Annotated in this window: 55 protein-coding genes (1 of these 55 only partly in view); 14 read left to right on the top strand and 41 right to left on the bottom strand. The window is 72.0% G+C overall.

Annotated features, from left to right (window positions below; translation table 11 throughout):
- Positions 1-1054 carry the 3' portion of a DUF5937 family protein gene (locus tag ACIBVP_RS36170; RefSeq protein ID WP_396110973.1) on the top strand. 32 nt of this gene lie to the left of the window's left edge, so only the last 1054 of its 1086 coding nucleotides appear in the window; its start codon lies off the left edge, out of view; it ends in the stop codon at positions 1052-1054.
- 24 nt (positions 1055-1078) lie between these two features.
- Here ACIBVP_RS36170 and ACIBVP_RS36165 read toward each other — a convergent pair whose 3' ends face one another.
- From ACIBVP_RS36165 to ACIBVP_RS36145, 5 genes are all read right to left on the bottom strand, one after another.
- On the bottom strand, positions 1079-2035 hold the full coding sequence (locus ACIBVP_RS36165; protein ID WP_396110972.1) for a glycine betaine ABC transporter substrate-binding protein: 957 nt from the start codon (positions 2033-2035) through the stop codon (positions 1079-1081).
- Between the two features lie 23 nt (positions 2036-2058).
- On the bottom strand, positions 2059-2817 hold the full coding sequence (locus tag ACIBVP_RS36160) for an ABC transporter permease (RefSeq protein ID WP_396110971.1): 759 nt from the start codon (positions 2815-2817) through the stop codon (positions 2059-2061).
- Complete coding sequence (locus ACIBVP_RS36155) at positions 2814-3827, bottom strand: ABC transporter ATP-binding protein (protein WP_396110970.1); 1014 nt, start codon at positions 3825-3827, stop codon at positions 2814-2816. Before ACIBVP_RS36155 ends, ACIBVP_RS36160 begins: the two co-directional genes overlap by 4 nt.
- Positions 3820-4467: an ABC transporter permease gene (locus ACIBVP_RS36150; protein WP_396110969.1), complete on the bottom strand. Its 648-nt coding sequence runs from the start codon at positions 4465-4467 to the stop codon at positions 3820-3822. Before ACIBVP_RS36150 ends, ACIBVP_RS36155 begins: the two co-directional genes overlap by 8 nt.
- Positions 4468-4574: 107 nt before the next feature.
- Positions 4575-5522 (bottom strand): alpha/beta hydrolase, encoded by a 948-nt coding sequence (locus tag ACIBVP_RS36145; RefSeq protein ID WP_396110968.1) that lies wholly within the window; start codon positions 5520-5522, stop codon positions 4575-4577.
- 224 nt (positions 5523-5746) lie between these two features.
- Here ACIBVP_RS36145 and ACIBVP_RS36140 point away from each other — a divergent pair, with 224 nt between their 5' ends.
- Positions 5747-6793 carry a zinc-binding dehydrogenase gene (locus ACIBVP_RS36140; RefSeq protein ID WP_396110967.1) on the top strand — a complete coding sequence of 349 codons (1047 nt, stop codon included), beginning with the start codon at positions 5747-5749 and terminating at the stop codon, positions 6791-6793.
- A gap of 7 nt (positions 6794-6800) precedes the next feature.
- On the opposite strand, the gene ACIBVP_RS36135 is transcribed toward ACIBVP_RS36140, so the two are convergent.
- On the bottom strand, positions 6801-9113 hold the full coding sequence (locus ACIBVP_RS36135) for a hypothetical protein (RefSeq protein ID WP_396110966.1): 2313 nt from the start codon (positions 9111-9113) through the stop codon (positions 6801-6803).
- Positions 9114-9278: 165 nt separating this feature from the next.
- Here ACIBVP_RS36135 and ACIBVP_RS36130 point away from each other — a divergent pair, with 165 nt between their 5' ends.
- Positions 9279-12206, top strand: coding sequence for a BTAD domain-containing putative transcriptional regulator (locus ACIBVP_RS36130; RefSeq protein WP_396110965.1), 2928 nt, complete (start codon positions 9279-9281; stop codon positions 12204-12206).
- Positions 12207-12210: 4 nt separating this feature from the next.
- Here the strand turns inward: ACIBVP_RS36130 and ACIBVP_RS36125 are convergent, their stop codons facing one another.
- On the bottom strand, positions 12211-12411 hold the full coding sequence (locus tag ACIBVP_RS36125; protein ID WP_396110964.1) for a hypothetical protein: 201 nt from the start codon (positions 12409-12411) through the stop codon (positions 12211-12213).
- Positions 12412-12631: 220 nt separating this feature from the next.
- On the opposite strand from ACIBVP_RS36125, the gene ACIBVP_RS36120 reads away from it, so the two are divergent.
- The 6 genes from ACIBVP_RS36120 (at position 12632) to ACIBVP_RS36095 (ending at position 20740) form a co-directional block, all read left to right on the top strand.
- Positions 12632-13156, top strand: a complete 525-nt coding sequence (locus tag ACIBVP_RS36120) for a hypothetical protein (RefSeq protein WP_396110963.1) — start codon at positions 12632-12634, stop codon at positions 13154-13156.
- A gap of 38 nt (positions 13157-13194) precedes the next feature.
- On the top strand, positions 13195-15069 hold the full coding sequence (locus ACIBVP_RS36115; protein WP_396110962.1) for a trypsin-like serine protease: 1875 nt from the start codon (positions 13195-13197) through the stop codon (positions 15067-15069).
- Positions 15070-15096: 27 nt separating this feature from the next.
- Positions 15097-18516 carry an ALF repeat-containing protein gene (locus tag ACIBVP_RS36110; protein WP_396110961.1) on the top strand — a complete coding sequence of 1140 codons (3420 nt, stop codon included), beginning with the start codon at positions 15097-15099 and terminating at the stop codon, positions 18514-18516.
- Between the two features lie 228 nt (positions 18517-18744).
- Positions 18745-19467 carry a DsbA family protein gene (locus ACIBVP_RS36105; protein WP_396110960.1) on the top strand — a complete coding sequence of 241 codons (723 nt, stop codon included), beginning with the start codon at positions 18745-18747 and terminating at the stop codon, positions 19465-19467.
- Positions 19464-20318, top strand: a complete 855-nt coding sequence (locus ACIBVP_RS36100) for a cytochrome c biogenesis CcdA family protein (protein ID WP_396110959.1) — start codon at positions 19464-19466, stop codon at positions 20316-20318. The genes ACIBVP_RS36105 and ACIBVP_RS36100 overlap by 4 nt, the downstream gene beginning before the upstream one ends.
- Entirely contained in the window at positions 20315-20740 is a 426-nt protein-coding gene (locus ACIBVP_RS36095) for a hypothetical protein (RefSeq protein WP_396110958.1), read from the top strand. Before ACIBVP_RS36100 ends, ACIBVP_RS36095 begins: the two co-directional genes overlap by 4 nt.
- Here ACIBVP_RS36095 and ACIBVP_RS36090 read toward each other — a convergent pair.
- The 11 genes from ACIBVP_RS36090 to ACIBVP_RS36040 are packed head-to-tail and all read right to left on the bottom strand — an operon-like array spanning position 20727 to position 30989.
- Positions 20727-21575 carry a M56 family metallopeptidase gene (locus ACIBVP_RS36090; RefSeq protein ID WP_396110957.1) on the bottom strand — a complete coding sequence of 283 codons (849 nt, stop codon included), beginning with the start codon at positions 21573-21575 and terminating at the stop codon, positions 20727-20729. The genes ACIBVP_RS36095 and ACIBVP_RS36090 overlap by 14 nt on opposite strands.
- Positions 21572-21940, bottom strand: coding sequence for a BlaI/MecI/CopY family transcriptional regulator (locus tag ACIBVP_RS36085; RefSeq protein WP_396111123.1), 369 nt, complete (start codon positions 21938-21940; stop codon positions 21572-21574). The genes ACIBVP_RS36090 and ACIBVP_RS36085 overlap by 4 nt, the downstream gene beginning before the upstream one ends.
- 26 nt (positions 21941-21966) lie before the next feature.
- A complete protein-coding gene (locus ACIBVP_RS36080; RefSeq protein WP_396110956.1) occupies positions 21967-23187 on the bottom strand; it encodes a PQQ-binding-like beta-propeller repeat protein in 1221 nt (406 codons plus the stop codon).
- Positions 23188-23224: 37 nt separating this feature from the next.
- Positions 23225-24376: an iron-containing alcohol dehydrogenase gene (locus ACIBVP_RS36075; RefSeq protein WP_396110955.1), complete on the bottom strand. Its 1152-nt coding sequence runs from the start codon at positions 24374-24376 to the stop codon at positions 23225-23227.
- 2 nt (positions 24377-24378) lie between these two features.
- Positions 24379-25050 (bottom strand): L-ribulose-5-phosphate 4-epimerase, encoded by a 672-nt coding sequence (locus ACIBVP_RS36070; protein ID WP_396110954.1) that lies wholly within the window; start codon positions 25048-25050, stop codon positions 24379-24381.
- Positions 25047-26045 (bottom strand): transketolase family protein, encoded by a 999-nt coding sequence (locus ACIBVP_RS36065; RefSeq protein ID WP_396110953.1) that lies wholly within the window; start codon positions 26043-26045, stop codon positions 25047-25049. Before ACIBVP_RS36065 ends, ACIBVP_RS36070 begins: the two co-directional genes overlap by 4 nt.
- The gene (locus ACIBVP_RS36060) at positions 26042-26989 is read right to left on the bottom strand and encodes a transketolase (protein WP_396110952.1); all 948 of its coding nucleotides are present in this window, start codon (positions 26987-26989) and stop codon (positions 26042-26044) included. Before ACIBVP_RS36060 ends, ACIBVP_RS36065 begins: the two co-directional genes overlap by 4 nt.
- Before the next feature lie 23 nt (positions 26990-27012).
- Positions 27013-27975, bottom strand: a complete 963-nt coding sequence (locus tag ACIBVP_RS36055) for a sugar kinase (protein WP_396110951.1) — start codon at positions 27973-27975, stop codon at positions 27013-27015.
- Complete coding sequence (locus ACIBVP_RS36050) at positions 27959-28624, bottom strand: orotidine 5'-phosphate decarboxylase / HUMPS family protein (RefSeq protein ID WP_396110950.1); 666 nt, start codon at positions 28622-28624, stop codon at positions 27959-27961. The genes ACIBVP_RS36055 and ACIBVP_RS36050 overlap by 17 nt, the downstream gene beginning before the upstream one ends.
- Positions 28621-29556, bottom strand: coding sequence for a phosphotriesterase (locus tag ACIBVP_RS36045; RefSeq protein WP_396110949.1), 936 nt, complete (start codon positions 29554-29556; stop codon positions 28621-28623). The genes ACIBVP_RS36050 and ACIBVP_RS36045 overlap by 4 nt, the downstream gene beginning before the upstream one ends.
- A 17-nt stretch (positions 29557-29573) precedes the next feature.
- Complete coding sequence (locus ACIBVP_RS36040) at positions 29574-30989, bottom strand: MFS transporter (protein WP_396110948.1); 1416 nt, start codon at positions 30987-30989, stop codon at positions 29574-29576.
- Between the two features lie 259 nt (positions 30990-31248).
- Here ACIBVP_RS36040 and ACIBVP_RS36035 point away from each other — a divergent pair, with 259 nt between their 5' ends.
- Positions 31249-32181 carry a sugar-binding transcriptional regulator gene (locus ACIBVP_RS36035; protein ID WP_396110947.1) on the top strand — a complete coding sequence of 311 codons (933 nt, stop codon included), beginning with the start codon at positions 31249-31251 and terminating at the stop codon, positions 32179-32181.
- On the opposite strand, the gene ACIBVP_RS36030 is transcribed toward ACIBVP_RS36035, so the two are convergent.
- A complete protein-coding gene (locus tag ACIBVP_RS36030; RefSeq protein WP_396110946.1) occupies positions 32160-32996 on the bottom strand; it encodes an L-ribulose-5-phosphate 3-epimerase in 837 nt (278 codons plus the stop codon). The genes ACIBVP_RS36035 and ACIBVP_RS36030 overlap by 22 nt on opposite strands.
- A gap of 226 nt (positions 32997-33222) precedes the next feature.
- Between ACIBVP_RS36030 and ACIBVP_RS36025 the strand changes: the two genes are divergently transcribed.
- The gene (locus ACIBVP_RS36025; RefSeq protein WP_396110945.1) at positions 33223-34020 is read left to right on the top strand and encodes an Asp23/Gls24 family envelope stress response protein; all 798 of its coding nucleotides are present in this window, start codon (positions 33223-33225) and stop codon (positions 34018-34020) included.
- Between the two features lie 133 nt (positions 34021-34153).
- Here ACIBVP_RS36025 and ACIBVP_RS36020 read toward each other — a convergent pair whose 3' ends face one another.
- The gene (locus tag ACIBVP_RS36020) at positions 34154-34906 is read right to left on the bottom strand and encodes an ankyrin repeat domain-containing protein (protein ID WP_396110944.1); all 753 of its coding nucleotides are present in this window, start codon (positions 34904-34906) and stop codon (positions 34154-34156) included.
- A 108-nt stretch (positions 34907-35014) separates the two neighbouring features.
- Between ACIBVP_RS36020 and ACIBVP_RS36015 the strand changes: the two genes are divergently transcribed.
- Complete coding sequence (locus ACIBVP_RS36015; protein WP_396110943.1) at positions 35015-35653, top strand: methyltransferase family protein; 639 nt, start codon at positions 35015-35017, stop codon at positions 35651-35653.
- On the opposite strand, the gene gdhA is transcribed toward ACIBVP_RS36015, so the two are convergent.
- From gdhA to ACIBVP_RS35930, 17 genes are all read right to left on the bottom strand, one after another.
- On the bottom strand, positions 35646-36995 hold the full coding sequence (gene gdhA / locus ACIBVP_RS36010) for an NADP-specific glutamate dehydrogenase (RefSeq protein ID WP_396110942.1): 1350 nt from the start codon (positions 36993-36995) through the stop codon (positions 35646-35648). The two genes, ACIBVP_RS36015 and gdhA, sit on opposite strands and share 8 nt — an antisense overlap.
- A gap of 196 nt (positions 36996-37191) precedes the next feature.
- Positions 37192-37590: a VOC family protein gene (locus ACIBVP_RS36005; RefSeq protein ID WP_396110941.1), complete on the bottom strand. Its 399-nt coding sequence runs from the start codon at positions 37588-37590 to the stop codon at positions 37192-37194.
- Between the two features lie 13 nt (positions 37591-37603).
- A complete protein-coding gene (locus ACIBVP_RS36000; RefSeq protein ID WP_396110940.1) occupies positions 37604-38458 on the bottom strand; it encodes an ABC transporter permease in 855 nt (284 codons plus the stop codon).
- Complete coding sequence (locus ACIBVP_RS35995) at positions 38443-39246, bottom strand: ABC transporter permease (protein WP_396110939.1); 804 nt, start codon at positions 39244-39246, stop codon at positions 38443-38445. The genes ACIBVP_RS36000 and ACIBVP_RS35995 overlap by 16 nt, the downstream gene beginning before the upstream one ends.
- 3 nt (positions 39247-39249) lie before the next feature.
- On the bottom strand, positions 39250-40284 hold the full coding sequence (locus tag ACIBVP_RS35990) for an ABC transporter substrate-binding protein (RefSeq protein WP_396110938.1): 1035 nt from the start codon (positions 40282-40284) through the stop codon (positions 39250-39252).
- A 13-nt stretch (positions 40285-40297) separates the two neighbouring features.
- Positions 40298-41161: an ABC transporter ATP-binding protein gene (locus ACIBVP_RS35985; RefSeq protein WP_396110937.1), complete on the bottom strand. Its 864-nt coding sequence runs from the start codon at positions 41159-41161 to the stop codon at positions 40298-40300.
- A 112-nt stretch (positions 41162-41273) separates the two neighbouring features.
- The gene (locus ACIBVP_RS35980; RefSeq protein ID WP_396110936.1) at positions 41274-41711 is read right to left on the bottom strand and encodes a heme-binding protein; all 438 of its coding nucleotides are present in this window, start codon (positions 41709-41711) and stop codon (positions 41274-41276) included.
- Positions 41708-42373: a GntR family transcriptional regulator gene (locus tag ACIBVP_RS35975; RefSeq protein ID WP_396110935.1), complete on the bottom strand. Its 666-nt coding sequence runs from the start codon at positions 42371-42373 to the stop codon at positions 41708-41710. The genes ACIBVP_RS35980 and ACIBVP_RS35975 overlap by 4 nt, the downstream gene beginning before the upstream one ends.
- Positions 42374-42419: 46 nt before the next feature.
- A complete protein-coding gene (locus ACIBVP_RS35970; RefSeq protein WP_396110934.1) occupies positions 42420-43811 on the bottom strand; it encodes an MmgE/PrpD family protein in 1392 nt (463 codons plus the stop codon).
- On the bottom strand, positions 43808-44653 hold the full coding sequence (locus tag ACIBVP_RS35965) for an HpcH/HpaI aldolase/citrate lyase family protein (protein WP_396110933.1): 846 nt from the start codon (positions 44651-44653) through the stop codon (positions 43808-43810). Before ACIBVP_RS35965 ends, ACIBVP_RS35970 begins: the two co-directional genes overlap by 4 nt.
- Positions 44650-45108 carry a MaoC family dehydratase gene (locus ACIBVP_RS35960; RefSeq protein ID WP_396110932.1) on the bottom strand — a complete coding sequence of 153 codons (459 nt, stop codon included), beginning with the start codon at positions 45106-45108 and terminating at the stop codon, positions 44650-44652. The genes ACIBVP_RS35965 and ACIBVP_RS35960 overlap by 4 nt, the downstream gene beginning before the upstream one ends.
- Positions 45098-45907 carry an enoyl-CoA hydratase/isomerase family protein gene (locus ACIBVP_RS35955; RefSeq protein ID WP_396110931.1) on the bottom strand — a complete coding sequence of 270 codons (810 nt, stop codon included), beginning with the start codon at positions 45905-45907 and terminating at the stop codon, positions 45098-45100. The genes ACIBVP_RS35960 and ACIBVP_RS35955 overlap by 11 nt, the downstream gene beginning before the upstream one ends.
- Before the next feature lie 8 nt (positions 45908-45915).
- A complete protein-coding gene (locus tag ACIBVP_RS35950; protein ID WP_396110930.1) occupies positions 45916-47496 on the bottom strand; it encodes an AMP-binding protein in 1581 nt (526 codons plus the stop codon).
- Positions 47480-48955, bottom strand: coding sequence for an AMP-binding protein (locus tag ACIBVP_RS35945; RefSeq protein ID WP_396110929.1), 1476 nt, complete (start codon positions 48953-48955; stop codon positions 47480-47482). The genes ACIBVP_RS35950 and ACIBVP_RS35945 overlap by 17 nt, the downstream gene beginning before the upstream one ends.
- Complete coding sequence (locus ACIBVP_RS35940) at positions 48952-50082, bottom strand: thiolase family protein (RefSeq protein WP_396110928.1); 1131 nt, start codon at positions 50080-50082, stop codon at positions 48952-48954. Before ACIBVP_RS35940 ends, ACIBVP_RS35945 begins: the two co-directional genes overlap by 4 nt.
- Complete coding sequence (locus tag ACIBVP_RS35935) at positions 50079-50441, bottom strand: Zn-ribbon domain-containing OB-fold protein (protein WP_396110927.1); 363 nt, start codon at positions 50439-50441, stop codon at positions 50079-50081. Before ACIBVP_RS35935 ends, ACIBVP_RS35940 begins: the two co-directional genes overlap by 4 nt.
- Positions 50442-50652: 211 nt before the next feature.
- Entirely contained in the window at positions 50653-52458 is a 1806-nt protein-coding gene (locus ACIBVP_RS35930; protein WP_396110926.1) for a S8 family serine peptidase, read from the bottom strand.
- Positions 52459-52741: 283 nt separating this feature from the next.
- Here ACIBVP_RS35930 and ACIBVP_RS35925 point away from each other — a divergent pair, with 283 nt between their 5' ends.
- Positions 52742-53251: a GNAT family N-acetyltransferase gene (locus ACIBVP_RS35925; RefSeq protein ID WP_396110925.1), complete on the top strand. Its 510-nt coding sequence runs from the start codon at positions 52742-52744 to the stop codon at positions 53249-53251.
- Between the two features lie 11 nt (positions 53252-53262).
- Here the strand turns inward: ACIBVP_RS35925 and ACIBVP_RS35920 are convergent, their stop codons facing one another.
- The 3 genes from ACIBVP_RS35920 to ACIBVP_RS35910 form a co-directional block, all read right to left on the bottom strand.
- Positions 53263-54579: a pentapeptide repeat-containing protein gene (locus tag ACIBVP_RS35920; protein WP_396110924.1), complete on the bottom strand. Its 1317-nt coding sequence runs from the start codon at positions 54577-54579 to the stop codon at positions 53263-53265.
- Between the two features lie 11 nt (positions 54580-54590).
- Positions 54591-55049, bottom strand: coding sequence for a hypothetical protein (locus ACIBVP_RS35915; RefSeq protein WP_396110923.1), 459 nt, complete (start codon positions 55047-55049; stop codon positions 54591-54593).
- Between the two features lie 159 nt (positions 55050-55208).
- Entirely contained in the window at positions 55209-55781 is a 573-nt protein-coding gene (locus ACIBVP_RS35910) for a hypothetical protein (protein WP_396110922.1), read from the bottom strand.
- A gap of 224 nt (positions 55782-56005) precedes the next feature.
- Here ACIBVP_RS35910 and ACIBVP_RS35905 point away from each other — a divergent pair, with 224 nt between their 5' ends.
- Positions 56006-56524 (top strand): transposase, encoded by a 519-nt coding sequence (locus ACIBVP_RS35905; protein ID WP_396110921.1) that lies wholly within the window; start codon positions 56006-56008, stop codon positions 56522-56524.
- Between the two features lies 1 nt (position 56525).
- Here ACIBVP_RS35905 and ACIBVP_RS35900 read toward each other — a convergent pair whose 3' ends face one another.
- Positions 56526-56978, bottom strand: a complete 453-nt coding sequence (locus ACIBVP_RS35900) for a hypothetical protein (protein WP_396110920.1) — start codon at positions 56976-56978, stop codon at positions 56526-56528.
- Positions 56979-57465: the final 487 nt, after the last annotated feature.

The raw sequence follows: 57465 nt of genomic DNA, 5'->3' as shown, positions 1-57465 counted from the left end.
GTCCGGGCGACTACGGTTCGCCGCGTCGCCGCTGGCCGAACTGACCGCGATGCTGCACGTGCTGGCCGAACCGGGGCACCACCCGCAGCTCGCGGGCTGGGCCGCGGACGTCTGGGCCGGGCTGGCGCCCACACTGGCCGAGCGCCTCAAGGAGGCGGAGTTCCTCTGGCGTTCCTCACGAGCCGACTTCCTGGTCCCCGCCCGTCCCCGGCCGACCCTCGCCGAGGAACTCGACGACGTGGACCGCATCGACGACGAGGCCTACGTGACCGCCGCGCTCGTCACCACGTGCGGCAGCAACCGGGTCCACTACGGCATGCCGTCGCCGCTCACCGACGCGACGGCACGCGAGCGGGCGCTGGACCTCGCCCAGGCCCGCGGCGCGGTGCAGGAGGCCTTCGCGGAACGGCTGCTCGCCGACCCCTCTGCCGTGCGGGCGCGGGTGCGCGACACCCTCGAACAGTGCGCCGAGGCCTTCTTCGACGCCGCCTGGCGGGACGTCGCCCCGCAGCTCACCGCCGACCTGCGGATGAAGAACGACCTGCTGAAGCGCCAGGGCATCGGCGCGGCGCTCGCGTCGGTCTCCAGCGCCGTCACCCTGGCGCCGGACGGCAACCGCATCATCGTGGACAAGCTGCAGGACACCGCCACCGCCGCCGACGGCACCGGAGTCACCTTCCTCCCCAGCGCCTTCGGCCGCCCGCACCTGGTGGCGGTCTACGCGCCGGGGTGGCAGCCGGTGGTGCAGTACCCCGTCCCGGAGCCGAGCCTGCCGGCGCCGGTGTCGCTGGAGACGGTCAGGCTGCGGCTGGACGCACTCGCGCATCCGGTACGGCTGCGGCTGCTGCGCACCCTGGCCCGTGGCCCGCACACCACCGGCGAGCTGGCCCACGCCTGGGAACTCTCGCCGCCGGAGGTGTCCCGCCACCTCGCCGTGTTGCGCCGCGCGGGCCTGCTCACGTCCCAGCGACGCGGTCGGTACGTCCGGTACACCGTCAGCCTGCCCGACCTCACGACGCTGGGGTCCGACCTGCTGGCGGCCGTACTGCGCTGACGGCGAACGTCGCCGCCCGCCCGTTCAGCCGATGAACCCCTTCTCCCGCAGCCAGTCCGCGGCGACCTTTTCCGGGGCGGCGCCCTCGACGCTGACCTGCTCGTTCAACGCGAGCAGCGTCTTGTCGTCGAGCGCCTCGGCGATCGGGGTGAAGACGCCTTCGAGGTCGGGGTACTTGGTCGCGAGTTCGGTGCGGATGGTGATGGCCGGGTTGTAGACCGGGAAGAACGACTTGTCGTCCTTCAGCACGACCAGGTCCTGCGCGGGGATCCGGCCGTCGGTGGACGCGACCGAGCCGAAGTCGCAGGTCTTGCCCGAGCCGACCTCGGTGTAGACGACCGCGTCGTTGACCTCGTGCCGCTGCGCGTCGGGCAACGTGAAGCCGTACATCGCGGTCAGGCCGGGCATCCCGTCGTCACGGCTGTTGAACTCCGGGCCCATGCACGTCGACGCCGCCTCCGGGTTGGTTGTCGCCAGTGCCGCGTAGTCCGAGATCGTCTCGATGCCGTGTTGCTCGGCCGCCTCGCGGTTCGCGGCGATGGCGTAGGTGTCGTTGCCCGGCGAACGTGCCCACCACGTGATGTCGTTCTCGGCGTCGAGCGTCTTGACCCGGTCGAACAGCTGCTCGGGATCGGTCACCCGTTCGGTCTGCTTCAGGAAGGACACCCAGGCGGTGCCGGTGTACTCCCAGTACAGGTCGATCTGGCCGGTGACGAGCGACTGGCGCACGGCGTCCGTCCCGGTGATGTTCGTCTGGTCGACCGGATCGGCGCCGGCGGCCTGCAGGGCCAGCAGCGCGATCTGGCCGAGCACCAGCTGTTCGTCGAACTCCTTCGACCCGACCGTGATCGTGACTCCGTCGAGCGCGTCGATCTTCTCGATGGAACCGGCGCCCGCCTCGGCTCTGGTGGAGTCGTCCTCCAACGTGCAACCCGCGGCCAGCACGGCGAGGCCGACGACGACGGGGAAAAGGCGGCGCATGGGGGTTCCTCCTCGGTTGACGATCAGATTCCCTTGGGGCGCAACAACGTCTCGGCCAGGAGACCGAGCCAGTCGGCGAGCAGGGCGAGCGCGGCCACCAGCACCCCGAAGGTGACGCTGATGACCGGGCGGTTCAGGGAGAGGCCGGTGAACAGCCCGCCCCCGAGCCCGCCGCCGTCGATGAGTGCGGCCAGCGGCGCGCTCGCGACGGTCAGCACCAGGGCGGTTCGGACGCCGGCGAGGATGACCGGCACGGCGAGCGGCAGTTCGACCGTGAGCAGCACGGCGAACCGCGACAGCCCCATCCCGCGGGCCGCCTCGGTCAGCACCGGGTCGACGCCCTCGATGCCGACCATGGTGTTGCGCAGCACCGGCAGCACGGCGTAGGCGACCAGCGCGATCACGGCCGTGCCGACGCCGATGCTGATCACGAGCGCGAGCAGCACGATCAGCCCGACGGACGGGATGGCCTGGCCGAGGTTGCCGAGGCCGAGCACCGCCAACCGGCCCGTCCGGCTGCGCGAGAGCGTGACCGCGATCCCGAGCGGAATCGCGATGGCGATCGTGAGCGCGGTGCAGATCACCGTCAGCTCGACGTGCTCGAGCACCTGGAACCCGATCACGTCGCCGTTGACGTTCCGCGCCTCGATCGAGTCGAGCGGCTGGTTCGCCGCCCACCACCACAACACCAGCAGGCCGAGCACGATCAGCGCGGGTCGCGCCAGCAGACCCGCCCAGCGGGGCCGTACCGCCGGGCGCGTGCCGCTGACCGTCGCCGTCACGGGGCCCCGGCTTTGCCCGCGGCCATCACGGTCTGCAGGTGCAGCGAGCCGAGCACCTTCCCGTCGGCGCCGAAGTCGTCGGTGACCAGCACGACGTCGCTGCCCTCGCCGAGCATCAGGTCGAGTGCGTCGCGTGCCGTCGCGTCGACCACGATGCGCGGCAGCCCCTCGACGCGCGGTGCCGGGGCCAGTTCGACGTCGCGCAGCCGCAGCAGCGCGAGCTTCTTCAGCTGTCCCCCGGCGCCGATGAAGCTCGCGACGTAGTCGTCGGCGGGGGCGGCCAGGATCGCGTCCGGCGTGTCGTACTGGGCGATCACCGACCTCGGCCGGAGCACGGCGATCCGGTCCCCCATCTTGAGCGCCTCGTCGAAGTCGTGGGTGACGAACACGATGGTCTTGCGGACCTCGCGTTGCAGGCGCAGGAACTCGTTCTGCAGGTGGTCCCTGGTGATCGGGTCGGTGGCGCCGAACGGCTCGTCCATGAGCATCACCGGCGGATCCGCCGCGAGCGCCCTGGCGACGCCGACCCGCTGCTGCTGCCCGCCGGAGAGCTCACGCGGGTAGCGCCGCGCGTAGTCCGCGGGCAGGCCGACCAGTTCCAGCAGTTCGGCGACCCTGGCCCGGACCCGGGACCTGCTCCAGCCCAACCGCTTCGGCAGCAGACCGATGTTGTCCTCGATCCGCTTGTGCGGGAACAGGCCGATCTGCTGGATGACGTAGCCGATGTCGCGCCGGTGCTGGTCGGGGTCGAGCATGAGCACGTCGGTGCCGCCGACCGTGATCGTGCCCGAGGTCGGCTCGATCAACCGGTTGATCATCTTCATCGTCGTGGTCTTGCCGCAGCCCGACGGTCCCACGAGGACGACGATCTCCCCGGCGGGGATGACCATCGACACCGCCTCGACCGCGGGCTCCGCCTGACCGGGGAAGCGTTTCGTGACGTCGACGAGTTCGATGGTCTCGCCAGGGCGGCTCGACCGCGTTGGCCCTTCGCTCCGCGATTCAGGCACGTATCCCCCGGGAGGTCGTCAGCCTGGCGACACCGGCCAACGCCAGGTCGAACAGGAGGGCGAGCACGACGATGCCGAGCGTGCCGGTGAGGACCTGGTTGAGCGAGTTGGCGCCACCGAACCGGCCGAGCCCGTCGAAGATCTGGTTGCCCAGTCCGGGGCCCTGCACCCAGGCGCCGATGGCCGCGATGCCGATGATGATCTGCGTGGAGACCCGGACCCCGGCGAAGATCACCGGCCAGGCCAGCGGGAGCCGCAGGTCCCAGAGCACCCGGGTCCTGCTCAGGCCCATGCCGCGGCCCGCCTCCACGACGGCCGGGTCGACCTCCCGCAGGCCCACGATCGTGTTGCGGGTGATCGGCAGCAACGCGTAGACGACCAGCGCCACGAGCACGGGCAGCACGCCGAGCCCGAACGGGGCGATGAGCACACCGAGCAGCGCGACGGACGGAATGGTCAGGAAGACGCCGGTGGTCGTCGTGGCCAGGGCCGCGAGCGTCGAGTGCCGGTAGGTGAGCATGCCGAGCCCGACCCCGATGACCACCGCGATCGCGATCGCGCCCAGCGTCACGTCGAAGTGCAGGATCGTGTCGTTGACGATCGTGATCCAGTTCTCGCGCACGTACTCCGCGAAGGTCACCACCGCCTCCTCACGATCGGGCAGGTGATCGAACACTAGCAGTGACCCCGACCGAAGCCCGGTGCCCCGCGCCGGAGATGCGGTGCGGGGCACGTCGGCGGATCGGGCTACGCCTTGCGGAGGTGGGAGATGATGCCGTCGAGGTCCGCGCTGAACAGGTCGCGGCGAAGGAAGTGACCGCCGGGCGCCTCGTGCCACTCGTGCGGGATTCCCGCCTGGCCGAGAAGCCCGCGGAACTCCCGCTGTCCCGCGAGAACCTGTGTCTCGGTGACGAAGTCGACCATGTTGACCGGCTCGGGGCTCGTGCCCGCGACGAGGAAGACGCGCTTGTGGCGGTAGCTTTCGACGCGTTGCACGGGGTTGTCGGCGCTGACCCTGGCCTCGTCCCACAACGGCGCACCGTAGACGGTGCCACCACCGAGGTCGGCGGCCGCGGACGACACGTTGGCCCAGTGCACGACCAGGCCGGCGTCCCGGCGCAGACTGGCCGGACCGGAGTGCGAGCTGACCGAGGCGAAGTGGCCGTAGTACTTGGCCGTGTACTTGAGCGCACCGAAGCCGCCCATGGAGAACCCGGAGACCGCACGACCGTGGTACTCCGCGTAGGTCCGGAAGTTCGCGTCGATCCAGGGCACCAGCTGGGACATGTGGAAGGTCTCCCAGTTGCGGGCACCGACGTTCGACGTCACCGGGTTGCTGTACCAGCCGGCGTGGCCGCCGTCGGGCATCACGACGATGATCGGCTTTCCGGCGGTGAGGTCCCGGATGCCCCATCGGTCGTACCAGATGAAGTCCTGGTCGAGTCCGCCGCCGTGCAGCAGGTACAGCACCGGATAGCGGCGTCCGTCGTCGTGGTAGCCGTTCGGCAGCAGTACGTTGACGCCCGGGTTCCAGCCGACCGCGCTCGTGGCGAACCGGTAGTACCACATGCGGTGGTCACTCTCGTTGCGGTCCACGATGGTCAACCCGAACCCGTTGGTCGCCGCACTGGCGGTGGTCGCCGCCGCGATCGTCGCGCCGCCACCGAGCGCGGCCGCGGCGGTGAGCCCGCCCACGGCTTTCAGGACGCTTCGACGGGTAGGTCGTTGCTCGCTCAACTTTGATCTCCAGTCATTGCAGGAACGTGCCGGAGCGGTACTCACCCTCGTACTACGAACACTAATGTTCATAAAGGCGGGTGAACACCCGGCATCCGGCCGCCGCCGCTGGACCGATCAGTGCACACCGCACGCCTCGTGCACGATTGGACAGTGCGGACCCGGGCGAGCACTGTGGACACATGCGCGAAGAAGGAACCCCCGTCGTCACCGTCGCCGGACCGCGGGAACTCCGGCAGCGCACCGAGACGCTGACCGAGGCCGCGCCCGGCCGGGTGCTCGTCGACATCACGTTCACGGGTATCTGCGGCACCGACGTGCACGGCTACACCGACGGTCACATGCTGCCGCCCGCGGTGTTCGGCCACGAGTGGACCGGCACGGTCAGCGCGGTCGGCGAGGGCGTACCGGCGTTGCGGGCCGGGCAGCGTGTCGTGGGCGGCGTCGGCCCCGCCTGCGGCAGGTGCGCCCAGTGCGTCGCGGGCCATGCCCGCCAGTGCGACACGGTGTTCGCCGAGGCCAACGGAGTCGACGCGGACGCACCCGACCACGGCGCGTTCGCGGCACGCGTGCACGTCTCGGCCCGCCGCGTGATCCCGGTGCCCGACGAACTCTCCGACGTCGAGGCCGCGCTGGTCGAACCCGCCGCGGTGACCTTCCACGCGGTCCGCCGGGTCGCCGCGGAACTCGGCGCCATCGTCGTCGTCCAGGGAGCGGGCCCCATCGGGCTGCTCACCGCGCAGCACGCGCGCAACGCCGGCGCGGGACACATCGTCGTCTCCGAGCCCTCGGCGGCGCGTCGTGAACTCGCGACCCGGCTCGGGTTCGCGCACGTGGTCGCGCCTGATGCGCTCCAGCCCACCCTGGACGGGATCTCCGGCGGGGTCGGAGCCGACGTGGTCTACGAGTGCGCGGGCGTCGCGTCGCTCCTGCAGCCGACCGCCGAACTCGTGCGCCGGGGCGGGATCCTGGCGCTGCTCGGCTACCCGCTCCAGGAGTCCACCGTGAGCTACGGGGACTGGCAGAGCCGGGAGCTGACCGTCATCGGCTCGCTGGCCTACAACCACGAGGACTTCGTCGGCGCCATGCGTGCCATCGCCGGTGGCACGCTCGACGTCGCGGCCCTCCACACCGGCACGGTGGGTCTCACGTCGCTCCGCGACGTTCTCGAAGAGCTGGACTCCGGGCGCAGCGAGCACGCCAAGGTTCTGGTCAGCCCCGGCGACTGACCCGGTTTCAACGGCCCGCTCCGGCCGCCTCCTCCAGTTCGGTCAGCGCCCGTTCGACCGCGGCCAGGTCGGCGTCGGTCCGCGCGGCCTCGACATCGCGCAACAGCAGCACGTACCGCCCGGCGAGATCGGCCTCGCGGCGCGCGGCGCGGGCGTTCTCCGGCTCCGCCGGGTGCAGGACGGTGTCGGCGAGCCGGGCGAGCCGCGCGCCCGCGGCCTCCGCCCGCGTCCTGGTCGCGGCCGCCAGCGTCCGCCGCCTGCCCGCGAACCAGCCCGCGCCGCGCGACAGCAGGAACAGCGCCACCGTCCCGGCGAGGATGCCGCCGAGCGCGAGGACGACCTGCCATGCCTGCAGCGCGTCCGGGGTGGGTGGCGGGGGCACGACGACCCCGCGGCGTGGCACCCCGTTCGGGCTGTCCCGCATCGTGTAGTGGTCGAAGGTGTAGACGTACTCCTCGACCTCGGCGAACCGGTCGGTGTCGGTGACCCGGAAGTGGGTGCCGAGGAGGACGCCGCCGACCACGCCCGTGGTGTAGTCCTCGGGGTCGACCGGGTTGTCGGCGTTGACGAACTCCGGGCCGACGCAGTACTCGGGCTTGTAGTCACCCTCGTGGTCGAACGAGTAGACGATCACCACCGACGTGGCGACGAGGTCGGCGATCTCGGCGCACCGCTCCGCGCGCGGGTCAGTGCGGGCGGTCGGGTCGTCGACCGTCGTGGCGAGCAGCACCAGCACGATGGCCCGGTCACCGATCAGCTCGCGCGACCGCGGCACGTCGATCACCCCGGGCCCGCCCGGTTCCTCGTACACCGACGTGGTGCGCAGCCCCTCGACGGCCTTGCGCGCCTGTGCCGTCACGGGCACCGGCGGCTCGGAGACGACGAACACGAGCACGCTGACCACCGCGCCCAGCGCGACGGCCGCCCACAGCCAGCGCGGGACACCCAGCCACCGGTGCTTCCTCCCGGTGCGCGCCGGGCCTTCCTCCCGCGGCGTCTGATCCTCAGGTACCGGCTCGGACTCCGGTTCGGGCAGCAGCTCGAGGCCCTCCTCGGCGACCCGGCGGACCTCCTCCATCGCCACCGAGGTCCGCGCCTGGTCGTAGAGCCGCCGGGCGGTGGCGTGCCGCTCGGCCACGGCCGGGTCGACCGGTTCGCCGCTCTCCTCCGCCGCCAGCACCCTGGCGCCGAGGTCACCGATGACCGCCAGCGCCGCCGCGGTCTCCGCCCGCAGCTCCACCTCGGCGGTGGCGGCGCGCCTGCGGCGGCGCAGGAGCGCGGCGCCCGCGATCACGACGGCCGAGCCGACGAGCACCCACGGCGCGAGTGCCCAGACCGTGCGCTGGACGTCGAACGGCTGGGGCCTCGGCTGGGGCGGTGGCTGCGGATAACCCCACGAGGTCTCCGTCAACAGCAGGTCCAGCCGTGTGATCGTGTCCCGCAGCAGGGACCGGCTGCTGCCCCCGGACAGCACCGTCAGGTCGGCCTTCCCGTAGGCGAACGCGCGGGCCGCGAGCGCCTTGCCCCGGTCCGCGGCCACGACGTCGAGCCAGTGGCCGTGCAGCACCAGGACCACGTCGTCGGGGAAGGCCGCGCCGAGCGGGGTGGCGTAGTCGACCACCGGCTGCCCCGGCTCGAGGTGCGGGAACGCGGCGACGCGGATCCCGAGGTCGTACTCCTTCCGCGCGGTCGCCGCGACGTCGTCGCCGATGACGTCGGTGCGGCCGGGCGCGTTGTACACCGGGTCCTCCCGCAGCGCGGCGACCAGCTCGGCCACCCGGTCCGGCGGCGCGGGCACCGGCGCGGCGTGGGTGATCTCCACGTCCTCGGCGACGTCCGGCGCCAGCCCCTTCCCGAGCCGGGCGAACACGACGAGCCGCTCGGTGATGTCGCGGTTCGCGGTGGAGGTGCGCAGCTCGTCGAAGTCGGCGGGGAGCTGGTGCTCACGGTGGGACGGAGCGCCGTACATCGTGACGTCCAGGCCGGTGACGACCACGACCGGCACCTTCCGGTCCATCGCCCACGTCTGGATCGGACGGCTGACGATCTCGCTGTACTGGTTGTCGTCGCCCTCCGACGGGTACAGGTCGAAGTCCACGACGGGGAGCACGACGAGGCGGACGGCCCGGCCCAGTTCCTCGCGCACGCGTGCCTCGTCGAACCGGGCGATGGTCCCCGGCGCCCGGACGACCTGCTGCCCGTCCGTCAACGCGGCGACGATCGGCGCCGGGTCGACACGACCCGCGGGCTGGGCGGCCGCGGGCGACGCGGCGATCCCGAGAACCGCGAGCAGGCAGACGACGAGCACACGCAGAGGCACCCCCGCAGCATTCCAAACAGGATCTTCCCGGTGGCACGGACCCGTCGGCGGGCGGCTGCCGGACCGTGACACCGCCATCACTTTCCGGTTGACCTTGCCCGACCGTTCACGCACGATGATGCGGCGCCGGCGACGGCGAGTCGCTGAGTGAAGCGGAGGGCGCCAGTGGCTCAAGGTGACCGCACGATCTATCGCCTGTTGGGCCCGCTGGAGGTCGGCCACGAGGGCGAGCAGGCCATCGTCCGGCCTGGCCGGCAGGAGATCGTGTTGTGCGTGTTGCTGCTCAACGCGAACCGGGTCGTCAGCATCGACCGGCTGATCGACGCCGTCTGGGACACCGACCCACCGGCCACGGCACGCACACAGGTGCAGATCTGCGTGTCCGCGCTGCGGGCGAACCTCGGCAGGATCGGGCTGCCGGCGTCCATCGTCACCAAGCCGCCGGGGTACCTCATGCGCGTGGCGGACGGGGAGCTCGACGCGCAGGTGTTCGGCGCGCACGTGGCCGGCGCCGACGACGCGGTTCGGGCGGGTGATCCCGCCGAGGCGGCCGGCCTGCTCGCCGCCGCCCTGGCGTTGTGGCGCGGTCCCGCGCTGGCCGGCCTGCGCAGCCCGGTGCTGCGGAGCATCGCGGTCCAGTTCGACGAGCGCCGGTTGTCCGCGACCGAGACGAGGTTCGACCTCGAGTTGCGGCTCGGCAGGCACCGGCAGCTGGTCGACGAGCTCAGCGAGCTGGTCGACGCCAACCCGCTGCGGGAACGGCTACGCGCGCTCCTGATGCTCGCCCTGTACCGGTCGGGACGGCAGGCGGACGCGCTCGACGTCTACCGGACGGGGCGCGCCTTGCTGATCGACCAGCTCGGCCTGGAACCAGGCGACGAACTACGCGCGCTGGAGGCGACGATCCTGGCCGGCGGCGCGGACCCGGCGCCGGACGGTCGCGGCCCGGCCCGCACCCCCGAGGTGTCCTCGTTGTCCCAGCTGCCCGCGGACACCGAGGACATCACCGGCCGGGACGACCTCATCGCGGAGATCGAGCGGGTGCTCCGTGCCGGGACGCGGGTGGTGGTGCTGACCGGGAAACCGGGGGTCGGCAAGAGCACGCTGGCGGTCCACGTCGCGCACCTGCTGCGGGCTGCCTTCCCTGACGGCCAGCTCTACCGTGACCTCGGCGGCGCGCGGTCGACGCCCGCGAGCCCACTGGAGGCGCTCGGCCGGTTCCTGCGCGCGGTCGGCGTGCCGGGCGAGGCCGTCCCGGACGATCTCGACGAACGGGCCGAGCTGTACCGGCAGGTGCTGGCGACCAGGCGGACGCTGGTGGTGCTCGACGACGTGGCGGACGAGGGCCAGCTCCGGCCGCTGCTGCCGGGGACCGGGGACAGCGCCGTGCTCGTCACCAGCCGCGCACGGCTCGCCGGGCTGCCCGGCGCACTGCGGTTCGACGTCGACGTGCTGGGCGCCGAACACGCGCTCGAGCTGCTCGCGAAGGTCGTCGGCGAGGAGCGGATCACCGCGGAGCCCGACGCCGCGCACGCACTGTTCCGGCTGGTCGGCGGGTTGCCGCTGGCCATGCGGATCGTGGCGGCCAGGCTCGCGGCGAGGCCGCACTGGTCGCTGGCCTGGATGCTGGAACGGCTGTCGGACGAGCGCCGAAGACTCGACGAGCTCACGCACGGCGACCTGATGGTCCGCGCCAGCCTGGCCATGACCTACGACGGCCTCGACCCCGAGGCACGCAGGCTGCTGCGGCTGCTCAGCGTGTTCGACGGGGCGAGCTTCCCCGGCTGGTTCGCCGCCGCCGTGCTCGACATCGACTACTACGCCGCGTTCGACCTGCTCGAACTGCTCGTCGACGCGCAGATGCTGGAGATCGCGGGCCTCGATCCCGGCGGCGGCCCGCGCTACAAGTTCCACAACCTGATCCGGCTGTTCGCCAGGGAGCGGCTGGACGCCGAGGAGTCCGACGCGGACTGGCTCGCCGCCGTGACCAGGGTGACCGGTGGCTGGCTGGCCATCGTCGACGAGGCGCACCGGCGGATCTACGGCGGCGACTTCACGGTGCTGCACGGCGACGCGCCCCGGCTGCCGCCCCCGCGGTCCTATGTGGATGGCGTGCTGGCGGACGACCCGTTCCGGTGGCTGGACGCCGAGCACGCGAACCTGTGCGCGGCCGTCGAACTGGCCGCCACGAGCGGGCTGGCCGAGGCGTGCTGGGACCTCGCGTGCACGCTGGTGACGGCGTTCGAGGCACGGTGCCTGTTCGACGACTGGGCCCGCACCCACGAACAGGCCCTCGCCGCGGTTCGCGCGGCCGGTCTCCGCCGAGGCGAGGCCGCGCTGCTCTGCTCGCTCGGCTCACTGCACCTGAGCAGGGCACGACCGTACGAGGTGGCGGAGGAGTACCTGCTGCCCGCGCTCACCACGTTCACCGCGCTCGGCGACCGCCACGGCGCGGCACTGGCGCTCCGTGACCTCGGCCTGCTCGACCGCGGCTACCAGGACGGCGACCGGGCGGGCGGGCTCTTCTCCCGGGCGCTCGACGGGTTCCAGGAGGTCGGCGACCTCATCGGGCAGGCGCACGTGCTCGGCGAACTCGCCAAGATCGACATCGACACCGGCCTGATCGAGCGGGCGGAACAGCGGCTGACCGTCGCGGTGCGGATCGCGGGCTCGGCCGCCAACCACCGGGTCACGACCCAACTCCGGTTCCGGATGTCCGAGCTGATGATCAGCCAGGGACGGTACACCGAGGCCCGGGCCGTGCTCACCGAACTCGTCGGGAAGGTGCGCGCCGCGGGCGACATCGCCGGGGAGAGCCGGATCCAGCACCGCCTGGGCCGGGTCCACGCCAAGCTCGGCGAGCTCGACGCCGCCGAGCAGGCCATGCTCACCGCCGCCGCGCTACGGGAACGCGCCATGGAACACAGCGGCCGGGCCGAGATACTGCTTGAACTCGCCGGCGTGCTCGCCGAGCACGGCAGGTCCGCGCGAGCGGCAGAACTGCTCACCACGGCCATGGTCTCGTTCACCGACCACGACCTGACCGACCCCCTCCGGCGCGCCACCACGTTGCTCGCCGGCCTCGGGGTGTGAGGGCTCAGACCGCCGGTTCCGCGATCTCGCCCCACGGCGTGCCGGTGCAGCACCCCGGACCGGCGGTGTTCATGACCGGCCCGCTGCCCGGTGCGTTCGGCGGTGCGATGGCCGGTGCGATGGCCAGTCCGATGCCGGTGGCCACCGGCAGCGCGAACACGGCGGCGGCGACCGCCGCCCGAACGGCGTTGCCGAGTCTGTTCATGGGTCTACCGCTCCATCACGTCGTGCGGGCACCGGCGTGACGACAGCGTAAGCGACCTCGTTATCACGGGCTTATCGCGGACGCCCGCCGTGCGCGATGCCTCCGCGATAACGCCGTGAACATGCTTGTCAGGCATGTACCCCCCGCGACTCGTCCCGGCTCATCGCCGCCGGACACGGCCGCACGTCAGCGCCGGAGTTCACCGCCACAGGAGACCCGTATGAGACACCCGTTGAGAGCGGCGCTGGCCGCCACGCTCGCCGCGGCCGCCGCCTTCCTCGCCTTCGGCACCGGCGCCGCGCCGGCCGGAGCCGACGTGGCCCCGCAGGCCGACGAGGCACCACCGTTCGCGATCGAGGACTTCAACTACCCGCAGGCCGCGCAGATCCAGGCGGAGCGCGGATTCCTGCTCAAGCGCGGCGACGGCCACATCGTGCTGCTCGCCCAGTGCCCCGCCGACACGACCGATCCCGACCTGCTGCGGATCGCCGCGCGGGGCCAGCCCGGCACCGGCTACGTGTGCTTCAACGTCTCCGGGAACACCGGGCACCTGACCCTGGAGATGCCGTCCGTGTACGGCGTGCGCACCGGGAACTTCGACAGTGAGGTCGTCCTGACCCCCGACGACGGCACGACGACGAAGACGTACGACGTGCCGCCGAACACCTTCGCGGGCGTCGGTGAGAGTGACCCGAACGGTACCGGCGGCGAGTACATGCTGCTGGAAATCACGGTCTCGCGTTGACCGGCCACCGCTCCCAGCACCGCGTGAGGAACTCCGTCATGACAAGACCCACCCGGACCCGCTCGACCAGACTGGCCTTGGTGTCGTGCCTGGCCCTGGCCGCCGCCGCGGTGACGACCGCGCCCGCTGCGGCCGTCGTCGGCGGCTCCGCGAACCACACGTTCGTCGTGCGGCTGGACATCGGCGCAGGCACCCGCGCCTGCACGGGCGCACTGGTCGCGCCCTCCTGGGTGCTCACCGCCGCCAGCTGCTTCGTGACCACGCCCGGCACCGACACCCCGCCGTCGGGCACGCCGCCCCAGACCGTCACCGCCACGATCGGCCGACCCGACCTCACGACCACCGCGGGCGCGGTGCGGAACGTGGTCCGGCTCGTGCCGCACGAGTCGCGGGACCTGATGATGGCCCAGATCGCCCTGCCCGTCCCGGGGGTCAGCCCCGTGGCGGTCAGCTCGACCGCGCCGACGGCGGGCGAGCAGCTGACGCTCCCCGCCTACGGCCGCACCGCCACCGAATGGGCCCCGCTGCACCAGCACACCGGCACCTTCACCGTCGACGCGGTCACCGGCGGGGACCTCGCGCTCACCGGGCAGAACGGTGCCGCCGTGTGCGCAGGTGACACGGGCGGTCCCGCGCTGCGCACCACCGGCGCGGGCGTCGAGGTGGCCGCGGTGAACAGCCGTTCCTGGCAGGGCGGCTGCTTCGGCACACCGGCGACCGAGACCCGCACCGGCGCCGTCGACACCCGTGTCGACGACGTGCGGCCGTGGATCGCGGACGTCGCACAGAGCGCCTACTGGACCAACGCGCACTCGGTCAGCGGCGACAACCAGACCGACTCCGCGGTCGCGACCTCGCACAACGGCAGGTTCACCGCGGTGGTGTGGGAAGACGACCGGCTGGGCACCAACCCCGCCGACACCGTCGGCACCAACGTCTTCCTGCGCGTCTACCAGGACGGGCGGGCCAAGTTCACCCGCCCGGTCACCTCGACCGGCGCGGCGGACTGGAAACACATCCAGCCCGACGTCGCGGTCCGCGACGACGGCACGACAATCGTCACCTACGCGGACGACCACGACGGCAACCGGTACTACGACATCAAGGTGAAGACGTTCGACTCCGTCGCGCACGAGACCGGCGCGGTCGTGGTCAACGCGAACACGCCCGGGCAGCAGCAGAACCCCAGTATCGCCGCCGACCCGAACGGCACCGGCTTCGCCATCGCCTTCGAAACCTGGAACGGCGCCCCGAAACAGGTGCACCTGGCGTTCTACTCCGCCATCACCGCGAAGAAATGGGAACAGATCATCAGCCCCGGCGCGGGCCCCAACCAGGACCCCGACGTGGCGATGGGTGCCGACGGTGACGCGGTGGTGGTCTGGGAAACCGACAACGACGGCAACGGTGAGTTCGACCTCCGCCTGCGCGGGTTCTCCCCCACCGGCTCGGAATCCCTGACGTTCCGGTCCGCCGGCGGCACCGGGGACCGGCGGGACGCGAGCATCGCCGCCGACTACGCGGGCAACTTCGTCGTGGGCTGGCAGGACGACGGCACCGCCAACCGCCGGGTCGCGGTCCGGTCGTTCACCGCGGCGGGCGCCGCGGGTGCCATCAACTACGGCCCGAACGGGGCGGAACCGGAGGTCGGTGTCGACGACCAGCGGCGCGCCGTCGTCACCTGGCGGTACGGCGGCCAGGTGTACCTGCGGGGCGTCAACGCGGACGGCAGCACCACCGGCAGGCTGCCGACGCTGCAGGCCACCCCCGTGGCCAACTCCGGCCCTGACGTCGAGCCCGCGGTGGCAGTCGATCCGTACGGCTCCATCACCCTCACCTACACGAAGACGATCAACGCAGCCGGGTTCAACCAGATCCAGTACGGCACCGGCCTGAGCAACTTCGGCTGGTAAGTCCCTGCCTGTGAAAGGAAATCCGTGATGTCCTCGAACGAATGGACCAGACGCCGGGTGCTCCGCGCATTCGGTGGCGCCGCCGCACTGACCGTCCTGCCCACCGGGTTCGCGTTCGCCGGCGCCGGCAACGCGGCCGCGGAGACCACCCCGACGGAGGGGGGTCTGCCGGACACCCCCCGAGGTCGGGCGCTGTGGCAGTACAAGATCGGCGGCAAGGCGGTCCGCCGCGAGGCGAAGACCGCACTGACCGGTTCCGACGCGGACCTCACGGATTTCCTGAACACCCGGCTACAGCACGCCATCGACGAGGACAACCAGTTCGCCCTGTTCGCCGCACTGCCCTTCGCCGGTCGCGCGACCACCACCGGGATCAACAACGCCCTGTCCGGCGGCAGCGCCGCCATGTCGACCTTCCTGAGTGACGGCTTCAGCGCCGCCGTCACCGAGGACAAGCGGGTCGAGGTGCTGACCGTCAAGAACACGGGTGGCTCCGCGGTGCAGCGGGCCGCCGACGACGCACTGAACACCAACACCCTCGCCGCGTTCACCGAGTTCATCGACGAGGGCCAGTACCCGGCCCACCACGAGGACGCCCGGGTCCTCGTCTTCGGCATGCTCGCCACCGCGTCACCGCAGGTGAAGCTGTACGCCGAGCGGGCCCTCGACGCCGGTACCCCGGGGGCGATCGGCTGGTTCCTGCGCACCGGCCAGTACATCGCGCGCGCCCGCGACGAGGAGTCCGCCACCATCGAGCAGCTGGTCGGAATCGTCGAGCGGGAAGGCCGGATCGCCCAGCAGTGCACCGATCAGGCCGTCGCCCTGTCCAACGCCGCGAAGGAGGCGGCGGTCAAAGCGAAACAGGCCGCGCTCGCCGCACTGGACGAGGCCCGCGCAGCGCAGAACGACGTGCGCCGCTCGGCGAGGGCGGCCAACGCCGCCGCCCGCGCCGCGCGGAACGCGGCCGCCTGCGCGACCACCGCGATCAGCGCGTCCCGCACCGCGCAGGCGGCCGCGCGCCGAGCCGCGTACGCCGCCCAGGCCGCCGCGCACGCCACGGCCGCGGCGGGCCGTGCGGCCGCCAGCGCATACAACGCGGCCATCTCCGCGTCCAAGAACGCGAGCACGGCGGCCGCCGCACGCAACGCCGCCGAGACCGCCCGCAACGCGGCAGGGAAGGCGCGTGATGCCGCGCGGGCCGCCGAGTGGGCACGGGTCGCCAGCTGGGGCGCGGTCGTGGCGGGTAGCGCGGCCGCGGCCGCCGCCACCGACGCGGCATCGGCTGCGACCGCGTCGGCCGACGCCGCTGCCGCTGCCGGAGTGGCCCAGGCCGAGGCCGAGGAGGCCCGTCAGGCAGCGGCCGTGGCCAACGCCGCGGCGGCGCGCGCCAACCGTGCCGCGGCCGCCGCACGGTCCTTCGCCAACCAGGCCTCGTCGGCGGCCGCTGCCGCACGCGATGCCGCGAACAGCGCGGCCGACCACGCGGACGCCGCCGCGGCTGCCGCCGAGGAGGCCGCGGACCACGCCGGCGAGGCGATCGACTACGCCAACCGTTCCACGGCGGCAGCCCAGAAGGCCGTCACGGCCGCCAACCTCGCGATGGACACGGTCAACCAGGCACGGACCGTGGAACAGGCGGCCAGGGACGCCGAAGCCGCTTCACTGACCGAGGAGATCGAACTCGGAGTCGAACTCGCACAGCGGGACGCGCGGGCCGAGGCGGACGGGCGCGCCTCGCTCGCCCGGCAGCAAACGCAGAACGCGCTGACCGACGAAGCGATCCGCACCTTGATCGCGGATGCCGAGACCGCGTTGCGCGACGGCGACACCGGCCAGGCGGTCACGTTGGGGCGCCAGGCCGCGGTCAAACTGATCACGACCGGTGTCACCAGGAGCTGGACGAGATCGGCGGCCGAATTCGCGGTCGCCGGCGGTGATGAGGACGTACTGGCATGGCTGCGCACCGACCGGTTGCTGTCACAGCGCCAGGACGACAACGAATCCGTCGCCGCCGTCGCCACCGTGTCGACAGTCGCCGTCGCCACCGCCGCCGCCCAGGCACTGGACAACGACGATCCCGCCGCGGTCACCGAATTCCTCACGACCGGCGCCGTCAACGCCGCGGCGGAGGACAACCGGGTGCTGATCTTCGACATCCTCGCGGGCGGTCCCGGGCCGGCGGTGCGCGCAGCGGCGCAGGCAGCGCTGGACGACGGATCGGCCGCGGCGTTGCACCACTTCCTCAAGGTGTCCATCGTTGACGCGTCGGCGGAGGACGACCAGGTCGAGGCGTATCGGCTGCTCAACGAGGGCGGCCCGTACACGAAGGCGGCGGCGCAGATCGCGCTCGCGGGCACCACCACCATGCGACGCGGGTTCGTCGCCGGCACCCAGTTCGACACCGCTCAGCTCGACCAGGACCGTGCGGCCCACATCGCCGCGATCCGGGCCGCCATCGCACACGCGGCCCGCGTCGCCTCGAAGGCGCTGGAGAACGCGGCCCTTGCCTCCAAGGCCGCGGCGGAGGCCAGGCAAGCCGCCGACGAAGCGGTCACCTGGGCGAACAAGGCGGCCGGGTACGCGGCGGACGCCGAGCGGTCGGCCACCGAAGCCGCGAACAACGCCACCGCCGCCGAGCAGTCCGCCGCGGACGCCGAGCGCTCCGCCGACCAGGCGGCGCAGGCAGCGGCCGTAGCGAACAGGGCGCGGCGGTCGGCGAACTACTCGATGCTGCGTGCGCTCGACTCCGCGGGCCGGGCGGTCGGGTACGCCCGCGACGCCCAGGTCTCGGCGTACAACGCCCGCGCGTCCGCGATCCAGGCCGGCCAGGACGCCGCCGCGGCGGCGACCGCGGCGACCGAGGCACGAATCATCGCCATCCAGGCCGCGGATGCCGAAACCGCGGTCGTGACGCACGGGGCGGTCACGAACGCCCAAGAACACGATGACGCCGGAACGGATCTCCACAGTGACGATCCCGACGCGCACGGCGACTCGTCGATTTTCGGTTTGTGGCCGTTCACCGTCGAGGAAACCGCCGCGTTCATGGCGAAGTACTACGACGGGCTCGCCGACTGGGCCGGTCTGGTCTCCAACATTGCCGGTGTCGGCGCACTGTTCACCGCTCCAGCCCTGCCGCTGTCCGCTGTTCTCTCCGCGATCGGCACCACCGCCAAGGTGACCTCCATTCTCGCCGGATACGGTGCGGCGGTGGCGTCCGGCGTCGCGTACGGCTGGGAGAGCAAGAAGTTCCACACGGCCCTCGGTAAGGCGATGGTGAACACCGTCTTCACCGGGATCGGCATGACCAAGCTCGGGAAGTACATAAGGGATGGCTCGGATGCCCCCTTGGGCCACACGCTGGAGCATTACTACGAAGACATCGGATCGTGGACCGATCACCGGGTGGAGGACGCCATCGGCTGGGTCCACAACCTCTTCGACTGACCCGGCCTGACCACCCCGCGAGTCCCGCTCTGCACGAGAGCGGGACTCGCGGGGTGTGTCACGTGCGCGCACCCGGGCCTCCCCCGCCGGTGGTCCGCGAGATCATCCGCCTGCACGAAACGTACAACTCGGTGTGTCCGAGAGCGCGACTCGCGGGGTTGTGGGTCTGTTCGGCCGTGTGTCTACTATGGTGCATAGTAGATGATGTCGGACGGGGCAGGAGGTGCCATGGGGAGCAGAACCGGTGCGCGTGGCGAGGTCTGGGTGATCGTCGTGCTGGCCGTCGTCGCGGTCGGTCTGGTCGTGTACCTGGTGGCGGCCAAGGGGGACGCCGCGACCGCGTCCGGTGGCACGCGTGACGCGGGGCACACGGCCGAGTCGTCCGAGGCGCCCGGGCCGCTGGATCGCCTTGCCCGCCGCGATGACGGGGATCCGCTGGCGCTCGGCGCCACGGACGCGCCGGTCACGCTCGTGATGTACTCGGACTTCCGCTGCCCGTTCTGCGCGAAGTACACCCGCGACACCGAGCCGCTGCTGGTCGACCGTTACGTCCACGACGGTGTCCTGCGGATCGAGTGGCGCGACTTCCCGATCTTCGGGGACCAGTCCGTGGCCGCGGCGCGAGCGGGCCGCGCGGCGGGCGCGCAGGGACGGTTCTGGGAGTTCAACCACGCGGTCGCCGCGGCGGCGCCCCCGCGCGGGCACCCCGAGATGACCGAGCGAACGCTGATCGACTTCGCCAAGCAGGCCGGTGTCCCGGACATCGCCCGGTTCACCGCGGAGCTGCGCGACGGCACCCACGACGCCGCGATCGGGGCCGACCTCGTCGAGGGGCAGTCGATCGGCGTGTCGAGCACGCCGGCGTTCGTGATCAACGGCGTCCCGGTACTCGGCGCACAGCCGCTCGAGGAGTTCACGCGCGTGATCGACGCCGCCGCGGCCCGGTCATGACCGGGGTCGGGTTGCTCGGCGCGTTCCTCGGCGGACTGCTCGCCCTGGTGAGCCCGTGCTCGGCGTTGCTGCTGCCCTCGTTCTTCGCCTACGCCTTCGACCGGCTGGGTGCGCTGGTCGCCCGCACCCTCGCGTTCTACCTCGGGCTCGCCGCGGTCCTCGTGCCGCTCGGCGCGGGAGTGGGTGCGCTCGGCGCGTTGCTGACCCGCTACCGCGGCATCGCCACCACGATCGGTGGGCTGGTGGTCGTGGCGCTCGGTGTCGCCACGATGCTCGGCCTGGGCTTCGGCGTCGCCACCGCCCAACGGGCCACCGCGCGCATCCGGGTGTCCTCGTTCGCGTCGGTCGTCGCGCTCGGTGCGGTGTACGGCCTCGCGGGGTTCTGCGCGGGCCCCCTGCTGGGCAGCGTGCTGACCGTGTCCGCGGTCGGCGGTGACCCGTTCTACGGTGGGCTCCTGATGGGTGTCTACGCGCTGGGAATGGCGGCGCCGCTGTTCGTGCTCGCCGTGGTGTGGGAACGGTTCGGGCTCGGGCGACGGCGGTGGCTGCGCGGCCGCGAGCTGCGGTGGGGGCCGGTGCGCACCCACACCACGTCGCTGGTCTCCGGCGCGTTGTTCGTCGCGATCGGACTGCTGTTCCTGCTGACCGAGGGCACCGCGAACCTGGGTGGGTTCGTCGGTGTCGACGAACAGTACGACCTGCAGCTGTGGCTCGGACGAGCGGCCAGGGCCGTGTCCGACGCCGCCGTTCTCCTCGTCGCCGTGCTGGCCGCGATCGGCCTGCTCGTACTCAGGCTGGTGCGCAGGCGGCACGCGGAGCGGGTCGAGTCGCGTGAGGGGGAGCCACGGTGAGGTCACGGAACTACCGATACGCCAGAGCGGCCGCGCTGGGGCTGCTCACCCTGCTGGTCGTCGGCGTGCCGACGGACATCGTCGCCAACCCCTGGTTCGGCCGGGAGATCCCCGTGCGCTGGTGGGAGTACCCCGTGCTGGCCGCGACCGTGCTCCTCACCACCGCGTGGTTCGCCATCCAGGCACCGCGGCGGGCCGAGGGCCGGGTCGCGTCCGGGGTGCTGCTGGCGGTGTTCGCCGTCGGCTGCCCGGTGTGCAACAAGATCGTGCTCGCGGCCATCGGCACCTCCGGTGCGCTCGGGCTGTGGGCGCCGGTGCAGCCGGTGCTGGCCCTGGTCTCACTGGCGCTGCTCGCGCTCGCCGTCGGCGTGCGCTGGCGGCTGCGCGGGTGTGTCGGCGAGGAATGCGTCACACCCGGGTGAGGCACCAGAGCAGGAGCAGCACCGCCGCGGAGGCCGTCGCGAACGCCGCGGGCACCGCCGACATGAGCACCACCGCCACCGTGCTGACCCGAGACCAGCCCGGCCCCGCACCACAGGGCCGCGCGGACCGCACCGCACCCGTGCCGTGGCGCCGCGCCGCGCCGACGTCGGCCGCGAGCTCGGCGAGCACCCGCACCGCCGCGGGCGCCCGCCTGCACAGCGGCACGAACGGCAGCGCCGAGGCGAGGACCTCCGCGCCCAGCACCAGCAGGTGGTGGCGGCCACGCAGGTGCGCCTCCTCGTGCGACAGGATGGCCGCCCGCCTGCGGGGCCCCAGCCCGTCGACCGCGCTCGTCGCGACCACCCAGCCACGACGTCCGCCCACGCTGTAGGCCACCGGCAGCGGCGCGTCCAGCCAGAACACCCCGCGGTCGGGGCGGGCGAGCGCGCCGAGCAGGGACACGTGGTCGCGCCGCCACCGCCGCTGCCTGCGTACGGCGCCGACGGCCACCACCGCGACCCGCATCACGAGGCTGAACAGCACGGCGGCGACGCCGAGCCGGACAACGTGCGCCCAGACGACGTCGCCGTCCTGCCGCACGATGTTCACGCAGCTGCCCGCCATGCCGATGAACCCGTCCAGGCCGCTGCCCTTCGGCAACGCCAGCAACAGGCTCGCCACGAGCATCGCGCCGACGAACAGGACCGCGGAGCTGGCCCACGCCACGAGCGCGAGCCCGGGCCGCACGGCAGGCCTGACCATGGCGGCCAGGTACCAGGGTCCGAGCACGCCGATCACGGTCGCGGCGAGGACGAGCCCGATCGCCAGCGTCACGGCTCCTCCGCCACGTTCTCGGCGCCGAGGGCACGGCGCAGGATGCGTGCCTCCTCCGGCGAACTCGAGCGGGCGAAGTGCAGCAGCACCCGCTCGACGTCGCCGCTCGACTCGAGGACCTCGCGCAAGAGCCGGGCCCCGACCTCCTCCCGCGACGCGACGGGGGTGTACGCGAACGCCCGGCCGACCTGCTCCCGGCGCACCCAGCCCTTGCCGTGCAGCTTGTCCAGCACGGTCAGCACCGTCGTGTATGCCAGCGGCCGGTCCGGCGCGAGGGCCTCCAGCACGTCTCGCACCAGCATGGGGGCGTGCGCCTCCCACACCACGTCCATCACCGCCGACTCGAGCTCACCCAGCCCGCGCACCCCGGTCACCTCCCGGTCCCGTCCGTTCACGCCCGCCGGTAGGCCACGACGGCCTGCCCGGAACCCGCCACCCTGGCGCCGTCACCGCCGCCCTGCACCGGGGCGAGCAGTACCCCGCCCTCGGCCCGCGCCCACGGCACCGGCCACGAACCCGTCGCGACCGTCTTCCCCGTCCTGATGTCGACCGCCACCGACCGGCCGTCCGCGCTGCCGTAGACGACGTCCCCGTCCACGACCGTCAGGTCCAGCGCTGCGCCGTCCGCGCGCTCCCACCGGACCTCACCCGTCGCGCGGTCCACCGCACGCGCACCGGCCGGGTCGGCGACGACGACCGCGCCGGCGTCCGGGAGGACGGTGGTCCGCAGGTCGTCACCACCGGCACCGGCCGTCGTGATGGCCCGGCCCGACCGCAGGTCGTGCAGCACCGTCTCGACGGTACCGTCCTGGCGCTCCCACCGGACGGCGATCACGTCCCGGTCCGAGGCACGCGGCGCGTCGGCCGGCTCGGCACGCCCGCCCGCGAGGTCCGGCGACCGCCACAGGGTCGCGCCGGTGGACGTGTCCACCGCGGTCAGCTCGCCGTCGCGGGAGAACAGGCCGACGCCGTCGTGCTCGTACACCGGCTCCGAACCGGCGGGGCCGGGCACCGGTTCGCCGGTAGCCGCCGCGAGCATCAGCTTGCCCGTCTCGGCGTCCGCCCCCACCACCGACGGTGAGTTCTGCCAGAAGATCAGCCCCGGACCCTGCACCGGACCGGGCACCGTCACCGGTCCCCACACGCGTTTCCCGGTGTGCACGTCGTAGGCGCTCGCGGCCACGGTCGTCGCGAGCTTGCCCGCGCGCGCGTCACCGTCGTTGGACAACACGACGGCCACCGCCCGCCCCGCCGCCTCGCTCACGCCGAACGACAGGCACGCGGGATCGGTCTCCACCGACCACCGCGTCACACCGGTGCCGTCCACACCGACGATCGACAACGCCGACTGGTCGTCCTTCGGGTAGATCACGCCGACGAACACGTCCGCCACCGCGTTCGGCATGTCGTCGAACGGGGCGCGCCACCGCGGCTCCCCGACCAGCGCGGGCCGCGCCCCGTCCGCCACCTCGGGCGCGGGACGCGCCGGCGCCACCGAGCTGACCGGCTCCTCCACCGGCTCACCAGGGACGGCGCACCCCGCCACCCCCGCCGCCACGGCCAGCGAACAAGCGATGACCAGGACACGAACATCCGCACCGGTTCGACTCACGACGACGACTCTACTATGCAGCCTAGTAGTGAGGCGTTCAGGCGGCGAGTTCGAGGACCGTCGTGACCTCGGCGTCGGTGAGCGGGAGCGGATTGCCGCGCATGCTGCTGGAGCGTTGTGCCGCGGCGACGACCTCGGTGGTCTTCTCCGGCGTCCATCCCATGGCGGTGAGGCGGGGAACCTCCAGTTGCCGGACGGTTTCCTCGATCCAGGTGACCAGGTCGGCCGGTTCGGCGGGTCGGCCGAGAACAAGACCGGCGGCTTCCGCGTAGCGGGCGACGGCGGGGCTGTCGGGCCGCCTCGCGTGCAGGGCGGTGAGGTTCCGGGCGACGACCGGGCCGAGCAGGCGGGCGCAGATGGCACCGTGCGGGGCGGCGAGGACACCGCCCAGCACCCCGGCGATGCCGTGCACGGCGCCGAGTTTGGCGTTGGCGAGCGCGATCCCGCCGAAGGTGGCGGCGAGGCTCATGTCGCAGCGGGCGGCGAGGTCCTCGCCAGCACCGTGGGCCCGACGCAGGCTGCGGCCCGCCCGGCGCAGGCCCTCCCGTGCGTACCCGTCCGACAGCGGGTTCGCGAACACGGACACGAGTGGTTCCAGGCACTGGGTCAGCGCGTCGAGCCCGCTCGCCGCCGTGACCGCGGGAGGGCACGTCAGGGTGAGCGCCGGGTCCACGAGCGCGACCGCGGGCAGCACCGCAGGGCCGCGGACGCTGACCTTCACACCGTGCGACGGCACGGCGAGCACGGCGTTGGCGGTGGCCTCGGACCCGGCCCCCGCCGTGGTCGGGACGGCGATCACGGGCACGCCGGGCGCCTCGACCGCGCGCCCCTCACCGACCACCTCGAGATAGGTCTCGGGCGGCGCGTCCTGCCCGAGCAACGCGCCGACCGCCTTGGCCACGTCGATGACGCTGCCGCCACCGACCCCCACCACGATGTCCGGGCCGAACTCCCGCGCGTGCCGCAACTCCGACCGCACCACGTCGACGGTCGGCTCACCGGTGACCCCGCGAACGTCGACCTCGCCGCCAAGACCGGACAACAGGCCGGCGTACCGTCGCGCGGACCCACCCGCGAACACCAGGCAACGCCGCCCGCGCGCCGCCACCAGGTCGGGCAACCGCTCCGCCGCCACACCGGGCCCGAACAGCACCTCACCGGGAACACGCAACACGAACGACGTCGCCACGGCTAGGCTCCCCGCCCCACGGGCTGCTGCCCGTAGTCGGACAGGTACCACCGGCGGGACGCCGCGACGGCGTCCGGCGCCAGCGCGGCCACGGGCCCACGCTGGAGCGCGAGGTGGGCGTGCTCGGCGCACTCCTCCGTGTAGATCGCGGCGCGCAGCGCCTTGTCGACGGTGGCGCCGATGGTGAAGACGCCGTGCGAGCGCATCAGCACCGCGGAGCCGCCGCCGACGTGCCGCACCACCTCCCGGCCGATCTCCTCCTCGCCGATGACGGCGTAGCCGGAGCACGGGATGGGTCCCCCGAACAGCGCGGCCTGCGTCGTCGTCAGCACGGGCACGTCCTCGCCGCGGATGGCGAACGTCGTGGCGTAGCGGGAATGCGTGTGCACCACGCCGTGCACGTCCTCGCGTTCGCGGTAGACCAGGCAGTGGGAGAGCGTGTCCACGGAGGGTTTCAGCTCGCCCGCGACGACCCGGCCGTGGTCGTCGACGACGACGAGGTGCTCCGGCGCCAGGTCCGCGAAGGAGACACCGCTGGGCTTGATCGCGATCAGCCCGGTGCCCGGGTCACGACCGGACACGTTGCCGCTCGTGCCGACGACGAGACCGGCCGACAGCAGTTCGCGGTTGGCGCGCCAGACCTGCTCGCGCAGGTCGGAGGGGAACGTGCTCACAGTGCCTCCAGCTGTTCGGAGCCGATCGAGACCGACACGTCCACGGCCGCCAGCTCGTCCTCGTCGACATGGATCGTCGCACCCAGCGTGGCCGCGACCCGCTCGACGATCCGGCGCGCCGAGATCCCGTACTTGTCCTTGAGGTACGGGGCGCTGGCGCCGTGCGCGAACTGGTCGTCGATCCCGATGCGCAGCAGCGGGGTGCCGACCGCCGCCTCCGCCATCCGCTCGGCGACCGCGGTCCCGAGGCCACCGATGACGTTGTGGTTCTCGACCGTCACGACGAGCCGGGACGCCGCCCGCGCCATGTCGACGACCGCCGGGTCGGCGAACGGCTTGAGTGTCGTGACGTGCGCGTGTGTGGCCGAGATCCCGTTGCGCTGCAACACCTCGCACGCACGTATGACCTCCTCGGTGCAGATGCCCGACGAGAAGACGGTGATGTCGGCGCCCTCGCGCACGCGGCGGACGCGGTCGAGTTCCATCGGGGTGGAGAACAGCCGCGGCACCGCGCCACGGAGCATCCGCACGTACACCGGACCGTCCACCGCGTACGCCACGTCGAGAACGCTCTCGATGTCGGTGGCGTCGCCGGTCTCCAGCACGGTCATGTTCGGCAGGCCGCGCATGAGGGACACGTCCTCGATGGCCTGGTGCGTCACCCCGCCCGGCGTCATGATCCCGGGCAGGAAGCCGATGAGCTTCACCGGGAGGTTCGGGTAGCAGACCGACATCGCGAGCTGGTCGTAGGGCCGCCGGACGAGGAACACCGCGAACGTGTGCAGGAACGGCACCATGCCTTCGCGCGCCATGCCGCCCGCCCAGCTGAGCATGTTCTGTTCGGCCATGCCCATGCTGAAGAACCGGTCCGGGTAGGTGTCGCGGAACCTCGCGATCTCGGTCGACCCGGTCAGGTCACCGGACAGGACGCACACGTCCGGCTTGTCGGCCGCCCACGCCACGAGGTTGCGGGAGTGGACCTGCTGCTCGATCACGATGCGTCTCCTCTCAGGGCGTCGAGCGCCTCGCGCAGCTCGCGCCGGTCGGTGTCGTCCTTGGGACGCACGTAGTGGAGGTTGGGCTTGCGCGCGTTCAGGTACGGCACACCGCGCGCGGTGTCGGTGTAGCAGAGGAGCGCGAACGGGCGGTCGCCCGCGCGCGTCGCCACGGCCGTCTCGATGGCGGCCGGGTCGTGCCCGTCGACCACCGCGACCTCCCAGCCGAACGCCGTGAAGCGGGCGTCGATCGGCTCGACGTTCATGATGTCCGCGGTGCGGCCGTCGACCTGCTGCCCGTTGACGTCGACGAACAGGAGCAGGTCCGACAGCGAGTAGAAGGCACTGGCCTGCACGCCCTCCCAGGTCTGCCCCTCCTCGAGCTCGCCGTCGGACATGAACACGACGGTGCGTCCGGTGTCGCCTTTTCGCTTGCGCACCAACGCGATCCCGGCGGCCTGGCTGAGTGCCTGGCCGAACGAGCCCGTGGTCAGTTCGAAGCCGGGCGAGTGTTCGGCGCCGATCATCTCCAGGGTGCTGCCGTCGGTGTTGAACGTCTCGAACGCCCCGGGCTCCAGCCGGCCGACCGACTCCAGCGCCGCGTAGATCGCCACGGCGTAATGGGCGGGCGAGATGAGGAACCGGTCGAAGCCCGGTCCCTTCTCGCCGTGGAACCGGCCGCCGGACGGGGATGGCGCCCGCGCGCCGGGAACGCCCGTGAACGGCGGCGCCGGCAGCGGCTCTGGCACCTCGGCCAGCCGCAGCACGCGGGTGTACAGCGTGGCCAGCATCTCGGCGGACGACAGGGCCTGGCTGAGGTAGCAGCCGTCCTGCAGCAGGGTCAGTTCCAGCACGCGCGCACGGATGCGGCGCGCGACGCTCTCCGGCGTGACGTCCGCGGTGGCCAGTGCGGACCGGTCCGCCGGCATCGTGGTTCCGCTCATCGCGGTGTCTCCCTTCGACGGCGTCATCGGTTGAGGTTCGTGTTCGGGTCGGCCATCACGTCGGCGAGCTCCTGCCGGGTCGTGATCACCTGCTCGCCTCGCTGGGACAGGGCCAGCGCCGCCATCGCGGTCGCCAGCATCGGCGCGTGCTCCAGGTCGTCGGACAGCCAGCCGTGCAGGAAGCCCGCCGCGAGGCCGTCGCCCGCGCCGAGCCGGTCGACGATGTCGACGGGGCAGGCCGGGGCGGTGACGCGGCGGCCGTCGACCGACGCGACGACGCCGTGCTCGCTGGAGCTGACGAGCACGTGTCGCGCCGAACTCATCTCGCACAGCGCCGCCAGCGCGTCCTCGGCGGTGGGGCCGAAGCCGAACAGCTGCCGCGCGTCGCCGTGGCGGCAGAACAGGATGTCCGCGCTCTCGACGAACGGCCGCAGCTTGGCGGCGGCCTCCTCGCAGGTCCACAGCCGGGCGCGGAAGTTGACGTCGAACGACACCGGCACGCCGCGGTCCCTGGCCCGGCTGAACGCCTCCTCCACCACCTTGTGCACGCCGTCCGAGAGCGGCACGGTGAGCCCGGTCAGGTGGATGAGCCGGGTGTCGAGGACCGAGTCCCAGTTCACCTGCTCGGGGGTGAGCTGGGTGAACGCCGTGCCTGCCCGGTCGAAGTGGACGAGCGTGGGCCGGGGCGCCGCCCCGTACTCCACGAAGTAGCTGCCCACCCGCGCACCCGGGACGCGGACGACGTTGCCGATGTCGACCCCGTGGGCCGTCAGCGCGTTCTCGACCCGGCGTCCGAGCGGACCGTCCGGGACCGCGCTCGCCCAGCCGGTCCGCCACCCCAGCCGCGCGAGGCTCGAGACGACGTTCGCCTCCGTGCCGACGACGTTGACGTCCAGCGACGTGGCCACCTCGAGCCGGTCGCCCGAGGGCACGCTCAGCCGCAGACCGCCCTCACCGATCGCCGTCACGTCATAGCGGGGCGCCATGCCACACCTCCAGGTCGTCGAGTTCGCGCCGCAGCGCCTCCGTGACCCGCGCGGGGTCCGCCGCCTGCGCGATGGCCTTGCCGACGGCGACGACGTCGAACGGTCGCCCGGCGAAGTGCCGCAGGTCGCCGGGGCCGATGCCGCCGGCGAGCGTCACCTCCCGGTCGCCGAGGTCCATCGCGGCGAGCCGGTCCAGCGCACCGCGGGTCGTCTCGTCGTCGGCGGCGGTGACGCCGCCCGGCCGGTGGACGATGACGCGGCGGACCTCGTCGACGAGCAGCGCGGCGAGTGCCTCCTCCGTCCACGTCGGCCACAGTTCCACCTCGACCTCGCCGCCCGCGCGCGCCGCCGCGCGGGCGGCGCCCGCCACGACCGCCCTGCCCGCCTCGCCCACGACGGTGACCCGGTCGGCTCCCGCGTCGAACACCATGCCGGCGAACATCTCACCCGCGCGCGCGATCCGCACGTCCGCGACCAGCGGCGCGCCCGGCACCGCGGCACGCAGCGCCCGCACGGCGTCCAGTCCGCGGTGCAGCAGGAGCACCGTGCCCGCTTCGACGACGTCCACACCGGACCGTGCCGCCACCCGGACCGCACCGGCGAGGTCCTCGGTGTCGAGTGCGAGCTGGATCAGTGGACCGCGTGTCACGGCCGGGGCTCCGCCAGCGAGTACAGCCGCGCCGGGTTGTGGACCATGAACTTGTCGATCTGGGCCTCGGTGAAGCCCTCCTCCAGCAGGCGCGGCAGGAACCGCTGCTTGATCCACTGCCAGCCGGGGCCGAAGCCGTAGACGGTGTGGTGCGACCGGCGGCCCATGTCGTTGCACAACATGAGCTGGTCCTCGTAGCCGTCCTCGACCAGCTGGCGGAGCAGGGCGATGCGCATGCTGTCGGGGTAGTACTTCGCCTTCCCCGGCCCGTCGTAGATGAGGGACGCGCCGGTCTCCAGCATCTTGCGGTGGTACCAGAGGTCGGGGTTGCGGTCCACGTGCGCCACGATGAACCGGGACAGGTCGAAGCCCTCGTCGGCCGCGATCTCCAGGATCTCGATGCCCATCGTGCCGTTGGTCGTGTGCGCGTGGACGCACACCCCGGTCTCGTTCGCCGCCTGCACGGCGGCGCGGATGACGTGCTCCTCCCCCGGCGTGATGTGCAGGTACGCGCCGCCGACCTTGATCCACCCGGCCTTGGCGTCGGTGCCGTCCATCCCGACCGTGATGTCGTCGACCATCTCCTGGACGACCACGTCACGGTCCCACTCGGCGATGTCGTCTGGCATGCCGTGCTCCTGGCAGATGTAGCCCGTGCACGCGACCACGTGGACGCCGGTCTCCTTGGCCGCCCGCGCCATCCCCTCGGCGTCGCGGCCCCACGTCTTCGGGGTCGCCTCGACGATGGTGCCGCCGCCGATCTCGCGGTACTCGCTGAGCATCTGGACGGCCTTGTCGTAGTCGTCCAGCAGGTGGTCCGTCTCGTTCTTGGACCCGTGGCCCTGCGGCCTGGTGAGGATGTGCTCGTGGGCGAGCGTGTACCCGAGTGTCGACGCGTCGACGTCGCCGAGCACCGTCCGAACCTTGCCCATGTGATCTCCTGTCTCCATCAGTGGGATGTGGGGTGGGATGCGCGATCCGGCGCCGAGGGCAGCGCCGCGATCTGCTCGAGGCTGCGCCCTCGGGTCTCCGGTGCCCGGCTGTAGATCGCCGCACCGACGACCAACAGCGCGGCCATGATCAGGAACGCCGGGGTGACGGCGTCCTGGGTCGCCTTCGGCGTGATGAGGTTTCCGCCGCCGGAGACGATCCCGAGGAGGGCGGGGCCGAACACCTTGCCCAGCGCGCCGAGGCCGTAGGCCAGGCCGAGCCCGGTGCCGCGCACCTCGGAGGGGAACATCTCGGCCGTGTAGGTGTTGAGGATGCCGAACGAGCCGTCGCCGAAGAGGAACGCGCCCAGCACGCCGAGGTAGAAGACCGACACGCCGACCAGGACCGCGTCGCCCGCCATGGCGGACACGGCGACGAACCCGGCGCCGACGAGGCCGCAGGTCACCATGATGGGACGGCGGCCGAGACGCTCGGCGAGGCGGGACGTGATCAGCCTGCCGACCAGCGACATGGCGCTGACGAGGATGAACATGTTCGCGGCGTCCGCGGCGGTGATGTCGAGCAACTGCGTCAGCAGGGTCGGTCCCCACGCCTGCACGGAGGCCGATGCCGTGATGAAGCAGAACGAGCCGATGGTCGTGATGAGCAGGACCCTGCGGTGGTCGCGCCACACCCGGCGGTAGCCCGTGCCGTTGCGCTCCGCGGCCAGCTCCTCCGCGGTCGGGAGTACGACGTCGGCGGGGTCCATGTGGCGGTACCAGGCGACGCTGGCCCGTGCCTCCTCCAGCCGGCCCTGGCTGACGAGCCAGCGCGGCGACTCCCGGACGATCATGCGGATGGGGAACATCAGCAGGATCGGGATCAGGCCGAGGAGCAGCAGGCCGCGCCACCCGAGCGAGTCGCCCCACAGGGACGCGGCCTGCGCGCCGAGGTAGAGCCCGACCGGGATGAAGACCACGGTGAGCCCGGCGAGCCTGGCGCGCAGGCGGCTGGGGACGAACTCGGAGATGAGCGGGATGTCGACGACCGGGAGCCCGCCGACGCCGAACCCGACCACGAGCCGGAACAGGGCCAGCAGCAGCCAGCTGCCCTCGGGCACGGCGGCGCAGGCCCCGGTGGCGAGCGTGAAGATGGCGACGGTCCACAGGAAGCAGGCGCGCCTGCCGATCCGGTCGGCGAGCCGTCCCCACACGATCGCGCCGAGTGTCGTGCCGAGACCGCCCGCGAGCAGGATGACGGCGCTCTCGCCGAACGTGAGGCCCCACGGCCCGGCGATCATCGACAGGATGAATCCGATGATGAAGAAGTCGAAGAACTCGACGGTGTTGCTGACGACGGCGGCGCCGACGAGCAGCCGCTGACGTGTGGTGAGCGGCGTCTGCTCGATGGCGGGAATCGTGGCGGTGGAGTGCACCGAAGGTCCTCCTCGTTGAGAACGCGCTGGGCGGGTTGTCCTCGGCGGTGTAGGGGGTGTCGAGGACCGTCACCGTTTCCCACGGCCGCGCCGGGCGGCAATCGCATGCTGAGCGGATGTTCACCTCCACGGTCCGCCTCACCGGCGGTTTCCGCAGCGTGAGTGCGTACCATGCGATGGTGTGAATTCCCCGAAGTCAAGCAACCGTTCATCGCCATGGCTCGATGGATGGGACCCGGAACCGTCCAGGGAACGCACCGTGCAGATCCTCGACGTGGCGCGGCGCTACTACGAGGACGGCATGAGCCAGGCGGAGATCGCCGCCGCCATCGGGTACTCGCGGCCCACCGTGGGGCGCATGCTCGCGGACGCGCGCCGCTCCGGGGTGGTCCGCATCCAGATCGCCCACCCGCTCGAACGGGCGTTCGACCTGGAGCGGGTGATCTCGACGCGGTTCGGCATCGCCAACGTGCGGGTGACCGGAACCGCCCCCGCCACCGACAACGGCACCGCGGAGGTCGGCGCGGCCGCCGCGGCCATCCTCGGCCGCATCGTGCGCCCGGGCATGGTCATCGGCCTGTCCAACGGCCGGGTCCACGGCGCGGTGCTCCAGCGACTGTCGCCCGTCGCCGTTCCCGACGTCACCTTCGTCCAGATGGTCGGCGGCCTGAGCGAGGAGAACCCGCTCGTGGACGGCCCGGAGCTGTGCCGCGGGTTCGCCTCGGCGTTCGACGGCGTGGCCCACACCCTGCACGCCCCGCTCATCGTGGGGTCCCCGCGCGACGCGGCCGCGCTGATGTCGTCCCCGGAGGTGGCCTCGACCCTGCGCCGCGCCGCAGCCGCCGACCTCGCCGTGGTCGGCATCGGGGCCGGTTTCCGGCACGCGACCGGGGTCTTCGACCACTACCTGACGAAGTCCGACATGCGGGCGTTGCGCGCGCAGGGAGCGGTCGGCCACGTGCTGGGGCAGTTCCTCGACCACGACGGCCAGGTCCTCGACCACCCGGCGAGGGACCTGGTCGTCGGTCTCCGGCTCGAGCACCTGCGGAACATCCCGCACGTCATCGGTATCGCCGCGGGGCGGGAGAAGGGCGAGGCGATCGCCGCCGCGCTGCGCGGCGGACTGGTCAACGCACTGATCGTCGACCGGGAGACGGCGCAGGCGCTGGCCTACCTCGACGGCAGGCGCTGAACCTCCGCCTCGAGCTCCCGGAACCACGCCAGGGCCGCGCGCGGCAGCTCGGGGTCGCCGTCGTCGTTCCACATCTCGACGCCGAGCAGGCCGTCGTAACGGGTGGCGGCGAGCAGACGCACCACGTCCGGCCACGGCACGGTGCCCGCGCCGAAGGCGACCCTGCGGAACTCGCCCGGCCTGGCCTCCTTGAGCTGCACGGCGTGCGCGTGCGGCAGCCCCGCGGACAGGTCGGCCACGACGTCCCTGCGGTTCCCCGCGAGGTTGCCGACGTCGAGGTAGAGGCGCAGAGCCCGGGACCCGACGTCCGCGAGGATCGACAGGCCGTCGTCGACGCCGGTGACGTCGGTGCCGTCGACGTTCTCGAGGGCCAGCACGATCCCCTCGCGTTCGGCGAGCCCGCAGCCCTCGGCGAGCCCGTCGAGGAACCAATTGCGCGCGCCGTCGTGGTCCGGCTCGTAGTAGGTGAAGTACCCGGCCACCTGGACCGCGCTCGCACCGAGGTCCACCGCCAGCGCGACGGCGTCCGCCAGCATCGCCCGCGACCGGGCGCGCGTGGCGGGATCGGCGCTGCCCAGCGGAGCGGCGCGGTGGGCGCTGAGCGTGACCGTGGCGATCGAGACCCCGGCGTCCGCCGCGGCGCGGGCCACGTCGGCACGCTGCTCACGCGTCCATGCCAGCCGCGCGATCCGCTCGGCCGACTCGTCCACCGCGAGCTCCACCGCCGCGTACCCGCACCGGGCCGCGTGCCGGAACAGCTCCGGCCACGCGGCCCCGGGAAGTGCCTTCTCGTAGATCGCGACCGGACGGCTCATGGCGTGGACCATACCCACGGCTCGCCGAGGTGGGCGCTCGCCGAGCCGCCCACCTGCGGTGTCCGTTGGGGCCGCGGCGACCTGTCTCGGGCCGGACATCGTTGGGACACAACGAAATCTCGATGACCGGGCCAGTGATCGGGATCACGACCGTGGCGCCTATCATGGCGCCACCAGCTGGCCAGCTCCCCCGAAAGTCGTCGCTCACGTAAGGGGTTCTTCAACCATGCCCGAAATCATCAGCAACTTCTTCGGCCGCTCCCGGACCGACGCCGCCCCCGAGGGCGTCGCGACCGCCACGACCGTCCAGGAAGGCAGCGTCCCGGCCGCGGACGTGGCCGTCGCCCCCGAGGCGGACGACACGGCGGCGCCCACCGTCGTGCACACCGGTGACCTCGCCGAAGGCGTGGACACCACCGCCGAGACCGACACCACCGAAGCGACGTCCACCGACGATTCCGAGAACAGCGACGACACCACCGCGGGCGACGCCGAGGATCAGGCCACCGAGAGCGCCGACGCCGAGGACGCTGCCGAGGAGCACGACGAGACCGGCGACGCGGACGCGGAAATCGCCGACGAGGACGGGGAAATCTCCGAGGAGGCCGACTCCGACGCGGTCGAGCAGGCCGACGCTCCGCCCGCCACGAAGACGGACGCGGAGACCGACGCGGCCGACGCCGACCAGGCCGAGCAGGCCGAGCAGGCCGAGCAGGCCGAGGCCCGGCCCGCGGCGGGCGTGCGCGGCAACACCACGATGGCCGACGCGGTGGTGTCGAAGGTCGTGCGGGTCGCCGCCGGGAAGATCGATGGCGTGCACAGCCTCGACGACGACCTTTCCGTTGAGGTGGCTGACGACGTCGCCACGATCAGGGTGCCGCTCGTGGTCGAGTACGGCAACGCGGTCAAGGCGCTGGCGGAGCAGGTGCGGGTCGCGGTGATCGAGGCCGTCGAAGAGATCCTCGGTCTCGACGTCGCCGCCGTGGACGTCCACCTCAGCGACATCCACGTGCCCGAGGCCTGACCGGCACCGACGGTGGTTCCGGTCCCGGGTGCCCGTCGCGGCCAGGACCGGAACCCGTCGGCGGAGCGGCGACGCCACGTCGAAGGACGAGACAGCGTCGCCCTGAGGCGGGCGCCGAGGCAGGGCACTCCGGTCAGGAAACCAGGTCGACGGCGGGCTTTCCGCCTCGTGCGCGGAGCCAGCCGATCAGGTCGTCGGCGTCCGGGTTGGTGCGCTGGGCGGCGTCGAGCGGGGTGGCCGGCTCCCAGGGCGCGATCCAGTTGACGTCGGCGCCCTGGTCCGCGAGGTACTGGGCGGTCGGGAGGCGTCCGCCGTGGCAGGCACCCCAGAAGGCGGCGTTCACCCCGTCGCGCGGGGGTGGGGCCGGCGCGGCGAAGTAGGCGGTGACGCGGTCCTGCAGCCCGAGCGTGGCCGCGGTGAACAGTGTCGTGGCCGCACCGCGCTCGACCAGCCGGAACGCCGCGTCCCACTGGGCGAACGCGGTCGCGTCGGACAGCGGCGTGCCCCCGCCGATCACCGCGCCGGTGGCGTCGATGTCCGCGCCCGCGTCGAGCAGGGCGTCGAGCACGGCCACGTCGTCGCAGCTCGCCGCCCAGTGCAGCGGTGTCTCCCGGTGCGCGCCCTCGAACCGGGCGTCGACGTCGGCACCGGCCTCGACCAGCGCCACGACGGTCGCCGGGCCGTGGGGAAAGTGCCCTGGCCAGTCGGTGACCACGTGCAGGAGCGTCCGCGCGCACTCGGTGCCGTCCCCGGCACGCTCCCGGAGCCTCGCGGTCGCCAGCCCGGGGTGCTCGGCCAGCAGGGCGCGGAGCGCGCCCACGTCGCCGGCGTGGACAGCGGCGGTCGCGGCGCTCGCGACAGGGTCGTCGTTGCTGATCGTCACCATCGGAGTTCGTCCTTCCACCGACCACGGCCATCCTGTCGCGGATGTGTGACCTGGACCAGTGGCATGTGTGTGCGCGCCGCCGCCTGGTTAGTATGCACACATTGCAATATGACAATCATTGGAGGTCTGGTGGAGCAGGTGATGAGCGCGGTCGGGTTGGTCCTCTACCTGGCGTTCATGGTCCTGGCGTTCGGGGTGCGCGCGATCGTGCACCGGCGGCGGACCGGGTCGGCGGGGTTCAACGGGATGCGGGGCCGGCCGGGGTCGGCGGAGTGGATCGCGGGCGCGTTGTTCGTGGTCGCGGTGGTCGCCGGGCTGGTCGCACCGGCGCTCCAGGCGTTCGGCGTGGTGGCGCCGGTCGCGGCAGTGGACGGGTGGTTCACGCGCGTGGCGGGTGTCGTCGTGGCCGTCGCCGGGATCGCCGCGACACTGTGGGCACAGGGCGCGATGGGTGACTCGTGGCGGGTGGGCGTCGATCCGGACGAGACCACGGGGCTCGTCACGACCGGTCCGTTCGGGGTCGTGCGCAACCCGATCTTCACGACCATGACGGTCGCGGGGCTCGGTCTGACGTTGCTGGCGCCCAACGCCGTGGCGATCGGCGCGCTGGCGGTTCTGGTGGTGGCGGTCGAGTCGCAGGTGCGCGTGGTCGAGGAGCCGTACCTGATCCGCACGCACGGCGAGGCGTACCTGACCTACGCGCGCCGGGTCGGCAGGCTCGTGCCGGGCGTCGGTCGAGCTAGATGACCCCGAGCGCGAGCATCGCGTCGGCCACGTGGGTGAACCCGGCGATGTTGGCACCGGCCAGGTAGTTGCCGGGGACGCCGTACTCGTCCGCGGTCGCCAGGCAGCGGTCGTGGATGCTGTGCATGATCTCGGCCAGGCGGCGTTCGGTGTGTTCGAACGTCCAGGTGTCCCGAGACGCGTTCTGCTGCATCTCCAGGGCACTGGTCGCCACGCCACCGGCGTTGGCGGCCTTGCCGGGCGCGACGACGACGCCGGCCTCGGTGAACAGCCGCACGGCCGCCGGCGTGCAGGGCATGTTGGCGCCCTCGGCGACGACGGTGCAGCCGTTCGCGATCAGCATGCCCGCGCCGGCGCCGTCCAGCTCGTTCTGCGTCGCGCACGGCAGCGCGACGTCGCAGGGGACCTCCCACACCGGGCGGCCGGGGACGTACCGTGCGACGCCCCCGCGCTCGCCCGGGTAGGTGTCGATGCGGGCGCGTCGCACGCCCTTGATCTCCTTCAGCAGGTCGAGGTCGATGCCCTTCTCGTCGACCACGTAGCCCGCGGAGTCCGAGCACGCCACGACGACACCGCCGAGCTGCTGGACCTTCTCGATCGCGTACGTGGCGACGTTGCCCGAGCCGGACACCACCACCTGCTTGCCCTCGAACGAGTCGCGGCGGGTCTTGAGGATCTCCTCGACGAAGAACACGGTGCCGTAGCCGGTGGCCTCGGTCCGCACCTGTGACCCGCCCCACGCCAGGCCCTTGCCGGTGAGCACGCCGGACTCGTACCGGTTGGTGATCCGCTTGTACTGGCCGAACAGGTACCCGATCTCCCGGCCACCGACCCCGATGTCACCGGCGGGCACGTCGGTGTACTCACCGATGTGCCGGTACAGCTCGGTCATCAGCGCCTGGCAGAACCGCATGATCTCGCCGTCGGAGCGCCCCTTGGGGTCGAAGTCCGAGCCGCCCTTGCCGCCGCCGATCGGCATGCCGGTGAGCGCGTTCTTGAAGGTCTGCTCGAAGCCGAGGAACTTCACGATGCCCAGGTAGACGCTCGGGTGGAACCGCAGGCCGCCCTTGTAGGGACCCAGCGCGGAGTTGAACTCCACCCGGAACCCCCGGTTGATCCGCACGGTGCCCGCGTCGTCCACCCACGGCACCCGGAAGATGATCTGCCGCTCCGGCTCGCAGAGCCGCCGCAGCACCGCGCTGTCGGTGTACTCCGGGTGCTTCGCGATCACCGGCCCGAGCGAGTCGAGCACCTCGTGCACGGCCTGGTGGAACTCGGTCTCGCCGGGGTTGCGCCCCACGACCTCGGCGTAGATCTCCCCAAGCTTCTCGTCCAGACCTGACACGCGTGCTCCTCTCGGCGGGCTGGGGCTTCCCCGGTCACCGTCTCATGGCGATCGGGTGAACGAGCCACGGGAAGCGTGTGAAAAGTGCCACGACGTCCGGACCCGTGGCCGGACCGTCGCCGCCCGCACTACGGTACGTCACGCAGCGACACCCTCCGCAACCGAACGCCTCTCCTCGACGACGTGAACCCGCTGGTCACAGGCGCTGGTTGACCTCCACGCAGTTCATCGACGGGTCGAGGAAGTAGATCTGGCGGTAGTCGCGCAGGGCCCAGTTGCCGGGGTCCGCGAAGTACAGGCCCCGCTCGCGGAGGCGCTCCTTCACCGCGTCCAGGTCGTCCACCTCGATCGCGACGTGACCGTTGACCGTCGGGTTGACGTGCATGCCGTTGCGCTGCGCGAAGTTGGGGTCGGGCTTGGCGAGGTGGAGCTGCGCCGACCCCTCGGTCTCGAACCAGCCGATCTTGCGGCCCGGGTCGTAGTCGGACCGGAAGGGCGGTGTGCTCGGGGTCATCCCGAGCACGTTCTCGTAGAACTCCGCGGACGCCTCGATGTCGTGCGCGGGGATGTTCATGTGGTGCATGCGCCAGGTCACGTCAGGGCTCCAATCACACGTGGGCGGACCACTGGGTCATCCGCCGCTCGGCCATTCTCAGGAACACGTCCAGCAAACCGGCGACCACGATCGTCACCGTGATCGCGGCGTACACGCCCGCGCTCTTGAACGTGTTGGTCGACGACGCCGCGAGGTACCCGATCCCCCGCGCGCCGCCGACGAACTCCGACACGATCGCGGCCGACAGCGCCAGCCCGATGCACATGCGCAGCGAGCTGAGCACCCACACCCCGATCGCGGGCAGGCGGACCGTCGTCCACACCTGCCACCGGGACGCGCCGAGCGCCCTGGCCCACAACAGGTTCCCCTCGTCCACGGCGGACAGTCCACCGTAGGCGGCGAAGAAGTTCACGAACACGATCACCAGCACGACGAGCGCGATGTTCGACGCGAGGCCGAACCCGAACCACGCCACCAGGAGCGGCGCGAACGCGATGCGCGGGATCGCGTTGATCATCGTGAGGAACGGGATGAAGACGCCGCCGAGCCGCGGCGACACGGTGAACAGCACGGCCAGCGCGACCCCGACGAACAGGCCCAGGAAGTAGCCGAGGAACGCGTTCATCAGCGTGAACGACGCGTTCGACGCGATGGTCCCGTCCAGCGTCCAGTCCACCAGCCGCTCCCACACCGCCTCGGGCGAGGAGAACAGGAACCGCGGGATGATCCGCTCGTCGGACAGGTACTGCCACAACATCAGCGGCGCGACGACCACCAGCGCGCGGCACAGCCACACCAGCGCCGTCACCACCCGTTCCCGTCTGCGCGGGCCCGCCAGCTCCGACGACGGCACGACCGGGTCCACCGGTGGCACCGGCCGGGACGCCGTGATCACGCGAGCTTCCATTGGGAGAACCTCCGTTCGACGACCACGAGAACCCGGTCGACCGCGGCCGCGACCAGGCCGAGCGTGATCAGTGCGCCGAGCAACCGTTCCGGCTGGGTCAGCTCACCGGCGAGCTTGATGTTCCAGCCGATCCCCTCGCTGGCGCCGACGAACTCGCCGACGACCACGCCGAGCAGCGCGAACGCGATGCCCACCCGCAGCGTCGAGATCGTCCACGCCACCATCGCGGGCAGGTACAGCGACGTGGCCATCTGGAGCCGGGACGCGCCCAGCGACTTCGTGTTGTCGATCAGCACGCGGTTGACGCTGCGCAGGCCGCCGGAGAAGTTGAAGAACGACGCGAAGAACACGAGCAGCGCCGCGGTGGCCACTTTGGACTCCACGCCGAGCCCGAACACCAGCACCAGCAGCGGCGCGAGCACGATCTTCGGAATGCCGTTCACCAGCGCCATGAACGGGTTGAACACGCGGCCGAGGAACGGCACGAACACGAACAGCGCCGCGACGGCCGCGCCGAGCACGATGCCCACGAGGTACCCCATGCCTGCCGCCGACAGCGTGAAGCCGAGGTGCGGGAGGCTGGCACCCGAGCTGTGCCAGTCCCACATCCACGCGAACACCTGGGCCGGCTCCGCGAACGACCGGCGCGAGAGCAGTCCGTACTGGACGCCCAGGTGCCACACCGCCACGAAGGCGGCGAACACCAGGAGCTGCCACGGCCAGTTGCGTGGCGCCCGTTTCACCTCCGGCTCGGCGGCGGTGGGGAGTTCGGTTCGCGTTGCCATCATCGCCTACCGGTAGTCGTTGTTGGCGAAGGAGGCGGCGTCGATCTCGGCGTCGGCCGCCATCAGCTCGCCCGCCTTGCTCGCCTCGACCACGCGCTCGATGGCGGCCTGGTCGACCGTGCCGTCGGCGGAGTAGCCGGGCAGCACCCTGGCCAGCAGCGCGAGGGTGGCGTCGCCGCGCAGGTCCTCGGGCAGCATCGCCATCACCGCGGCGGGGTCGTCCTTCGCGTCGTTCATGGCGGCCATCGCGCGGGTGTGCGCGGTGACGACCGCCTTGGCCACCTCCGGCTGGTCCTCGAGGTAGGACGGCAGCGCGAACAGGCCCGCGGTCGCGTACCCGCCGCCGTAGTACTTCTCGGTCACCGCCGGGTCGAAGAAGTCGAGCACCAGGTTCACCGTGCCGTCGGCGACGAGCCCCTCGGCGACCGTGCCGAGCCAGTAGTAGTCGGCGAGTTTCTGCTCGACCGCGGCGGCCGACGACGCGACGTGCCCGATCGGCACGAACTCGACGTCGTCGGGCTGGTAGCCCCACTGCACCAGCGCGGACAGCGCGGTGAGGTGGGCGGTCGAGCCGAACCCGGGAATGCCCCACTTCCGGCCCTCGACGATCGCCGCCGGGTCACTGTCCGATGTGGGCAGTCCGGGGGTGGCGGTCAGGAACACCATGTCGGTGGTGAGGAACTGGGACACCTCGGTGACCTCGGCGCCCTCCGCCACGGCCGCGAGCCCCGCCGACGAAACGCTGGTGACGAAGTCGACCTCCTCGGTCGCGAGCGCCTGCACCGCCTGCACCGACCCTTCGAGGTCGACGTACTCGGGCTTGCTGCCGATCTTCTTCAGCTCCTCGTCGAGGAAGCCTTCCTGCTTGGCCACGTAGGTGGCCGCGTAGGCGATGACGCCCGCGCCGCCGATGCCGATCGTGACCGTCGGCGGGACCTCACCGCCTTCGCCGTCCGCGCTGCCGCAGGCGCTCGTCGTGACCGCGAGGCCGAGGGCACAGGCCGCGGCGATCATCCGCCCGGCCCGGAATCGAGTGTTCATCGTCAGGTTCTCCTCATCGAGATGACGTGTTCGCTGGGGCTCCCCCTGCGGAGCCGGACTCCGCCTCGTAGGCGGTCATGACCTCGCTGCGGAGGTCGTTCCACAAGGTCTCGTACTGCTCCTGGAAGGCGGCGTCGAAACGGATCTCGGTCAACAGCCGCGGGCGGGGCAGGTTCACCTCGTAGTCGGACTTGATGCGGCCGGGGCCGGCGGTGAACACCACGACCCGGTCGGACAGGCCGAGGGCCTCTTCCAGGTCGTGGGTGACGAACAGGACGGTCGGGCGTGTCTCGTGCCAGATGTCGAGCAGTTCGTTCTCCATGAGGTTGCGGGTCTGGACGTCGAGCGCGCTGAACGGCTCGTCCATCAGCAGGACCCGCGGCTCGTAGACGAACACGGCCGCGAGCGCGACCCGCTTGCGCATGCCGCCGGACAGCTGGTGCGGGTAGTGGTCCTCGTAGCCGGACAGGCCGACCCGCGTGATCCAGGCGCGGGCGCGTTGTGTGGCGTCCTTCTTGGACACACCGCGGTAGGTCAGCGGCAGCATCACGTTGGACAGCACGGACCGCCACGGCAGCAACGCGTCCCGCTGGAACAGGTAGCCAACACCGCGGTCCACACCGGACACCGGGCGGCCGTCGATGGCAACCTCGCCCGAGGACGGCCTGCGCAGCCCGGCGATCGCGTTGAGCAGCGTGCTCTTGCCGCACCCGGACGGGCCGACGACCGAGACGAACTGCCCGGCCGGGATCTCCAGACTCACGTCACGCGTCGCCCACCGGGCCGCGGCTCCGTTGCGGAACCACTGCCCGAAGCCGGTGAGGCTGACCTGGCCGAGTGTCGTCGGTGCGGTTGTCGTGGCGTGGGCTCGAGTCATGAGCACATCCGCCTCTCCACTGAAGCGTCGCTGATATTTTTTATGCCTATAATGCGGCCACTCCCACCGACAAGGCCGCCGGAAGATCGATACCGCTACGTGACTCCGCTGGTCAGCGGCCGGTCACCCAGTGTTCGACGGCACCACGCGCACACGCGAGGTCCTCGTCCGCGGACGCGCCGCTGACGCCGATCCCGCCCACGAGCACGCCGTCGCGCACCAGTGGGCAGCCGCCGTCGACGAACAGCAGCCGGTCGTCGGCCTGCGTGATGTGGATGCCGCGTTCCACGCCGGCCAGCAACCTGCCCATCTCACCGGACTCGCGCCCGAAGTTGGCCGAGGTGAAGGCCTTCGCGCGGGCGATGTTGTACGTCGTCGGGTACGAGTCGGCCTGGCGTCGCACGGCGACGACCTGGCCCGCGGCGTCGACCACGACCGCCGCCACCCGCAGCCCGGCCGCCTTGGCCAGCTCGACCGCCTTCGCCGCGAGCAGCGCCGCCGCGTCGTCGTCCAGTACGGGCTCGGCGCGCCGCGCCGCTGCCGCGGTCATGACGCCGCCGTGTCCCGCGCGGCGCTCTCGATGCGCTGCACCATCTGTTCTCCTGCCTGCCGAAGGTGGTGTTCGGCGAGGAAGCGCGCACCGGCCGCGTCGCCGCGGGCGATGGCGTTGACCAGGTCCGCGTGCTCGCGCAGGCTGATCTGGACCTGTTCTGGGATCAAGGTGAAGTAGCTGGCCGGCATGGTCGAGGACAGCTGGCCGATCAACGCGATGAGCCGGTCGGAACCGCAGTTGCGGTTGATCTCCCGGTGCAGCCGCCAGTTGTTCTCGATCAGCGCCTCGGCCGACATGTCCGGCCCGGCCTCGTCGACGATCCCGCGGAGCCGCGCGATCGTCTCGTCGTTCGCACGCATCGTCGTCCACTCCGCGGCCAGCCCGGACAGGCCGCCGAAGACGTTGAAGTTGTCCCGGACGGTGTCGACGGACATGCCGGTGACCGTCGCGCCCCTGCGCGGCACGATCTCGACGAGTCCCTGGTGCGACAGCTCGATCAGCGCCTCGCGGACGGGGGTGCGGCTGCTGCCGAACTGCTCGGCGAGCTCGTCGATGCCGATCTTGGAGTTGTTGGGCAGCACACCACTGAGGATCTGGTCGCGCAGCTGCTGCGCGATCCGGTCTCGCAGTGTCGCCGCGAACGCGTTCCGCTCCGGCACGTGGACCACTCCCCTGTTCGATGGCGCGAGGCTGAAATACCGCATGTTACTGCTCGGCTACCGCACGGCGGACCTCCTCACCGAGTTCACGGACGTCGGTCATCTCCGGCACCCGCCGGATGGCGTCGTACAACGCGTCCGCCTTGGCACCGGCGAGTTTCGGCGCGCCGTGGGTGACGCAGTCCCGCCACTTGCGGCGCTGCTGCTCGGCCGACAGCGGGTGCTCGGGGTGGCCGAGCCCGCGTTCGGCGACGGCCTCGGCGACGCGGCCGTCGGTGAACTCGACACGCACCCGGCCGGGCTCGATCGTGCCGAGCCGGTCGTGCGCGGGGTCGTGCTCCCACCGGACCCGGGTGGCCGCGTCGCGCACGGCGGGGTCCGCGCGGCCCTCCTGTTCGAACGCGCGCAGCGGCACCTCGCGGTGCACGGTCGCCACCGACAACACGAACGGCAGGTGGCACAGCGCGTCGATGTGGTTGGCGGGCCAGGGTTTCCCGTCGCAGAGCCGCAGGTTGCCGGTGCCGACGTACGCGGTCACGGACGCGACCTCGGCGGCCGCGAACTCGGGACGTGCCAGCACCTCCAGGTACGCGGTCAGCGTGGCGTGGGTGTGCCTGCAACTCGGCCAGGGCTTGAGCGACACCCCGTCGCCCGCGTACCGCGTGCCCAGCCCGGCGGTCAGGCGTTCCGGCGAGTACTTCCCGTCGAAGTACGCGCCGTACAGGCCGTACGGGCCGTCGAACACCCGGTCGTCACCACGCACACCGGCCTGCGCGAGGCGGGCCGCGACGATCGCGTCCTTGTACGCCAGGCCGTCGCGGATCGACCGCACCATCGACCTGTGGCCGGTGACCGACTCGAGCGTGCCCGCGGCCTGCGGCAGCGCGAGCCCGAGCGCGGCGTGCATCCGCCCGGCGTCCAGGCCCAGCACGACCCCCGCCGCCGCGGTGGCGCCGAAGATCCCGGCGACCGGCGCGCGCACCCACGGGAAGTCCCACAGGCCACCGTCGATGGCGCCGGCGATCCGGCAGGTGAGGTCGTTGCCCGCGACGACGGCGCGGGTCAGCAGCTCGCCGCTGACCCCGCCCTCGGCCTCGGCGACCGCGAGCGCCGCGGTGAGCGACGCGCCGGTCGGGTGGCAGACCGCGGTGTCGTGGGTGTCGTCGAAGTCGTACTGGTGCACCATCGCGGCGTTGGCGAACACCGCGGAGTGGTCGGGTACTCGCTCCCCCGTGCCCCACACGGTCGCCTGCGGTGCGCCGCCCCACGCCCGCACCACGGGCAGGACCCTGCGGATCACGTCGGTGTCGGCGCCCGCGGTCAGCACGGAGAACGTGTCGACCATGCAGGTGTGCGCGGCGCGGACCGCGCTGTCCGGCAGGTCGGCGTCCCGCACGGACGCGAGGTGCTCGGCGATCTCGACGGCGCTGTTGGTCATGGGGTGGCTCCCGCCTCGGTTGCCCTGGCGAGCACGGCCTTCGCGCTGCGCAGGTGGGGTTGGTCGACCATGCCGCCCGCGACCCGGTAGGCGCCGCCGTCGCGGTCGCCGAACGCCGCGAGCACCGCCCGCGCGGCGGCGACCTCCGCGTCGGTGGGCAGGAAACCGGCGTTGACGTTCGGCACGTGGGCCGGGTGGATCACCTGCTTGCCCGCGAACCCGAGGAGGTAGGCGGCGCGGCTGTCGGTGGCGACCGCGTCGAGGTCGCGGATGTCCAGGCACGGCGTGTCCACGGCGGCGACCCCGGCGGCCGCGCAGTGGATGAGGAACAGCGACCGCACCACGCGGAACACGTCCAGCAGGTCGCCCGCGTCGTCGCGGACCGCGCGGGCACCGAGGTCGGCCTGGAGGTCCTCCGAACCCCAGAACGCGACCCGCACGGTCGGCGCGGCGGTCAGCGTCTCCGCCATCGCGAGCACCCCGGCCGCGTTCTCGGTGACGATCGGGGCCAGCTCCCGCTCACCGGCGCGTTCGTGCACCGCACGCACCTGGTCGGCCCGCGACACCTTGGCGATCACCAGCCCCGCCGCGGCGTGGGCGGCGTCGACGTCCGCTTCCCAGCCGGTGCCGGGTTCGACCGCGTTGATCCGCACCCAGTACCGGGTGGGACCGGGCCGGTCGGCGAGCTCCCTGGCGACGAGATCGCGGGCGATCTCCTTGCGGTCGGCCGGAGTGCCGTCCTCGAGGTCGAGGATCACCGCGTCGGCGCCCGCGGTGCGCGCCTTCGCGATCTTGCGTTCGTCGTGGGCCGGCACGTACAGCCAGGAGCGGGCCGGGGTCACGCCGCCGCCTCCTTCCGCAGGATCATGCCAGCGCGGCGGCAGGTGATCAGCAGCTCGCCGCGCTGGTTGCGGGCGCGGTGCTCGAACTCGACGATGCCGCGGTCGGGCTTGGACCGCGACGGCCGCACGCCGACCACCTCGGTCTCGGCGGTGAGCGTGTCGCCGGCGAACACCGGGCGGTGGAAGTCGATCGACGAGAAGCCGAGGTTGCCGAGCGTGGTGCCGAGCGTCGTGTCGTGCACGGTCAGGCCCATCATGAGCGCGAGCGTGAACATGCCGTTCACGACCGGCCTGCCGTGTTCGGTGGTGCGCGCGAACTCCGCGTCGAGGTGCAGCGGCTGCGGGTTCATCGTCATCGTGGAGAACAGCACGTTGTCCGTCTCGGTCACGGTCCTGGACGGGACGTGCACGTACACGTCGCCGACCGCGAACTCCTCGAAGTGCCTACCGGTCACCGTCCACCGCCTTTCCGTCCGATGTGGACGGATGGAGGAACGCGGCGAGCGCGTCCCGCTGGTCGCGGGTGCCGAACAGGTAGGACTGGCCGAGGAGCTCGTTGAGCAGCACCTCTTCCATGGACTGCTCGGTGGCCCGGTTGAGCACCATCTTGGTGAGCGCCAGGGTGTGCCTCGGTTTCGCCGCGAGGTCCTGTGCGAGCCGCATGGTCTCGGCGTACAGGTCCGCGTGCGGTACGACCCGCGACACCAGCCCGAGCTCGGCGAGCTGCTCGGCCGGGATCAGCTCACCGGAGAAGCACAGCTCCTTCGCCTTGCGCAGCCCGACGAGGCGCGGCAGCAGGTACAGGCCGCCGAGGTCGGGCATCAGTCCGACACGGATGAACGTCTCGCCGAACCGGGCGCGGTCGGAGGCGATGGCGAGGTCGGTGGCGAGCACGAGGTTCGCACCGCCGCCCGCCGCCGTGCCGTTGACCGCGGCGATCGTGGGCTGCGGCAGCGACCACAGGCCCTGGAACCAGCGGTGGCTGCGCAACCGCATCAGGTCGTGCAGGTCCTCGGCGGCGGTGCCGTCGAAGTCGTTGACGTCGCCGCCCGCACAGAACGCGTCACCGGCGCCGGTGACCACGACGACACGCACCTTGTCGACGGCCGTGCGCAGGTGGTCGAAGCACGCGACCAGCTCGTCGCGCATGGTCAGGTTCATGACGTTCATCCGGTCGGGCCGGTTGAGCGTCACGGTGGCGATCGAGTCGGCCTCGTCGACCTCGATCGTCTCCCACTCCCGGGGAATCCCCATGTGTGTCCTCACTCCCCTGCCCGCCGGATGGCGGAGCGCTGGACCTTGCCGGTGGTGGTGCGCGGCAGCGCGTCGAGGAACTCGACGACCCTCGGCACCTCGTAGGTGGCCAGGCGCCCGCGCACCCGCGCACGCAGCTCGTCGGCCAGCACGTCGGTGCGCGCTACACCGTCGTGCGGCACGACGAGCGCGCACACGACCTGCCCGCGTTCCGCGTCGGCCCGCCCGACCACGGCGACCTCGGCGACCCTGGGGTCGGCCTGCAGGCAGCTCTCGATCTCGACCGGGCCGATGCGGTAGCCGCTGGAGATGATCAGGTCGTCGGCACGGGCCGTGAACCAGAAGTAGCCGTCGGCGTCGCGGCGGCCGAGGTCGCCGGTGCGCAGCCAGCCGTCGACGATCTTGGCTTCGGTGTCGGCTTCCCGTTGCCAGTAGCCGAGCATCACGGCCGGGCTGTCGGCGCGGACGGCGATCTCGCCCAGCTCGTCCGGTGCGCACTCGGCGCTGCCGCCCGGGTCGAGGACCGCGACCTCGGCGCCCGGGTAGGCGACGCCCAGCGCGCCGGGGCGCTGCGGCAGCACGGCGTGGGAGTTGCCGACGACACAGGACGCCTCGGTCTGCCCGAACACCACGTTCGGGGTGGCGCCGAGTTCCTCGGTGGCCCAGGCGACGACGTCCTCGTCGACCGGCTCGCCCCCGGTCATGATGCTGCGCAGCGTCGCCCGGCGGTCCGAGCGGCGCAGCAGCCGCAACGCGGTGGCGGGCAGGAAGGCGTTGCGGATCCCGTGCCGTGCGATGAGGTCCAGCACCTCGTCGGGGTCGAACTTCCTGGCCCGGTGCGCGACGATCGGCACGCCAGCGTGCCACGCCGACAGCAGGCAGTCGATCAGGCCACCGGCCCACGCCCAGTCGGCCGGGCTCCAGAGCAGGTCGTGCTCCCGCGGGAACCCGTCGTGGGCAAGGGAGATCGGGGCGGCGTGCGCGGCGACGACGCGGTGTGCGTGCACGACGCCCTTGGGAGCGCCGGTGGTACCGGAGGTGTAGACGATGACGGCCGGGGTCTCCGCGCCGACCGGTGCGCCCGGGGTCGTGGTCGACCCGGAGGTGGTCATGGCCGTGAACTCGGGGGTACCGGTGCGCAGCCAGGTGACACCGTCGGCGACCGCGCTGTGCTCGACGACCGCGGCCCAGTGCTCGGCGGAGGTGATCGCGACGGTGGCGCCGCTGTCGGACAGCCGCTGGGCGATGGCCTCCTCGCGGTGCATGAGGCTGATCGGCACCGCGATCGCGCCCAGCCGGTAGACGGCGAGGTGCGCGAGTGCCGCGTCCGCGCTCTGCGGCAGCGCGATCGCGACCCGGTCGCCGAACCGGACCCCTTGTGCGGCAAGGGCGTTGGCGAGCCTGCTCGACGCGTCCCGGACGTCGGCGAAGGTCCACCACCTCGGCTCGCCGCCGCTCAGGTCGAGCAGGGCACGGCGGGCCGGGTCGTCCGCCCAGCGGTCGCACGCGGCGTGCGCGATCGCGTACCCGGCCGGCACGGGGGCGTCGAGCCCGGCCGGCCAGCCGACGCGCTCAGATGACACGGTCACGACCACTCCAGTACCGGTCCCGCAGCTCGCGCTTGAGAACCTTGCCGTAGGGGCTTTTGGGCAGCTGCGACATCCACTCGATGTCGCGCGGGACCTTGTAGCCGGACAGGCGTTCCCGGCAGAGCTTCTCGATCTGCTCGGACAGCGCGGCCCGGTCGGCGCCCTCCTCGGCGACGACGGCCGCGACGAGCCGCTCGCCCCACTCGGCGTCCGGTGCGCCCACGACCGCGACCTCGCGGACGTCGGGGTGGGTGAGGATGACCTCCTCGACCTCGCGCGGGTAGATGTTGGCGCCGCCGCTGATGACCACGTCCTTGTCCCGGTCGAGCAGGCGGACCGTGCCGTCGGCCTCGATCCGGCCGATGTCACCGGTCCGCAGCCAGCCGTCCACGATGGACGTCGCGGTCGCCTCGGGATTGCGCCAGTACCCGGTCATCACCACGGCACCGCGAACGACGATCTCCCCGTCACCGCGGTCGGTCACGGTGTCGCCGTCGCGGACGCCGATCTCGACGGAGGTGTAGGCGTGGCCGACGGTGCCGTACCGCTCCTCGGTGTGCTCGGTGCGGTGCAGCGTGGTGATCGTGACGGGCGCCTCGGCCTGCCCGTAGATCTGCGAGAACACCGGCCCGAACACGTCGAGCGCGCGGGCGATGTCCGTGGGGTACATGGGTGCGCCGCCGTACACGACGTTGACGAGGGACCCGGTGTCGCGCGGGTTCTCCTGCTGTGCACGGACGAGCCGGTTGACCATCGTGGGGGCGAGGAAGGCGATGTCGGTGACCCGTTCGGTCTCGACGAGGCCGAGCACCTCGGCGGGGTCGTAGGCACGGGACGCGGTGATCAGCTGGGTCGCGCCCTTGGCGATGGCGGGCAGGGCGTAGAGCCCGGAGCCGTGGGTGAGCGGTGCGGCGTGCAGGACTGTGGCGTGGCCGTCGAGGTCGCGCACGTCGGCGAGGTACGCGAGGACCATGGCGGCGAGGTTCGCGTGGCTGAGCACGGCCCCCTTGGGACGGCCGGTGGTACCGGAGGTGTAGAAGATCCACGCCGGGTCGTCGCCCGCGGAACCGTGTCGCGGCAACGGTTCCGCGTCGGCCACGGCACCGTGCAGGACAGTGCCGTCGACGTGCCCGGTGTACTCGGCGGTGATCAGCCAGGCGGCCGCGGCCGCGTCGTCGGCGATGACGCCGACCTCGTACGGCGTGCTTCGGGCGTTCACCGGGACCGCGGCGAACCCGCCGTGGAAGCAGGCGAGCAGCGACTCCAGCAACGGGATCCCGTTGCGCTGCAGGATGCCGACGCGGTCACCGGGCCGGACCCCCTGCGCGTGCAGGAGCCCGGCGAGGCGGGCGACACGCACGGACAGCTCGGCGTAGGTGACGCGGTGGTCCCCCTGGACAATGGCGAGGCGGCCGGGCGCGCGGCGGGCGTTGCGGTGCAGCAGGGTGGCGAGGTTCACCGGTCCCTCCCGCGGAACACGACGACGACGCACGCGTTGCCGTCGATGCCGGTGACGCCGCCGCCCATGGTCTCGACGACGCCGGTGCGCGCGTGCGCGACCTGCCGCTCCCCCGCCTCGTGCCGCAGCTGGGTGACGACCTCGTACACCTGCCCGAGGCCCGTGGCGCCGAGCGGGTGGCCGCGGCCGAGCAGCCCGCCCGACGGGTTGACCGGGGTCTTGCCGTCCACGGCGGTCACGCCGTCGCGGACGAGCCGGTATCCCTCCCCGACGTCCGCGAGGCCGAGCGACTCGGTCGTGGTGACCTCGCCGATGGTGAACGCGTCGTGGCACTCGACGAGGTCCACGTCGTCCGGGCCGATGCCCGCGGTGGCGTACGCGGCGCGCGCGGTGTCGCGCACGACGTCGAAACCCCACACGTGCGGGGACCGCGAGTCCCACGGCGCACCGGACCGCAGCTCGGTGCCGGCGATCTCGACGTCACGTTCGTGTCCTCTGTGGACGCCGACGACCGCGGCGGCGGCGCCGTCGGAGATCGGCGAACACTGGTGCAGTGTCAGGGGTTCGGCGATGGTCTTCGCGGCGAGGACCTCGTCGACGGACAGGCGCGCGCCGAACTCGGCGAGCGGGTTCGCGAGGGCGTTGCCGTGGTTCTTGACCGCGACGGCGGCGAGGTCAGCGCGGGTGAGCGGGGTGGTCTCGAGGTAGCGGGTGGCGGCCATCGCGTACAGGGCGGGCAGCAGCAACCCGGCGCGGCCGTGCGGGTCGCGCGGCTCGGGCGGCAGCGGCCCCTTCGGCAGGCGGGACATGTGCTCGACACCGAGCGCGAGCACGGTCCGGTACCGCCCGGCCGCGACGGCGGCGGCGGCCTCGTGCAGTGCGGTCGTCGAGCTGGCGCAGGCGTTCTCGATCCGGACGACCGGCACCCCGTGCAGTCCGAGCCGGTGGGTCACCCGCTGCGCGGCCCCCATCTCACCGAACACGGTGCCCACGTAGACGGCGTCCACCCGGTCGACACCGGCGTCGCGGAGCGCGTCGAGCCCGGCCCGTGCGGCGAGGTCCGCGACCTCGGCGTCGGGCTGCCTGCCGAAGCGGCTGCTCCCGATCCCGTACACCCACGGGCTCATGCCCCGGCCTCCAGGTCGCCACCGGGCGTCACGGCGCGCACCCGCACCCGGGTGCCGACCGCGCGCGGGGCGTCGCCGTCGAGCCGGACGAGCACCCGGGGACCGTCGTCGAGGTCGACGTAGGCGAAGGCCGTCCCCCGGTCCGGCCCGACGCCCATCGCCGTCCAGGACCACACGATCCCGTTGGGACGCAAGGAAACCTGGTCGACCCGCGCGCCGCAGTCACCGCAGCGGAGGGACGGCTCCACGACCGCGAGCCCGCACCCGGCGCACCGCCAGCCGACCACCGCGAGCCCCTCGGCGGACTCCACGACGCGAACCCGGGGATCCGGTTCACCAACGACTGGCTGCACATCCATGGGCACCTCCGTTGGCGTGAAATATATTAGGCGACCTCCAGATAGGCAAGATAGTTCGCAAAACTCACGATCGGAACCCGCTTGGTTACCGGCCAGAACTGGGAAGAGGCGTACCGGTCCGATCACTGCGGGGCATCACACCGCACGTTCCGGTCTCTTCTGATATACGAAAAGGGCCGGTGGCGGGGAGACCCACCACCGGCCCCGTCGATCACAGGTCCAGCGTCCAGCTCACGATCCGGCCGGTGTCACCGGCCGCCCGGTCGCTGACCCGCAGGATCCAGGTGCCGTTGGCGAGCTCACCGGACAGGTCGACCGTGTAGACCTGGTTGATGTCGTCCGTGCCGCTGCCGGTCCTGTTGTGCAGGTTGTACACGCTCCCGTCGGGGGCGACGAGGTCCACCACGAGGTCACCGATCCAGGTGTGGTCGATGTGCACCTCGGCCGTCGCCTCGAAGCTGCCCGCACCCCCACAGCCGCTGATCGCGATCGGGCTGTCCACCGTCGAGTTGTCGGTGATGGCGACCTTCTTCTTGGCGGACTTGGCGGCGCAGTCGGTGCTCGGCGGGAACACGGTCCAGCCGAACGTCGTGCTGGCCGACAGGCCCGCGCTGTCGGTGGCGGTCGCGGTCACCTCGTAGGTGCCCTCGGTGCTCGGCGTGCCGGACACCAGGCCCGCCGCGTCGATCGCCATGCCCGCGGGCAGGCCGGTCGCCGACCACGTGTACGGCGCGGTCCCGCCGAACGCGGTCAGCTGCACCGAGTCCGCGGTCCCCGCACTGCTCGTCTGGTTGCCCGGGTTGGCGACGAGCGGCGCGCCGGGCGTGCCGTCGGACGGGGTGAACAGCAACTGGTTGGGCGAGCCGGTACCCGGGTTGAGCACCTTGCCGGGGGTCGAGTTGGCGACGAGCGCGGCCGCCACGGTGGCGGGCGCGTCGCTCGGGTGGTCGGCGAGCCACAGCGCGGACGCGCCCGCGACGTGCGGCGTCGCCATGGACGTGCCGCTGATCGTGTTGCTCGCGGAGTCACCGGTGCTCCAGGACGACGTGATGCCGACGCCGGGCGCGAAGATGTCGGTGCACGAGCCGTAGTTGGAGAAGGAGGCCCGCGTGTCGGACGAGTCCGTCGCGTTCACCGTGATCGCCTCGGCGACCCTGGCCGGGGTGTAGTTGCAGGCGTCCGCGCTGGAGTTGCCGGACGCGATCGCGTACGTGACACCGGAGGCGATGGAGTTGCGCACCGCGTCCTCGGTCGCCGCGTGGCTGCCGGACGCGCCGAGGCTCATGTTCGCGACGGCGGGCTTGACGGCGTTCGCGGTCACCCAGTCGATGCCCTCGATGACCCCGGCGAAGCTGCCGGAACCGCCGCAGTCGAGCACCTTGACGGCGACCAGCTGGACGCCCTTGGCGACGCCGTACTCCGCGCCGCCGATGGTGCCGGCCACGTGCGTGCCGTGCCCGTTGCAGTCGCTGTCGTTGCCGTCGCCGACGGTGTTGGTGCCCCAGGTGGCGCGCCCGCCGAAGGTGGTGTGGCTGGTCCGGATGCCGGTGTCGATCACGTACGCGTGCACGTTGGCGGCGGTCGGCGCGTAGGAGTACTTGTCGTCCAGCGGCAGGTCACGCTGGTCGATCCGGTCCAGGCCCCACGACGGCGGGTTCAGCTGGTCGGTGGTGGCGCGCACGACGGCGTCCTGCTCGACGTACTCGACGCGCGGGTCGGCGGCCATCGCCCTGGCCTGCCGCTCGGTCATCCGGGCGGCGAACCCGTTGAGCGCGTGGCGGTACACCACGCGTGCCTCGCCGCCGTGTTCGGTGGTCAGTGACCGCGCCGTGGTGGCCGCGGCGGATCGCGCCGAGGCGTCGTCACGGAGCACGACGATGTAGCTGCCGTCGATGGCGCCCGCCCGGCCCGCGCCGAGCACGTCACCCTCGGCCGCCGCCGCGGGCGTCGCGGCGAGGCCCGCCGTCGCCGCGGCCGCGGCCACCGTGAGGCCGGCCAGTCTTCGTAACCAGGACACGCGAACTTCTCCCATATCGGGGTTCTCCCTCGGGGTAGGGGAAGCACACCCGGGGCACGCTGGCCGCAGGTGTGATGCAGGGATGTGGCGTGTCCGCGCGGACACCCTCGACATTAGACAGACCGCGTCCGGTAGGACAATCACCAACCAAATTGTTGACCATTCGACGATTCACGGCTGCGTCCTTCGGTCCACGCGGATGCGCCGAAGGCGCTATTCAGCCACTTTCCGCTGACGGTCACGTGTTCCGGGGACGTGTCACGGCGGCGCGTACCGTGCTCGTGTGCACAGGATCGAACGCCTCCGTCGTGACCATGCCCCTGCCGTGCTCGCGTTCGAGCGGGAGAACCGTGCCTACTTCGCGGCGTCGGTGCCCGACCGGGGTGACGACTACTTCACGGAGTTCCACGAGCGTTTCCACGGCCTGCTCGCCGAGCAGGAGTCCGGATTGTGCCATTTCCACGTCGTGGTCGGTGACGACGACGAGGTCCTGGGCCGGGTGAACCTGGTCGACGTGGCCGACGGTGCCGCCGAACTGGGGTTCCGGATCGCGGAGAAGGCGACCGGCCGGGGACTCGCCACCACCGCGGTGAACGAGCTGTGCGTGACCGCGGCACAGGACTACGGACTGCGCGAACTCCACGCCTCCGCCGCCGAGGACAACGCCGGCTCCCGTGCGGTGCTCGCGCGCGTCGGGTTCGTCCCGACCGGCGATGAGGTCGTCCTGTCCGGCCTGCCCGGGCACCGTTACCTGTTGTCGCTGGCCGCCTTCGCGCGACCCGGCCCGCGCTGACGTGGCGGTGGTCAGTCCGACGACGGTGCCCGCACGCTGTCCGTGATCATCTCCGCGGGCAGTGTGGCGCGGAGCCGGATGACGTGCGCGCCGGTGATGTGCAGTTCCTTCGCGTACTCGGTCGGCGCGTCGGCGCCGGGTTCGTGCAGCGTGACCACCGCCTGATTCGCGTGCGCGGTGCCGAGCACGCGAATCAGGTGGACGTGTGTCAGCGCGTGCCACGGCAGGACCCTGCTCACCGGGCGGTTGGCGTCCGTTCTGCCCGCGACCAGCACGTACGGTTCATGCCCGCCGCCCGCGAGGACCAGACCGGACACGGACACCAGGCGGGACTCCGGGCCGTCGGTCCGGGACCGGCGGAGAACGGCGGCTCCTCTCGTCTCGGGGCCGCCGATGACCACCTGCCCGGTGCGCGGCGCCCGTCGCCGCGGTGGGCGCCGCGACCGCGCCAACGGGAACAGCACGCAGGCGATCACCACCGCGACGGCACCCGACAGGAGCTGGTGCGCTGGTTCGGCGCCGAACGCGCTGAGCGGACCGGGATCGACGGTGCGCAGGTACGCCATCGCCTGTCTGGCGATGGCCCGCGCCGCGCCGGTGGCCAGCAGGAGGAGACCGCCGACCGTGAGCGCGACCGCCGCACCGGCCATGACGACCTCGGCGGCACGGACCGGGGTGGTCGCTCGGTGGCGCACGAGGTGCCCGGTCCGCGCACGCCACCAGATCAGCGCGAGCGCCAGCGCCGGCCAGCACAGCAGCCAGGAAATCTGCCGGTGGCCCCGGAGGCTCGCGGTGTCCAGCCGAACCTTCTCGGCGTCGAGCCACTCGATGTCCGCCAGGTTCGCGCCGCGCAGGTCGAGGTCGTCGACCAGGGCCTGCGTCAGGTCCGCGCCGCGCAGATCGGCATCGCGCAGGTCCGCGTGGCGCAGGTCCGCCTGGCTGAGGTCGACCTCCCCGAACTCCGCGCCGCGCGCGTCCACGCCGGTCAGGTCGGCCTGGACGAGGTCGGCACCGGTGAGAACGGCCCCGGTCAGATCCGCGCCGCGCAGATCCGCCTGGGCGAGGTCGGCGCCCCGCAGGTCCGCACCGGCCAGGTCGGCACCGGCGAGATCCGTCTGGACGAGGTACGCGTCGCGCAGATCGGCTCCGTGCAGGTCCGCGCCGGCCAGGTCATCCTGGGCGAGGTCCACGCCGCGCAGGTCAGCACACGCCAGGCGGCCATCGGCGGCGCCCGGCGGCGCGACCGTCGGGCACCGCCCCGGCTCCGCGCTCGCGGTGGGCTGCGGCACTCCGGTGAACAGGCAGATGACGGCCGCCCCGGCAGCCACACCGCGCCACATCAGTCGGCCCGCCAGTCGACGACCTTCACGCCGAGCGGTTCGAGCCACTCCCGCCACGTCATCAGGACCTCGGGCCCGAACGCCGTTCCCGGGGTGACCCGGACGGTCGTGCCGTCACGCGAGACCACCTCGATGACGTCCAGGTGCGGATCGAGTTCGGGCAACAGCACCGGCACGCAGTCGCACCACGCCTGGATCGCCAGCACGCCACCGAGGTCGCGCCTGCGCGTCACCCACGGGCCGCGCACCACGACACCGCGCGGTTCCGTCTCGAGCACCAGTTCCACCCGCGTGACCGACCGGACGTCCCGCCGCACCCCGCTCGCGATCGACCCCGCGAACACCACACCGCAGCACGCGATCAGCCACGGCACCGTCACCGCCCACGGCACCAGCACCGACCCGAGGCACCCCGCCACGCCCGCGGCGAACCCCGCCGGGAGCACCCGGGCGGCCATCGAACGTGTCCGACCTCGAACCGCTCCGATCGCGGTCGTCGTCGCCATGGTGACGTTCACAGGGACCTCCTCGGATCGCGCTGGGAGGTCACGGTGCTCGGCGGCGGCCTCTACCGGTCACAGGTTCCGACCACGTCCGGGTGCGCCGCGGTGACACGGTCAGCGACAGGTGGGTCCGCTGCCGTCGACGGGCGGGCGCGACCAGGCGAGTTCGTCCGCGATCTCGGCCAGCTCGGGCACGGGTGGGCTCTGCACCACCACGACGTGCCGGAGGACCCGACGTACGTCGACCGCGTCGCCCAGGTCCCGCAGGTGCCTGTTCGTCGTGAGGGCGAACGGCACTCCCCGCGCGACGGCGGGCAGCAGCCCGAGGAGCCGCGCGGTGGGCACGAGGATGTCGACGTCGAAGAGGATCGGCTGGCGCGCCTGGACGGTGAGCCGGAGCAACGCCGTCGGCGCGTTCGCGACGGTCCACCGGCAACGCGCGGCGACGGACACCGGCCTCTCCGTCCGCCGCACGTGTTCCAGCAGGTCGAGCAGCGCCCGAGCCGGTGAGTCCAGCAGGTCGCGGCGCTCGCCGACGACGAGCGCGAACGCCGGCCACGCGGCCGCCTCCTCCGTGGTGACGGCGCGGTCGCGCACACTCTGTGGCCACAACAACAGCTCACCGACAGCGACGAACGTGGCCCGCACGGGGCCACCGCTCTCGATCGGACGGTCGTCGCGTCGCATCCCGCTCCCACGCTTCGAGGACAACTCCCCCGCGATTGTGCAGTCGGTCGTCGAACGAACCGTGGCGCGAAACCTTGCGATTGCCTTACCAACCGCGCACGACCGACCACATACCCTACCCTGGTATCGAAAAACTACGAGGGGGCCTAGTAGCAACGGGACACGGCCGGTAACCTCCAACCTACGGTGCGCAATAGTAGGTACGGGGTTGGAGGGAGTGCCGGGTGGAGACGGCGATCCACACGTTCCACGTCAGGAACATGCACTGCGCCGACTGCGCCGTCCTCATCGACGACACGCTGCGCGCGCTCCCCGGCGTACACGCGGCGCACGCCACGTACCGGACACGCGAGGTCGAGGTCGAGCTGGATCCGCGGCGGACGAGCTCGGCGTCCGTGACCGCGGCGATCACCGAACTCGGTTTCCAGGTGAAACCACCCACCGCGCCGAAGACCCCCACGGCGGGGGCGGTAGAACCCCAGGTATCGGACTCGGCGTGGCGGCGGCTGGCACCCCTGCTCGGCGACACGGCACGCACGCGACGGCTGTTCGAAGGCATCGCCTACAAACACCGCCACGGCGTGCCGTGGCGCGAGGTGCCCGCGGCGTTCGGACCGTGGCAGACGCTCTACGCACGCCTGGCACGCTGGCGCTCGGACGGCACGTGGCCGAAGGTCGTGGAAGCCGCCCGGCACATACCGTCCGCCGACGAGCTCGACTGGGTCGCGGCCGTCGGCGACTGACTCAGGCGACCAGCTCCCGGTTCTCCTCCGCGTGCGCCTTCTTGTGGTGCCCGTGCACACGGGTGTACTCGTCCAGGCGGAACAGCATCGCGACGACCATCGCGGGCGTCATGAGCACGTGCCCGACGACCATCACGGCGGTGCTCGACGCGACGCCGGCGCCGTAGAACGGGTACATGATCAGGAAGGGCACGTACATCGCGAGACTCATCTCGGCGATGGCGGGCCAGCCACAGCCCCGGAACCGCATCCAGGCGGCCATGCCGATGCTCATGTAGGTCGCCATCAGCAGCGTGCTCGGCACGAGGTCCTCGGTCACCGCCGTCCAGCCGAGCGACTCGAACAGCATCTCCGCGGGCATGCCGAGCGCGAACATGCCGACGAACATCGCGATCGTCATCTCGAGCAGGTGCTGGACGAAGTTCCAGGCCGGCCCCTTCACCACGATCTTCACGACGGCTACCTCCGGTTCTCTTGTCTGGCGACGAACCCCCAGCCAGCAATACCACCAGGGGGTATCCAAGTTCGCTCAAGATACCGGCCGGGGGTATACACCCGTCAAGGCCCACCGACGCGGGTCATGTCCGATGCGAGCGCGCGACCAGCGAAAAACCAGGCGAAGAACACCCGTTCGGATGAGCCCAGCCGTCAGCACACCGGGTGCGCACGGAAGACGGAAAAGGAGTGGACCCGGTGATCGTCGGGCTTGTAGCGTGCGGCCGACCGTGACACCGACCGAGGAGGTGAGACCCATGAACGCGACACCGCTGTGGGTGCTCTCCCTCCCCGTCACGGCCAGGCGACCGACGTAGGTGTCGCCGGGAGCGCCTCGGAACCAGGCACTCCCGAAAGACATCCCAGGAGCTTGAATGTCAAGCCGCAACCGAGTTGACGTGATGCGACCAGGCGGTTGTTTCGTCGTAGCGGGTGCCGGTTTTGAG

The sequence above is a fragment of the Actinophytocola sp. NPDC049390 genome (assembly GCF_044466355.1).
Lineage (GTDB): Bacteria > Actinomycetota > Actinomycetes > Mycobacteriales > Pseudonocardiaceae > Actinophytocola.
This window is presented reverse-complemented; position numbering and strand designations above follow the sequence as displayed.

Coding starts and splice junctions, on each gene's coding strand:
- ACIBVP_RS36165 (WP_396110972.1), bottom strand. CDS start 2,035: ATGCGCCGCCTTTTCCCCGTCGTCGTCGGCCTCGCCGTGCTGGCCGCG.
- ACIBVP_RS36140 (WP_396110967.1), top strand. CDS start 5,747: ATGCGCGAAGAAGGAACCCCCGTCGTCACCGTCGCCGGACCGCGGGAA.
- ACIBVP_RS36125 (WP_396110964.1), bottom strand. CDS start 12,411: ATGAACAGACTCGGCAACGCCGTTCGGGCGGCGGTCGCCGCCGCCGTG.
- ACIBVP_RS36120 (WP_396110963.1), top strand. CDS start 12,632: ATGAGACACCCGTTGAGAGCGGCGCTGGCCGCCACGCTCGCCGCGGCC.
- ACIBVP_RS36115 (WP_396110962.1), top strand. CDS start 13,195: ATGACAAGACCCACCCGGACCCGCTCGACCAGACTGGCCTTGGTGTCG.
- ACIBVP_RS36110 (WP_396110961.1), top strand. CDS start 15,097: ATGTCCTCGAACGAATGGACCAGACGCCGGGTGCTCCGCGCATTCGGT.
- ACIBVP_RS36105 (WP_396110960.1), top strand. CDS start 18,745: ATGGGGAGCAGAACCGGTGCGCGTGGCGAGGTCTGGGTGATCGTCGTG.
- ACIBVP_RS36100 (WP_396110959.1), top strand. CDS start 19,464: ATGACCGGGGTCGGGTTGCTCGGCGCGTTCCTCGGCGGACTGCTCGCC.
- ACIBVP_RS36060 (WP_396110952.1), bottom strand. CDS start 26,989: ATGAGCGGAACCACGATGCCGGCGGACCGGTCCGCACTGGCCACCGCG.
- ACIBVP_RS36055 (WP_396110951.1), bottom strand. CDS start 27,975: ATGGCGCCCCGCTATGACGTGACGGCGATCGGTGAGGGCGGTCTGCGG.
- ACIBVP_RS36045 (WP_396110949.1), bottom strand. CDS start 29,556: ATGGGCAAGGTTCGGACGGTGCTCGGCGACGTCGACGCGTCGACACTC.
- ACIBVP_RS36030 (WP_396110946.1), bottom strand. CDS start 32,996: ATGAGCCGTCCGGTCGCGATCTACGAGAAGGCACTTCCCGGGGCCGCG.
- ACIBVP_RS36025 (WP_396110945.1), top strand. CDS start 33,223: ATGCCCGAAATCATCAGCAACTTCTTCGGCCGCTCCCGGACCGACGCC.
- ACIBVP_RS36020 (WP_396110944.1), bottom strand. CDS start 34,906: ATGGTGACGATCAGCAACGACGACCCTGTCGCGAGCGCCGCGACCGCC.
- ACIBVP_RS36015 (WP_396110943.1), top strand. CDS start 35,015: ATGACAATCATTGGAGGTCTGGTGGAGCAGGTGATGAGCGCGGTCGGG.
- ACIBVP_RS36000 (WP_396110940.1), bottom strand. CDS start 38,458: ATGGAAGCTCGCGTGATCACGGCGTCCCGGCCGGTGCCACCGGTGGAC.
- ACIBVP_RS35995 (WP_396110939.1), bottom strand. CDS start 39,246: ATGATGGCAACGCGAACCGAACTCCCCACCGCCGCCGAGCCGGAGGTG.
- ACIBVP_RS35990 (WP_396110938.1), bottom strand. CDS start 40,284: ATGAACACTCGATTCCGGGCCGGGCGGATGATCGCCGCGGCCTGTGCC.
- ACIBVP_RS35985 (WP_396110937.1), bottom strand. CDS start 41,161: ATGACTCGAGCCCACGCCACGACAACCGCACCGACGACACTCGGCCAG.
- ACIBVP_RS35980 (WP_396110936.1), bottom strand. CDS start 41,711: ATGACCGCGGCAGCGGCGCGGCGCGCCGAGCCCGTACTGGACGACGAC.
- ACIBVP_RS35970 (WP_396110934.1), bottom strand. CDS start 43,811: ATGACCAACAGCGCCGTCGAGATCGCCGAGCACCTCGCGTCCGTGCGG.
- ACIBVP_RS35955 (WP_396110931.1), bottom strand. CDS start 45,907: ATGGGGATTCCCCGGGAGTGGGAGACGATCGAGGTCGACGAGGCCGAC.
- ACIBVP_RS35940 (WP_396110928.1), bottom strand. CDS start 50,082: ATGAGCCCGTGGGTGTACGGGATCGGGAGCAGCCGCTTCGGCAGGCAG.
- ACIBVP_RS35935 (WP_396110927.1), bottom strand. CDS start 50,441: ATGGATGTGCAGCCAGTCGTTGGTGAACCGGATCCCCGGGTTCGCGTC.
- ACIBVP_RS35915 (WP_396110923.1), bottom strand. CDS start 55,049: ATGGCCGCCCGGGTGCTCCCGGCGGGGTTCGCCGCGGGCGTGGCGGGG.
- ACIBVP_RS35910 (WP_396110922.1), bottom strand. CDS start 55,781: ATGCGACGCGACGACCGTCCGATCGAGAGCGGTGGCCCCGTGCGGGCC.